The 57,671-nt window shown below is 54.0% G+C and carries 53 protein-coding genes and 7 tRNA genes (1 of these 60 running past the window's edge); 48 read left to right on the top strand and 12 right to left on the bottom strand.

Annotated features, from left to right (window positions below):
* Both glnS and nagE read right to left on the bottom strand, forming a co-directional pair.
* Positions 1–1,467: the 5' portion of a glutamine--tRNA ligase gene (gene glnS / locus HMPREF1144_RS01265; protein ID WP_004848839.1), read on the bottom strand. The gene continues 201 nt to the left of window position 1, outside the view; 1,467 of the gene's 1,668 nt are visible here — the first part of the coding sequence; the start codon lies at positions 1,465–1,467; the stop codon falls past the left edge of the window.
* Positions 1,468–1,645: 178 nt separating this feature from the next.
* Complete coding sequence (gene nagE / locus HMPREF1144_RS01260; protein ID WP_004848836.1) at positions 1,646–3,598, bottom strand: PTS N-acetyl glucosamine transporter subunit IIABC; 1,953 nt, start codon at positions 3,596–3,598, stop codon at positions 1,646–1,648.
* A 312-nt stretch (positions 3,599–3,910) separates the two neighbouring features.
* Here nagE and nagB point away from each other — a divergent pair, with 312 nt between their 5' ends.
* From nagB to HMPREF1144_RS01200, 12 genes are all read left to right on the top strand, one after another.
* The gene (nagB, locus tag HMPREF1144_RS01255) at positions 3,911–4,711 is read left to right on the top strand and encodes a glucosamine-6-phosphate deaminase (protein ID WP_004130458.1); all 801 of its coding nucleotides are present in this window, start codon (positions 3,911–3,913) and stop codon (positions 4,709–4,711) included.
* Between the two features lie 60 nt (positions 4,712–4,771).
* The gene (gene nagA / locus HMPREF1144_RS01250; protein ID WP_004848834.1) at positions 4,772–5,920 is read left to right on the top strand and encodes an N-acetylglucosamine-6-phosphate deacetylase; all 1,149 of its coding nucleotides are present in this window, start codon (positions 4,772–4,774) and stop codon (positions 5,918–5,920) included.
* Positions 5,921–5,928: 8 nt separating this feature from the next.
* Positions 5,929–7,149: a DNA-binding transcriptional regulator NagC gene (gene nagC, locus HMPREF1144_RS01245; RefSeq protein ID WP_009651672.1), complete on the top strand. Its 1,221-nt coding sequence runs from the start codon at positions 5,929–5,931 to the stop codon at positions 7,147–7,149.
* Positions 7,150–7,194: 45 nt separating this feature from the next.
* The gene (locus tag HMPREF1144_RS01240; RefSeq protein ID WP_004100215.1) at positions 7,195–7,947 is read left to right on the top strand and encodes an HAD-IIA family hydrolase; all 753 of its coding nucleotides are present in this window, start codon (positions 7,195–7,197) and stop codon (positions 7,945–7,947) included.
* Positions 7,948–8,225: 278 nt separating this feature from the next.
* A complete protein-coding gene (gene asnB / locus HMPREF1144_RS01235) occupies positions 8,226–9,887 on the top strand; it encodes an asparagine synthase B (protein WP_004130452.1) in 1,662 nt (553 codons plus the stop codon).
* 229 nt (positions 9,888–10,116) lie between these two features.
* A tRNA-Met gene (locus HMPREF1144_RS01230) sits at positions 10,117–10,193 on the top strand.
* An 8-nt stretch (positions 10,194–10,201) separates the two neighbouring features.
* Positions 10,202–10,286, top strand: a tRNA-Leu gene (locus tag HMPREF1144_RS01225).
* Between the two features lie 34 nt (positions 10,287–10,320).
* Positions 10,321–10,395: transfer RNA gene (locus HMPREF1144_RS01220), tRNA-Gln, on the top strand.
* 34 nt (positions 10,396–10,429) lie between these two features.
* Positions 10,430–10,504 (top strand) — tRNA-Gln (locus tag HMPREF1144_RS01215).
* A 21-nt stretch (positions 10,505–10,525) separates the two neighbouring features.
* A tRNA-Met gene (locus HMPREF1144_RS01210) sits at positions 10,526–10,602 on the top strand.
* Positions 10,603–10,647: 45 nt separating this feature from the next.
* Positions 10,648–10,722 (top strand) — tRNA-Gln (locus tag HMPREF1144_RS01205).
* 97 nt (positions 10,723–10,819) lie between these two features.
* Positions 10,820–10,894 (top strand) — tRNA-Gln (locus HMPREF1144_RS01200).
* 107 nt (positions 10,895–11,001) lie between these two features.
* On the opposite strand, the gene ubiF is transcribed toward HMPREF1144_RS01200, so the two are convergent.
* Complete coding sequence (gene ubiF / locus HMPREF1144_RS01195; protein ID WP_004848829.1) at positions 11,002–12,177, bottom strand: 3-demethoxyubiquinol 3-hydroxylase; 1,176 nt, start codon at positions 12,175–12,177, stop codon at positions 11,002–11,004.
* A 208-nt stretch (positions 12,178–12,385) separates the two neighbouring features.
* On the opposite strand from ubiF, the gene miaB reads away from it, so the two are divergent.
* From miaB to HMPREF1144_RS01140, 11 genes are all read left to right on the top strand, one after another.
* Positions 12,386–13,810, top strand: coding sequence for a tRNA (N6-isopentenyl adenosine(37)-C2)-methylthiotransferase MiaB (miaB, locus tag HMPREF1144_RS01190; protein ID WP_004848827.1), 1,425 nt, complete (start codon positions 12,386–12,388; stop codon positions 13,808–13,810).
* 144 nt (positions 13,811–13,954) lie between these two features.
* Complete coding sequence (locus tag HMPREF1144_RS01185; RefSeq protein WP_004134159.1) at positions 13,955–15,001, top strand: PhoH family protein; 1,047 nt, start codon at positions 13,955–13,957, stop codon at positions 14,999–15,001.
* Positions 14,998–15,465: an rRNA maturation RNase YbeY gene (gene ybeY, locus HMPREF1144_RS01180; protein WP_004848824.1), complete on the top strand. Its 468-nt coding sequence runs from the start codon at positions 14,998–15,000 to the stop codon at positions 15,463–15,465. The genes HMPREF1144_RS01185 and ybeY overlap by 4 nt, the downstream gene beginning before the upstream one ends.
* Positions 15,466–15,563: 98 nt before the next feature.
* On the top strand, positions 15,564–16,442 hold the full coding sequence (gene corC, locus HMPREF1144_RS01175) for a CNNM family magnesium/cobalt transport protein CorC (RefSeq protein ID WP_004130445.1): 879 nt from the start codon (positions 15,564–15,566) through the stop codon (positions 16,440–16,442).
* Positions 16,443–16,464: 22 nt separating this feature from the next.
* Positions 16,465–18,003 (top strand): apolipoprotein N-acyltransferase, encoded by a 1,539-nt coding sequence (gene lnt, locus HMPREF1144_RS01170; protein WP_004848822.1) that lies wholly within the window; start codon positions 16,465–16,467, stop codon positions 18,001–18,003.
* 357 nt (positions 18,004–18,360) lie between these two features.
* The gene (locus tag HMPREF1144_RS01165) at positions 18,361–19,272 is read left to right on the top strand and encodes an amino acid ABC transporter substrate-binding protein (protein WP_004848819.1); all 912 of its coding nucleotides are present in this window, start codon (positions 18,361–18,363) and stop codon (positions 19,270–19,272) included.
* A 163-nt stretch (positions 19,273–19,435) separates the two neighbouring features.
* Positions 19,436–20,176 (top strand): amino acid ABC transporter permease, encoded by a 741-nt coding sequence (locus HMPREF1144_RS01160; RefSeq protein ID WP_004848818.1) that lies wholly within the window; start codon positions 19,436–19,438, stop codon positions 20,174–20,176.
* On the top strand, positions 20,176–20,850 hold the full coding sequence (gltK, locus tag HMPREF1144_RS01155) for a glutamate/aspartate ABC transporter permease GltK (RefSeq protein WP_004848815.1): 675 nt from the start codon (positions 20,176–20,178) through the stop codon (positions 20,848–20,850). The genes HMPREF1144_RS01160 and gltK overlap by 1 nt, the downstream gene beginning before the upstream one ends.
* Positions 20,850–21,575, top strand: a complete 726-nt coding sequence (locus HMPREF1144_RS01150; protein ID WP_004848813.1) for an amino acid ABC transporter ATP-binding protein — start codon at positions 20,850–20,852, stop codon at positions 21,573–21,575. Before gltK ends, HMPREF1144_RS01150 begins: the two co-directional genes overlap by 1 nt.
* Before the next feature lie 372 nt (positions 21,576–21,947).
* Positions 21,948–23,615, top strand: coding sequence for a ShlB/FhaC/HecB family hemolysin secretion/activation protein (locus HMPREF1144_RS01145; RefSeq protein ID WP_009651676.1), 1,668 nt, complete (start codon positions 21,948–21,950; stop codon positions 23,613–23,615).
* 54 nt (positions 23,616–23,669) lie between these two features.
* A complete protein-coding gene (locus tag HMPREF1144_RS01140; RefSeq protein WP_004848808.1) occupies positions 23,670–25,457 on the top strand; it encodes a filamentous hemagglutinin N-terminal domain-containing protein in 1,788 nt (595 codons plus the stop codon).
* A 199-nt stretch (positions 25,458–25,656) separates the two neighbouring features.
* On the opposite strand, the gene HMPREF1144_RS01135 is transcribed toward HMPREF1144_RS01140, so the two are convergent.
* Positions 25,657–26,139: a zinc ribbon-containing protein gene (locus tag HMPREF1144_RS01135; RefSeq protein ID WP_004848806.1), complete on the bottom strand. Its 483-nt coding sequence runs from the start codon at positions 26,137–26,139 to the stop codon at positions 25,657–25,659.
* Between the two features lie 226 nt (positions 26,140–26,365).
* Between HMPREF1144_RS01135 and leuS the strand changes: the two genes are divergently transcribed.
* From leuS to lipA, 15 genes are all read left to right on the top strand, one after another.
* Positions 26,366–28,948 carry a leucine--tRNA ligase gene (gene leuS / locus HMPREF1144_RS01130; protein ID WP_004848803.1) on the top strand — a complete coding sequence of 861 codons (2,583 nt, stop codon included), beginning with the start codon at positions 26,366–26,368 and terminating at the stop codon, positions 28,946–28,948.
* Positions 28,949–28,962: 14 nt separating this feature from the next.
* Positions 28,963–29,553 (top strand): LPS assembly lipoprotein LptE, encoded by a 591-nt coding sequence (gene lptE / locus HMPREF1144_RS01125; protein ID WP_004130425.1) that lies wholly within the window; start codon positions 28,963–28,965, stop codon positions 29,551–29,553.
* Positions 29,553–30,584 (top strand): DNA polymerase III subunit delta, encoded by a 1,032-nt coding sequence (gene holA / locus HMPREF1144_RS01120; protein ID WP_042926764.1) that lies wholly within the window; start codon positions 29,553–29,555, stop codon positions 30,582–30,584. The genes lptE and holA overlap by 1 nt, the downstream gene beginning before the upstream one ends.
* Entirely contained in the window at positions 30,577–31,227 is a 651-nt protein-coding gene (gene nadD / locus HMPREF1144_RS01115; protein ID WP_004848799.1) for a nicotinate-nucleotide adenylyltransferase, read from the top strand. The genes holA and nadD overlap by 8 nt, the downstream gene beginning before the upstream one ends.
* 46 nt (positions 31,228–31,273) lie before the next feature.
* Entirely contained in the window at positions 31,274–31,903 is a 630-nt protein-coding gene (locus HMPREF1144_RS01110) for an adenosylcobalamin/alpha-ribazole phosphatase (RefSeq protein WP_009651657.1), read from the top strand.
* 221 nt (positions 31,904–32,124) lie between these two features.
* Positions 32,125–32,442: a ribosome silencing factor gene (rsfS, locus tag HMPREF1144_RS01105; RefSeq protein WP_004100162.1), complete on the top strand. Its 318-nt coding sequence runs from the start codon at positions 32,125–32,127 to the stop codon at positions 32,440–32,442.
* 3 nt (positions 32,443–32,445) lie between these two features.
* Positions 32,446–32,913, top strand: coding sequence for a 23S rRNA (pseudouridine(1915)-N(3))-methyltransferase RlmH (gene rlmH, locus HMPREF1144_RS01100; protein WP_004848795.1), 468 nt, complete (start codon positions 32,446–32,448; stop codon positions 32,911–32,913).
* 27 nt (positions 32,914–32,940) lie between these two features.
* Positions 32,941–34,842: a peptidoglycan DD-transpeptidase MrdA gene (gene mrdA / locus HMPREF1144_RS01095; protein ID WP_004848787.1), complete on the top strand. Its 1,902-nt coding sequence runs from the start codon at positions 32,941–32,943 to the stop codon at positions 34,840–34,842.
* Positions 34,842–35,954, top strand: coding sequence for a peptidoglycan glycosyltransferase MrdB (gene mrdB, locus HMPREF1144_RS01090; RefSeq protein ID WP_004100156.1), 1,113 nt, complete (start codon positions 34,842–34,844; stop codon positions 35,952–35,954). Before mrdA ends, mrdB begins: the two co-directional genes overlap by 1 nt.
* 10 nt (positions 35,955–35,964) lie before the next feature.
* Positions 35,965–37,065, top strand: coding sequence for an endolytic peptidoglycan transglycosylase RlpA (gene rlpA / locus HMPREF1144_RS01085; RefSeq protein ID WP_004848784.1), 1,101 nt, complete (start codon positions 35,965–35,967; stop codon positions 37,063–37,065).
* A 143-nt stretch (positions 37,066–37,208) separates the two neighbouring features.
* Positions 37,209–38,408, top strand: a complete 1,200-nt coding sequence (dacA, locus tag HMPREF1144_RS01080) for a D-alanyl-D-alanine carboxypeptidase DacA (RefSeq protein ID WP_004848782.1) — start codon at positions 37,209–37,211, stop codon at positions 38,406–38,408.
* A gap of 106 nt (positions 38,409–38,514) precedes the next feature.
* On the top strand, positions 38,515–38,778 hold the full coding sequence (gene ybeD, locus HMPREF1144_RS01075) for a DUF493 family protein YbeD (protein WP_004100153.1): 264 nt from the start codon (positions 38,515–38,517) through the stop codon (positions 38,776–38,778).
* Between the two features lie 100 nt (positions 38,779–38,878).
* A complete protein-coding gene (lipB, locus tag HMPREF1144_RS01070; RefSeq protein WP_004848780.1) occupies positions 38,879–39,523 on the top strand; it encodes a lipoyl(octanoyl) transferase LipB in 645 nt (214 codons plus the stop codon).
* 137 nt (positions 39,524–39,660) lie between these two features.
* The gene (locus HMPREF1144_RS01065; RefSeq protein WP_004848777.1) at positions 39,661–40,614 is read left to right on the top strand and encodes a YbeF family transcriptional regulator; all 954 of its coding nucleotides are present in this window, start codon (positions 39,661–39,663) and stop codon (positions 40,612–40,614) included.
* Positions 40,615–40,801: 187 nt separating this feature from the next.
* Positions 40,802–41,767, top strand: coding sequence for a lipoyl synthase (gene lipA / locus HMPREF1144_RS01060; RefSeq protein ID WP_004848774.1), 966 nt, complete (start codon positions 40,802–40,804; stop codon positions 41,765–41,767).
* A 226-nt stretch (positions 41,768–41,993) separates the two neighbouring features.
* Here the strand turns inward: lipA and tatE are convergent, their stop codons facing one another.
* Both tatE and HMPREF1144_RS01050 read right to left on the bottom strand, forming a co-directional pair.
* A complete protein-coding gene (gene tatE / locus HMPREF1144_RS01055) occupies positions 41,994–42,197 on the bottom strand; it encodes a twin-arginine translocase subunit TatE (protein ID WP_004130411.1) in 204 nt (67 codons plus the stop codon).
* Between the two features lie 127 nt (positions 42,198–42,324).
* A complete protein-coding gene (locus HMPREF1144_RS01050; protein ID WP_009651649.1) occupies positions 42,325–43,113 on the bottom strand; it encodes a deaminated glutathione amidase in 789 nt (262 codons plus the stop codon).
* Positions 43,114–43,204: 91 nt separating this feature from the next.
* Here HMPREF1144_RS01050 and crcB point away from each other — a divergent pair, with 91 nt between their 5' ends.
* Positions 43,205–43,588, top strand: coding sequence for a fluoride efflux transporter CrcB (gene crcB / locus HMPREF1144_RS01045; protein WP_004848768.1), 384 nt, complete (start codon positions 43,205–43,207; stop codon positions 43,586–43,588).
* 65 nt (positions 43,589–43,653) lie between these two features.
* Here crcB and cspE read toward each other — a convergent pair whose 3' ends face one another.
* Together cspE and pagP are read right to left on the bottom strand one after the other, a co-directional pair.
* The gene (gene cspE, locus HMPREF1144_RS01040) at positions 43,654–43,863 is read right to left on the bottom strand and encodes a transcription antiterminator/RNA stability regulator CspE (protein ID WP_004100146.1); all 210 of its coding nucleotides are present in this window, start codon (positions 43,861–43,863) and stop codon (positions 43,654–43,656) included.
* A 195-nt stretch (positions 43,864–44,058) separates the two neighbouring features.
* Positions 44,059–44,628, bottom strand: coding sequence for a lipid IV(A) palmitoyltransferase PagP (pagP, locus tag HMPREF1144_RS01035; protein ID WP_004848766.1), 570 nt, complete (start codon positions 44,626–44,628; stop codon positions 44,059–44,061).
* A 296-nt stretch (positions 44,629–44,924) separates the two neighbouring features.
* Here pagP and dcuC point away from each other — a divergent pair, with 296 nt between their 5' ends.
* From dcuC to uspG, 4 genes are all read left to right on the top strand, one after another.
* Positions 44,925–46,298 carry an anaerobic C4-dicarboxylate transporter DcuC gene (gene dcuC / locus HMPREF1144_RS01030; protein ID WP_004848762.1) on the top strand — a complete coding sequence of 458 codons (1,374 nt, stop codon included), beginning with the start codon at positions 44,925–44,927 and terminating at the stop codon, positions 46,296–46,298.
* Positions 46,299–46,390: 92 nt separating this feature from the next.
* Positions 46,391–47,185, top strand: a complete 795-nt coding sequence (gene rna, locus HMPREF1144_RS01025; RefSeq protein ID WP_004848761.1) for a ribonuclease I — start codon at positions 46,391–46,393, stop codon at positions 47,183–47,185.
* Positions 47,186–47,340: 155 nt separating this feature from the next.
* The gene (gene rnk, locus HMPREF1144_RS01020) at positions 47,341–47,751 is read left to right on the top strand and encodes a nucleoside diphosphate kinase regulator (protein ID WP_004848758.1); all 411 of its coding nucleotides are present in this window, start codon (positions 47,341–47,343) and stop codon (positions 47,749–47,751) included.
* Between the two features lie 200 nt (positions 47,752–47,951).
* The gene (uspG, locus tag HMPREF1144_RS01015) at positions 47,952–48,380 is read left to right on the top strand and encodes a universal stress protein UspG (RefSeq protein WP_004100140.1); all 429 of its coding nucleotides are present in this window, start codon (positions 47,952–47,954) and stop codon (positions 48,378–48,380) included.
* A gap of 74 nt (positions 48,381–48,454) precedes the next feature.
* On the opposite strand, the gene ahpF is transcribed toward uspG, so the two are convergent.
* Positions 48,455–50,020, bottom strand: a complete 1,566-nt coding sequence (gene ahpF, locus HMPREF1144_RS01010) for an alkyl hydroperoxide reductase subunit F (protein WP_004848755.1) — start codon at positions 50,018–50,020, stop codon at positions 48,455–48,457.
* Positions 50,021–50,261: 241 nt separating this feature from the next.
* Positions 50,262–50,825, bottom strand: a complete 564-nt coding sequence (ahpC, locus tag HMPREF1144_RS01005) for an alkyl hydroperoxide reductase subunit C (RefSeq protein ID WP_002894394.1) — start codon at positions 50,823–50,825, stop codon at positions 50,262–50,264.
* A gap of 867 nt (positions 50,826–51,692) precedes the next feature.
* Here ahpC and citR point away from each other — a divergent pair.
* The 3 genes from citR to HMPREF1144_RS00990 all read left to right on the top strand — a co-directional run bounded on the left by citR (position 51,693) and on the right by HMPREF1144_RS00990 (position 54,546).
* Positions 51,693–52,604 (top strand): DNA-binding transcriptional repressor CitR, encoded by a 912-nt coding sequence (gene citR / locus HMPREF1144_RS01000; protein WP_004848752.1) that lies wholly within the window; start codon positions 51,693–51,695, stop codon positions 52,602–52,604.
* Between the two features lie 104 nt (positions 52,605–52,708).
* Positions 52,709–53,932, top strand: coding sequence for a phosphoadenosine phosphosulfate reductase (locus HMPREF1144_RS00995; RefSeq protein ID WP_004848750.1), 1,224 nt, complete (start codon positions 52,709–52,711; stop codon positions 53,930–53,932).
* Positions 53,917–54,546 (top strand): IbrB-like domain-containing protein, encoded by a 630-nt coding sequence (locus HMPREF1144_RS00990; RefSeq protein WP_009651651.1) that lies wholly within the window; start codon positions 53,917–53,919, stop codon positions 54,544–54,546. Before HMPREF1144_RS00995 ends, HMPREF1144_RS00990 begins: the two co-directional genes overlap by 16 nt.
* Here HMPREF1144_RS00990 and HMPREF1144_RS00985 read toward each other — a convergent pair whose 3' ends face one another.
* The gene (locus HMPREF1144_RS00985; RefSeq protein WP_161506339.1) at positions 54,547–55,692 is read right to left on the bottom strand and encodes a pyridoxal phosphate-dependent aminotransferase; all 1,146 of its coding nucleotides are present in this window, start codon (positions 55,690–55,692) and stop codon (positions 54,547–54,549) included.
* A gap of 194 nt (positions 55,693–55,886) precedes the next feature.
* Here HMPREF1144_RS00985 and mtnC point away from each other — a divergent pair, with 194 nt between their 5' ends.
* Both mtnC and HMPREF1144_RS00975 read left to right on the top strand, forming a co-directional pair.
* On the top strand, positions 55,887–56,576 hold the full coding sequence (gene mtnC / locus HMPREF1144_RS00980; protein ID WP_004848743.1) for an acireductone synthase: 690 nt from the start codon (positions 55,887–55,889) through the stop codon (positions 56,574–56,576).
* Complete coding sequence (locus HMPREF1144_RS00975) at positions 56,573–57,115, top strand: 1,2-dihydroxy-3-keto-5-methylthiopentene dioxygenase (RefSeq protein WP_004848741.1); 543 nt, start codon at positions 56,573–56,575, stop codon at positions 57,113–57,115. The genes mtnC and HMPREF1144_RS00975 overlap by 4 nt, the downstream gene beginning before the upstream one ends.
* A gap of 143 nt (positions 57,116–57,258) precedes the next feature.
* Here HMPREF1144_RS00975 and HMPREF1144_RS00970 read toward each other — a convergent pair.
* On the bottom strand, positions 57,259–57,671 hold a 413-nt coding region (locus HMPREF1144_RS00970), incomplete at its 5' end, for a molybdopterin dinucleotide binding domain-containing protein (RefSeq protein WP_042926756.1).

The following is a 57,671-nucleotide window of genomic DNA, read 5'->3' as shown; positions in this document are numbered from 1 at the left end:
GAAGTCCTCCGCCGCGCCCGGGTTCGGTACGCTGAACAGGCGATCGTACAGGCGGATTTCCACCGGCAGCGCGTGCGCCGCGCTCACCCAGTGAATCACGCCCTTCACCTTGCGGCCGTCGGCCGGATCTTTGCTCAGGGTATCGGCATCGTAGGTGCAGAAGATAGTGGTGATGTTGCCTTCCGCATCTTTCTCCACGCGCTCCGCTTTGATCACGTAAGCGTTACGCAGGCGAACTTCTTTACCCAGCACCAGACGCTTGTACTGCTTGTTCGCTTCCTCGCGGAAGTCGGCGCGATCGATCCAGATTTCACCACTGAAAGGCACCTCGCGGCTGCCCATTTCCGGTTTATTCGGATGATTCGGCATGGTCACGATTTCGCTGCCGCCCTGCGGATAGTTTTCGATAACCAGCTTAACCGGGTCGATAACGGCCATCGCGCGCGGGGCGTTCTCGTTCAGATCTTCACGGATGCAGGATTCCAGCGAAGCGATTTCGATAGTGTTGTCCTGCTTGGTCACGCCGATGCGTTTGCAGAACTCGCGGATGGATTCGGCGGTATAGCCGCGACGGCGCAGACCGGAAATGGTCGGCATACGCGGGTCATCCCAGCCCTCAACGTGCTTCTCGGTCACCAGCTGATTCAGCTTACGCTTGGACATCACGGTGTATTCGAGGTTGAGGCGCGAGAATTCATACTGACGCGGATGCACGGGGATGCTGATGTTATCCAGCACCCAATCGTACAGGCGGCGGTTATCCTGGAACTCGAGAGTACACAACGAGTGGGTAATCCCTTCCAGCGCATCGCTGATGCAGTGGGTAAAGTCGTACATCGGGTAGATGCACCACTTGCTTCCGGTCTGGTGATGGTCGGCAAACTTAATGCGGTACAGCACCGGATCGCGCATCACGATAAACGGAGAGGCCATGTCGATTTTCGCGCGCAGGCAGGCTTTACCTTCGGCAAATCCACCGCTGCGCATTTTTTCAAACAGCGCCAGGTTCTCTTCCACGCTGCGATCGCGGTACGGGCTATTTTTACCCGGCTCTTTCAGCGTGCCGCGGTACTCGCGGATCTCTTCCGCTGACAGTTCGTCAACATAGGCCAGACCTTTATTGATCAGTTCAACCGCATACTGGTGCAGCTGATCGAAATAATCAGACGAGTAGCAAACATCCCCGGACCAGTGGAAACCTAACCACTGCACGTCGTTTTTAATCGACTCAACGTATTCGATATCTTCCTTCACCGGGTTGGTGTCATCGAAACGCAGGTTGCATTGGCCCTGGTAATCCTGAGCGATACCAAAGTTCAGGCAAATAGACTTTGCGTGGCCAATGTGCAGATAGCCGTTCGGTTCCGGTGGAAAACGGGTATGAACGGTGGTGTGCTTACCAGTAGCCAGATCTTCATCAATGATCTGACGAATAAAGTTAGTCGGGCGGGCTTCTGCCTCACTCATCGTGGGTTCCTCAAAGCGTAAACAACGTATAACGGCACATGATCTTACAAGCAGGGCGTAGAGACAACTATTAGTTACGCAAAATAGCGATCAGAAGGAGATTATGGGGGTGTTTGCGGTAAAAAAAAGCGGCGCAGGTTTCGCTGCGCCGCTGAGGCATAAACGCCACTCAGGAGTCTTATTTGCCTTTAATTTCGTACAGCGGCGTCTGGCCAGCAACCACTTTACCGGTTGCCTGAATAACCAGCGCGCTGTAGTCGTCGCTATTGCTGCATACGACCGGGCTAATCATCGAGCGCGCGTTAGCGTTCAGGAACTCAAGATCCAGCTCCAGAATCGGCTGACCCGCTTTCACTTCCGCGCCCTCTTCCACCAGACGTTTAAAGCCCTGGCCGTTAAGCGCGACGGTATCGATACCCATATGGACGACGATTTCCGCACCGTTTTCAGTTTCCAGACAGAAAGCATGGTTGGTGTTGAAAATCTTCACCACGGTGCCTGCCGCCGGCGCAACAACAATCTTATCGGTCGGTTTCACCGCCACGCCGTCGCCGACGGCTTTGCTGGCGAACGCTTCATCCGGTACCTGCTCCAGCGCTACAATGTCGCCGGTAATCGGCGAAACCAGCGCTTCGACGGTTTTCGCGTTAGCGACAGCCTGCGGTTTAGCAGCCTGAGCGGCTACGGGGGCGCTGTGAGACGCTGCAGCCGCCGCGGCAACCGGGCCACGGGCAACCACTTTCTTCATTTCATCGCCGACGGATTCGGCTTTCGCACCCACGATAACCTGGATGGTCTGCTTGTTCAGTTTAACCACACCGGAAGCACCGAGGCGCTTACAGGCCGCGTCGTTAACCAGCGCAGAGTCCGCCACGGTCAGACGCAGACGGGTAATACAGGCATCAATCGCTTTCAGGTTATCCGTACCGCCGACCGCCGCGATGTAGTTGGTCGCCAGCTGGGTTAAACCTTCTTCGGTATTGCTGTTGGCCTCTTCAGTGACCACGTCATCCACTTTATCTTCACGACCCGGCGTTTTCAGATTGAACATGCGGATTACCGCGCTGAACAACAGGAAGTAGATAACGAAGAACACAACGCCCATTACAATCAGCATCCAGACGTTTTTACTGGCTGCCGGCAGGCTGTACATCAGCACATAGTCGATGGCGCCTGCGGAGAAAGAGAAGCCCGCGTGGATACCCAGCGCCGTCGCAACGAACAGACTGATACCGGTCAGGATGGCGTGCAGGAGATACAGCAGCGGCGCCAGGAACATGAACAGGAATTCCAGCGGCTCAGTCACACCGGTCAGGAATGCGGTGATGGCAACCGACAGCAGCATACCGCCGACCATCGGACGACGCTCTTTCGGGGCCGCGAAATACATCGCCAGCGCCGCACCCGGCAGACCGAACATCATGATCGGGAAGAAGCCGGACATGAACATCCCCGCGGTGCCGTCACCCGCATAGAAGCGGTTGATATCACCGTGGAACACGGCGCCAGCAGCGTTGGTGAATTCACCAATCTGGAACCAGGCGATGGTGTTCAGTACCTGATGCAGACCCGTCGGGATCAGCAGACGGTTGATGAAACCGAAGATACCGGAGCCGAGCGCGCCCGCGCCCACAATCCATTCACCACCTGCATGGATGGCGTTCTGCACCGGCGGCCAGACGTAGCCGAAGATGGCTGCCAGCACCAGGCAGAAGAAGCCGGTTGCGATAGGTACAAAGCGTTTGCCGCCGAAGAAGCTCAGGAAGTCAGGCAGTTTGATACCCGACCAGCGGTTATACACGGCACCGCCAACCAGACCGGTAATGATACCCGCCAGGACACCCATATTGATGGCCGGGTTGATAGTGACCATCGCTTTGGTCAAAACGAAGTAACCTACCGCCCCCGCCAGCGCTGCGGCGCCGGCGCTGTCTTTCGACCAGCTGGATGCGACGCCGATAGCGAAAATCAGCGCCAGGTTGTCAAAAATTGCCCCGCCCGCCTGGGCGATAAACGAAATGTTAAGCAGATCCGGTTGACCGAATCGCAGCAGCAGCGCCGCGACCGGCAGCACTGCGATAGGGAGCTGTAACGCCCTACCGAGTCGCTGAAAAAAACCTAAAATATTCATCTTATTCCCCCTATGAGACCCCGATAAGGCTCATTAAAGCCACTTTATTATTGTGTAACCTGGTTAAATTTTTAACTTACCTGCAAAGTGTCTGAAAAATTAATTCGTCTCGCAAATTAAATGGGTATTTTTTGTGACAATAGTCACCAAATATCGTATTCACCTCCGCCTTTGACTGGCTAACAACGAAAACTTATTTTATCATTCAAAAAATCAACACGGATTGACCCCGCTCGGCGCAGTTGCTGCGATACTCTTAATAGTATGCTGGCGCCAATCCGCCAGGTTCTAATTTAACTATAGAGGTGAACAATGAGACTGATCCCCCTGGTAACAGCTGAACAAGTCGGTAAATGGGCTGCCCGGCATATCGTTAACCGCATCAATGCGTTCAAACCGACTGCGGACCGTCCGTTTGTCCTCGGTCTGCCTACCGGCGGTACGCCTCTGACCGCTTATAAAGCCCTGGTTGAGATGCACAAAGCAGGCCAGGTTAGCTTTAAGCATGTTGTCACCTTCAACATGGATGAGTACGTTGGCCTGCCGAAAGAGCATCCGGAAAGCTATCATAGCTTTATGCATCGCAACTTCTTTGATCACGTTGATATCCCGGCGGAAAACATTAACCTGCTGAATGGTAACGCACCGGATATTGATGCAGAATGCCGTCGCTATGAAGAAAAAATTCGTTCTTACGGTAAAATCCACCTGTTTATGGGCGGCGTGGGTAACGATGGCCACATCGCTTTTAACGAACCAGCCTCTTCTTTGGCTTCACGCACACGCATCAAAACCCTGACCCATGATACTCGCGTAGCGAATTCCCGTTTCTTCGACGGTGACGTTGACCAGGTGCCTAAATACGCGCTGACCGTTGGCGTGGGTACTCTGCTCGACGCGGAAGAAGTGATGATTCTGGTGCTGGGTCATCAGAAAGCGCTGGCGCTGCAGGCGGCGGTGGAAGGCAACGTAAACCATATGTGGACCATTACCTGTCTGCAGTTGCACCCGAAAGCGGTTGTCGTCTGCGATGAGCCGTCCACCATGGAACTGAAAGTTAAGACACTGAAATATTTCAACGAATTAGAAGCCGAAAATATCAAAGGTCTGTAATGTAGTCTCGTCCCGCGGCTGCCCCCGCGGGACAACCATTTTTGACAACCGGGGGTCGTAATGTATGCATTAACCCAAGGCCGGATTTATACCGGTCATGAAATTCTGGATGACCATGCGATTGTTATCGCCAATGGCCTTATCGAACGTATCTGTCTTCAGACTGAACTGCCCACCGGGATCGAACAGCGCTCGGTTGATGGCGCGATCCTTGCCCCCGGTTTTATCGACGTCCAGCTTAACGGCTGCGGCGGCGTGCAGTTCAACGACACGGCGGACGCGGTCACCGTTGAAACGCTGGAGATTATGCAGAAGGCCAATGAACGCTCCGGCTGCACCAGCTATCTGCCCACGCTGATCACCTCCAGCGACGACCTGATGAAACAGGGCGTACGCGTGATGCGCGAATACCTGCAAAAACATCCTAACCAGGCGCTGGGTCTGCATCTTGAAGGCCCGTGGCTGAATATTGTTAAAAAAGGCACCCACAACCCGGACTACGTACGCAAACCGGATGCCGCGCTGGTGGATTTCCTGTGCGAAAACGCGGACGTGATAACCAAAATCACGCTTGCGCCGGAACGGGTGGAACCGGAGGTTATCCGCAAACTGGTGGCCGCCGGCATCATTGTCTCCGCCGGTCACTCCAACGCGACGCTTAAAGAAGCGAAAATCGGTTTCCGCGCCGGGATTACCTTTGCTACCCATCTGTTTAACGCCATGCCGTATATTACCGGTCGTGAGCCGGGCCTGGCTGGCGCGATTTTCGACGAGCCGGATGTCTACTGCGGCATCATCGTCGATGGTATGCACGTCGATTTCGCTAACGTGCGCCTCGCTAAACGTTTGAAAGGCGACAAGCTGTGTCTTGTTACCGACGCGACGGCGCCGGCGGGTGCCAATATTGAGCAGTTCATTTTTGCCGGTAAAACAATATACTACCGGAACGGCCTGTGCGTAGATGAGAACGGTACCCTCAGCGGCTCTTCATTGACCATGATTGAAGGGGTGCGTAACCTCGTTGAGCACTGCGGCATCGCGCTGGATGAAGTGTTGCGTATGGCGACGCTCTACCCTTCCCGCGCCATTGGCGTAGACAAACAGTTAGGCAGCATTGCCCCGGGGATGGTCGCTAACCTGACCGCATTCACCCGTGATTATAAAATCACCAAGACCATCGTTAATGGTAACGAGGTCGTCACTGAGTAAGTAAAAGTATGACAGCAGGCGGACAGGCTCAAATTGGTAACGTCGATCTCGTAAAACAGCTGAACAGCGCGGCCGTCTATCGGCTCATCGATCAGCACGGCCCCATCTCGCGTATCCAGATTGCGGAACAAAGCCAGCTTGCCCCTGCCAGCGTAACCAAAATTACGCGTCAGCTTATTGAACGCGGACTGATCAAAGAAGTCGATCAGCAGGCCTCCACCGGGGGCCGCCGCGCCATCTCCATTGTTGCCGAAACCCGCGGCTTCCACGCCATCGGCGTACGCCTTGGCCGCTACGACGCCACCCTGACCCTCTATGATTTAAGCAGCAAGACTCTTGAAGAAGAGCACTACCCGCTGCCGGAAAGAACTCAGGAAACGCTGGAGCACGCCCTGCTTAACATCATTGCCGCCTTTATGGAGAGCTGTCAGCGTAAAATCCGCGAGCTGATCGCCATTTCAGTGATCCTGCCGGGGCTGGTCGATCCGGAAAGCGGCGTCATTCGCTATATGCCGCATATTCAGGTGGAAAACTGGGGGCTGGTTGAAGCGCTGGAAAAACGTTTTAAAGTTACCTGTTACGTCGGCCACGATATTCGTAGCCTCGCGCTGGCGGAGCACTACTTTGGTGCGAGCCACGACTGTGAAGACTCCATTCTGGTGCGCGTACACCGCGGGACCGGCGCAGGGATCATCTCCAACGGGCGGATTTTTATTGGCCGTAACGGTAACGTCGGGGAAATCGGCCATATCCAGGTCGACCCGTTAGGCGAGCGCTGCCACTGCGGTAACTTCGGCTGTCTGGAAACCATTGCCGCCAATGCCGCTATTGAACATCGCGTTCGTCATCTGCTGGAACAGGGGTATCAGAGCAAAATCTCCCTCGATGACTGTTCGATCAAAACGATCTGCAAAGCCGCGAATAAAGGCGATGCGCTGGCCTGCGAGGTAATCGAGCACGTTGGCCGCCATCTGGGTAAAACCATCGCTATCGCCATTAACCTGTTTAATCCGCAAAAAGTGGTGATTGCCGGAGAGATCGTGGAAGCGGAAAAAGTCCTTCTGCCGGCAATCGAAGGCTGTATTAATACCCAGGCGCTGAAGGCGTTTCGCAAAAACCTGCCGGTAGTGCGATCCACGCTCGATCATCGCTCTGCCATTGGCGCTTTTGCCCTGGTAAAGCGTGCGATGCTCAACGGGACTCTGCTCCAGCGTTTGCTGGAAAGCTAAAGCCGCTTTATAGTTTCGCCTTTCTCCAATGATGTCGGACAGTTCATGACCATTCAAAACGTAATTTGTGATATTGACGGCGTGCTGATGCACGACAATGTGGCCGTGCCGGGCGCCGCTGAATTCATCAAACGCATACTCGAGAAAGAGATGCCGCTGGTGATGCTGACTAACTACCCTTCTCAAACCGGGCAGGATCTGGCAAACCGCTTTGCGACGGCGGGAATCGATGTTCCTGATACCGCCTTTTATACCTCAGCAATGGCCACGGCGGATTTTCTGCGTCGCCAGGAAGGCAAAAAAGCCTATGTGGTCGGGGAAGGCGCGCTGATTCACGAACTGTACAAAGCAGGCTTTACCATCACCGACGTCAATCCTGATTTCGTTATCGTCGGTGAGACGCGCTCCTTTAACTGGGAGATGATGCATAAGGCCGCTTTTTTTGTCGCCAACGGCGCGCGCTTTATCGCCACTAACCCGGATACCCACGGTCGCGGCTACTACCCGGCCTGCGGGGCGCTGTGCGCCGGTATAGAAAAAATCTCAGGTCGTAAGCCGTTCTACGTGGGGAAACCGAGCCCGTGGATTATCCGCTCCGCGCTCAATAAAATGCAGGCGCATTCGGAACAGACGGTGATCGTCGGCGATAACCTGCGAACGGATATTCTGGCAGGCTTCCAGGCCGGTCTGGAAACCATTCTGGTGCTTTCCGGGGTTGCCACGCTCGATGATATCGACAGCATGCCGTTCCGCCCTTCCTGGATTTATCCCTCCGTTGCGGAAATCGATATCTTCTAAATAAAACCACGTCCTGCGACGTGGTTTCTTATTTCTAAGCCTCTCCTGAACGCTTTTATCTAAAAAAAAAGCGTCATCACTAAATATTCAGCAACAAAAGTGCTCAAAACGTACTCTTTTTTCACTATTCGACAATCACAATTGCATTATTTCCTTTTCCTGCCGTAAACCCCTTGCGCCCTCCGCGCCTTTGCGGCATTTTCTAAAGCATGCACTGAGGCTTCGCAATAAGACGAAGTCTGCACAACATCAAACAAGACAGGGTAACGGAGAAGGCTATGTGTTCGATTTTTGGCGTACTGGATATTAAAACTGACGCGGGTGAGCTGCGTAAAAAGGCACTGGAGCTTTCCCGACTGATGCGCCACCGTGGTCCGGACTGGTCCGGCGTCTATGCTTGTGATAAAGCCATCCTGGCGCATGAACGCCTGTCGATCGTCGACGTCAATGCCGGCGCGCAGCCGCTGTATAACGCCGCTAAAACTCACGCTCTCGCCGTCAACGGTGAAATCTACAACCACCAGGCGCTGCGCGCGGAATACGGCGACCGCTATGCGTTCCAGACCGGTTCCGACTGCGAAGTTATCCTCGCGCTGTATCAGGAAAAAGGCCCGGACTTCCTCGACGATTTGCAGGGGATGTTTGCTTTCGCTCTCTACGACAGCGAAAAAGACGCGTATCTGATTGGTCGCGACCACATCGGCATCATCCCGCTGTATATGGGTCACGACGAACATGGTAACTTCTACGTTGCCTCTGAAATGAAAGCGCTGGTTCCCGTTTGCCGCACGATTAAAGAGTTCCCGGCAGGCAGCTACCTGTGGAGCAAAGATGGCGAAATCCGCGAGTACTACCAGCGCGACTGGTTCGACTACGACGCGGTCAAAGACAATGTCACGGACAAAAACGAACTGCGTCAGGCGCTGGAAGAGTCGGTGAAAAGCCACCTGATGTCCGATGTTCCGTACGGCGTACTGCTCTCCGGCGGCCTGGATTCATCGGTGATTTCCGCCATCACCAAAAAATATGCCGCGCGCCGCGTCGAAGATCAGGAAAAATCAGAAGCCTGGTGGCCGCAGCTGCACTCCTTCGCCGTCGGCCTGGAGGGCGCCCCCGATCTGAAAGCCGCGCAGGAAGTGGCTAACCATCTGGGTACCGTGCACCACGAGATCCACTTTACGGTGCAGGAAGGCCTGGACGCGATTCGCGATGTTATCTATCACATTGAAACCTACGACGTGACGACGATTCGCGCGTCAACGCCAATGTATCTGATGTCGCGTAAAATCAAAGCCATGGGCATCAAAATGGTGCTGTCCGGCGAAGGTTCTGACGAAGTATTTGGCGGCTACCTCTATTTCCATAAAGCGCCCAACGCCAAAGAGCTGCACGAAGAGACCGTGCGCAAACTGCAGGCGCTGCATATGTTTGACTGCGCTCGCGCCAACAAAGCGATGTCCGCCTGGGGCGTTGAAGCGCGCGTCCCGTTCCTGGATAAAAAATTCCTCGACGTGGCAATGCGTATTAACCCGCAGGATAAAATGTGCGGCAACGGTAAAATGGAAAAACATGTCCTGCGTGAATGTTTTGAATCTTACCTGCCGGCGAGCGTCGCCTGGCGCCAGAAAGAACAGTTCTCTGACGGCGTTGGTTACAGCTGGATCGATACCTTAAAAGAAGTGGCCGCTGAACAGATTTCCGATCAGCAGTTGGAAACCGCCAGCTTCCGCTTCCCGTACAACACGCCTTCCTCGAAAGAAGCGTATCTGTACCGTGAGATTTTCGAAGAGCTGTTCCCGGTACCGAGCGCGGCCGAATGCGTTCCTGGCGGCCCTTCCGTCGCATGCTCTTCAGCAAAAGCGATTGAGTGGGACGAATCTTTCAAAAAAATGAACGATCCGTCGGGACGCGCGGTTGGCGTACACCAGTCGGCCTACTAACCGACGCTGTTTTCAAAACGGACTCTTCGGGGTCCGTTTTTGTTTTGTGCCTTATTTAAGCCGTTAAAAACGATAAATAACCAATAATTGCCGATTATTGCACCACGCTGTTCGCAACCTAACCAAACAGTTACGTTCAGTCCATTTTCGATGAAAAAGGGGTTGACGCTTCAAGGCTCAATACGCATAATGCGCCCCGCAACGCCGATAAGGTAACGCGCAAAAAGATGGCTACGTAGCTCAGCTGGTTAGAGCACATCACTCATAATGATGGGGTCACAGGTTCAAATCCCGTCGTAGCCACCATCTTTTTTGCGGGAGTGGCGAAATTGGTAGACGCACCAGATTTAGGTTCTGGCGCCGCAAGGTGTGCGAGTTCAAGTCTCGCCTCCCGCACCATTTACTCGTTCGCGTTGCGGTAAAAGATTTTTGTTGGGGTATCGCCAAGCGGTAAGGCACCGGTTTTTGATACCGGCATTCCCTGGTTCGAATCCAGGTACCCCAGCCATATTTTCGATGTTTGCGGTTCACCGCGACGGTATTGGGGTATCGCCAAGCGGTAAGGCACCGGTTTTTGATACCGGCATTCCCTGGTTCGAATCCAGGTACCCCAGCCATCGAAAATAGAGTAAGATTTTGGCTACGTAGCTCAGCTGGTTAGAGCACATCACTCATAATGATGGGGTCACAGGTTCGAATCCCGTCGTAGCCACCATACAAGGGAATTATTGATTCAGTTCGATAAATCCAAAAGAATTGTTGGGGTATCGCCAAGCGGTAAGGCTCTGGTTTCTGATACCAGCATTCCGAGGTTCGAATCCTCGTACCCCAGCCAATTTTAAAAGTCGCCCACGCTGTGCGCGCACCCGTTGGAGTATATCCAGGCGCTAAGCCACCGGTTTGACCCCGGTACGAAATGGTCAACGTAAAATTGGGGTATCGCCAAGCGGTAAGGCACCGGATTCTGATTCCGGCATTCCGAGGTTCGAATCCTCGTACCCCAGCCAACAAAAAGCAAAAAGCTCGCTTCGGCGGGCTTTTTGCTTTATGGATTTTAGCTACGCCTGTTAGCATACCTACCCGGCCGCGCCTTCGCCAGCCGGGTCGTCCAGCGTTACAATCCCAACGCGTATTTCAACGCCTGACGCTTCAGTCCGCCGGCGCGCTCGGCCGCCATCAGCCCAATGTTTCTCAGCATACGCACCGGGGGCAGATCGTTGCTAAACCCGGCATAAAACAGATCCATCCCAGACTGCATAATAAAGTTGTCCGCCTGACGTCGCGTCTGGTAGCGCTTAAGTACCGGCAGGCTGGCCCACTCTTCGCCGTGGGCTTTTGCTCTGCCAAGAATATCGAGCAGCGCATCGACATCGCGATAGCCGAGGTTAACCCCCTGCCCCGCCAGCGGATGAATGGTGTGCGCAGCATCGCCCACCAGCGCCAGCCCCGGCTTAACATACTGCAATGCGTGGCGGCGGGTGAGCGGGAAGGCGCCCGCGCTCAGCGGCGTAATCTCTCCCAGCCGCGACGGGAAGTGGCGAGTAATTTCCTGCTGTAGCTGAGCCATACTCATGCCCTGCAGCTGGCGGATCCGCGCTGGCGCGTCGTACCACACCAGCGAGGCCCAATGATCGAACAGCGGTAAAAACGCGCGCGGCCCCGCCGGAGTGAACTGCTGCCAGGTGCTGTCGCCGGGATCGTCCGCACACTGTACGCTGATCAACATACAGGATTGCTGATACTGCCACGCGTGGATGCCGATTCCGGCCAGCTGACGCACCTGCGAACTGGCGCCGTCCGCGCCCACCACCAGCCGCGCATCAAGCTGGCTGCCGTCGGTCAGCGTTAAGGTGGTGTACGTTTCTCCCCGCCGCATCTCCTGGAGCGATGTCCCCACCTGCAGCAATATGCGCTCATGGGCTTCCAGCGCCTGCCACAGGGCTCGCTGCAGGACGTTATTCTCCACCATATAGCCCAGTTCCGGCAGCTTCAGCTCCGCGGCGTTGAAGACAACATGAGCGCTTTCCCACTCCCAGGTTTCTAGCTGGCGGTAGGCATGGGCGCGCATGGACCGCACGCTGTCCCAGACGCCGAGGCCTCTCAGCAGCCCTACCGATGATGCGCTGATTGCCGAAATGCGCACGTCAGGCGGTGAAGACGCATCAAAAACCGGTGGCGCGTTTTTTTCAATGACCGTCACCGTAAAGCCCTGCTGCGCCAGGCCAAGCGCGAGGGCGCCGCCAACCATCCCGCCGCCGACGATAACGACATCTGTTGCATGAATTGTCATGGCTATTATCCTTAAACCCGAATCCCCTCAGTTTACCGGATTTTTATTCGGCTTGTGGTGATTACGGTCGTACTGGTCAGGGCGCGGTCAAAGCATTACAATACGCGCCCTGCAATCCTGGCTTTATATCCGTCACCCTTCACATTGCAGAGCAACATCCGGTGAAGACGCTGACTTTGGGTATACCTAATTAAGCATGAGCAAGTCGATGACAAAAAAACTCCATATTAAAACCTGGGGCTGTCAGATGAACGAATACGATTCATCAAAGATGGCCGATCTGCTGGATGCCACCCACGGGTATCAACTCACTGAAGTGGCGGAAGAAGCGGATGTGCTGCTGCTCAATACCTGCTCAATCCGTGAGAAGGCTCAGGAAAAAGTATTCCATCAGCTAGGACGCTGGAAGCTGCTGAAAGAGAAGAATCCCAACCTGATCATTGGCGTCGGGGGCTGCGTGGCCTCTCAGGAAGGCGACCATATTCGCCAGCGCGCCCACTACGTCGATATTATTTTTGGGCCGCAGACCCTGCACCGTCTGCCGGAAATGATCAACTCGGTACGAGGCAACCGCAGCCCGGTCGTCGATATCAGCTTCCCGGAAATCGAAAAATTCGACCGCCTGCCGGAACCGCGCGCCGAAGGTCCAAGCGCCTTTGTTTCCATCATGGAAGGCTGCAACAAGTATTGCACCTACTGCGTGGTGCCTTATACCCGCGGTGAGGAAGTGAGCCGTCCAAGCGACGATATCCTGTTTGAAATCGCCCAGCTTGCGGCTCAGGGCGTGCGTGAAGTCAACCTGCTCGGGCAGAACGTAAACGCCTGGCGCGGGGAAAACTATGACGGCACCACCGGTAGCTTTGCCGATCTCCTGCGTCTGGTTGCGGCGATCGACGGTATCGACCGGATCCGCTTTACCACTAGCCATCCCATCGAGTTCACCGACGATATCATCGAGGTTTACCGCGATACGCCTGAGCTGGTCAGCTTCCTGCACCTGCCGGTACAGAGCGGCTCCGACCGCGTGCTGAACCTGATGGGCCGAACCCACACGGCGCTGGAATATAAAGCGATTATCCGCAAACTGCGCGCGGCGCGTCCGGATATTCAGATCAGCTCCGACTTCATCGTCGGCTTCCCTGGCGAAACCACCCAGGATTTCGAGCAGACCATGAAGCTGATTGCCGATGTGAATTTCGATATGAGCTACAGCTTCATCTTCTCCGCGCGCCCGGGAACGCCGGCGGCCGATATGGTCGATGACGTACCGGAAGAGGACAAAAAGCAGCGTCTGTATATTCTCCAGGAGCGCATCAACCAGCAGGCGATGGCCTGGAGCCGCCGTATGCTCGGCACCGTGCAGCGCATTCTGGTGGAAGGCACCTCACGTAAGAGCATCATGGAGCTGTCTGGCCGCACCGAAAATAACCGCGTGGTGAACTTCGAAGGCTCGCCTGAGATGATCGGCAAGTTTGTTGATGTCGAGATCACCGATGTCTGGACAAACTCCCTGCGCGGTAAAGTGGTGCGCACCGAGGACGAAATGGGTCTGCGCATCGCGGAAACCCCGGAGTCGGTGATTGCCCGCACCCGTAAAGAAAACGATCTTGGCGTCGGTACCTACCAGCCATAATCCGTTCAGGCCTGCCGGCTCCGGCAGGCCTTGTATTTCCTCTCCTGAGCCCAATATCTATAGCGATGCTTGCGCCATATTCCGATGACGTGAATAATTTCCTGACCGGCTACCTTCCGGCTATCTATGTATAAGAGGAACAGTTTGAATACAGACACTCGCGAAATCACCCTTGAGCCCGCGGACAACGCCCGTCTGCTGAGCCTGTGCGGCCCGTTTGATGACAACATTAAACAGCTGGAACGCCGTCTCGGTATCGAGATTAACCGTCGTGACAACCACTTTAAACTGACCGGTCGGCCGATTTGCGTCACCGCTGCGGCGGATATCCTGCGCAGTCTGTACGTCGATACCGCGCCGATGCGCGGCGAAATCCAGGATATTGAACCGGAACAAATTCATCTGGCGATCAAAGAAGCCCGCGTGCTGGAGCAGAGCGCCGAAAGCGTGCCGGACTACGGTAAGGCCATCAATATCAAAACCAAGCGCGGCGTGATTAAGCCGCGTACGCCGAATCAGGCGCAGTACATCGCCAATATTCTCGACCACGACATTACCTTCGGCGTCGGACCTGCCGGGACCGGGAAAACCTACCTGGCGGTCGCCGCCGCGGTAGACGCGCTGGAGCGCCAGGAGATCCGCCGTATTCTTCTGACCCGTCCGGCGGTTGAGGCCGGCGAAAAACTGGGCTTCCTGCCCGGCGACTTGAGCCAGAAAGTCGATCCGTATCTGCGTCCCCTTTACGACGCGCTGTTCGAGATGCTCGGCTTCGAGAAAGTGGAAAAGTTGATTGAGCGCAACGTGATTGAAGTCGCGCCGCTGGCCTATATGCGCGGCCGTACGCTGAACGATGCGTTTATCATTCTCGACGAAAGCCAGAACACGACCATTGAACAGATGAAAATGTTCCTGACCCGTATCGGCTTCAACTCTAAGGCGGTCATTACCGGCGACGTCACGCAGATTGACCTGCCACGCAGCACCAAATCGGGCCTGCGCCACGCGATTGAAGTGCTGGCGGAAGTCGATGAGATCAGCTTCAACTTCTTCCATAGCGAAGACGTCGTGCGCCACCCGGTGGTGGCTCGCATCGTTAACGCCTATGAAGCCTGGGAAGAAGCAGACCAGAAACGTAAAGCAGAACTGGCCGCCGAGCGCAAACGCGAAGCCCAGGAACAGGAGCATAAATGAGTCAGGTCATTCTCGATTTACAGCTGGCTTGCGAAGATAACAGCGGAATGCCGGATGAAGCCCTGTTTCAGCGCTGGGTCGATAGCGTTATTCCGCCGTTTCAGGAAGAGTCGGAGCTGACGATCCGCCTGGTTGATGAAGCGGAAAGCCACGAGCTGAACCTGACCTATCGCGGGAAGGACAAACCGACTAACGTGCTCTCTTTCCCGTTCGAAGCCCCGCCGGGTATCGAAATGCCGCTGCTTGGCGACCTGGTCATCTGCCGTCAGGTGGTTGAACAGGAAGCGAAAGAGCAAGGTAAACCGCTGGAAGCGCACTGGGCGCATATGGTGGTCCACGGTAGCCTGCATCTTTTGGGCTATGACCACATCATTGATGAAGAAGCGGAAGAGATGGAATCCCTCGAAACAGAGATAATGCTTGCTCTGGGCTATGAGGATCCGTACATTGCCGAGAAGGAATAACCCGTTGCCGGCTTTGCCGGCGACTGGCCGCTATGCCGGGCGCTGAGTATACGCGTGACGAGCGACTATTTAACTAACATGAGAACCCATACGACGCCATGAGCGACGACAATTCACACAGTAGCGACACAGTAAACAGCAAAAAGGGATTCTTCTCCCTGTTACTCAGCCAGCTCTTTCACGGTGAACCCAAGAATCGTGACGAACTGCTGGCGCTGATCCGTGATTCCGGGCAAAACGACCTTATCGACGAAGATACGCGCGATATGCTCGAAGGGGTAATGGATATCGCCGACCAGCGCGTTCGCGACATCATGATCCCCCGCTCGCAGATGATTACCCTGAAACGCAACCAGACGCTGGACGAGTGCCTCGATGTGATCATCGAATCGGCCCACTCGCGTTTCCCGGTGATCAGCGAAGATAAAGATCACATCGAAGGGATTCTGATGGCCAAAGATTTGCTGCCGTTTATGCGCAGCGATGCCGAAGCCTTCAGCATGGAAAAAGTGTTGCGTCCGGCGGTTGTCGTGCCCGAGAGCAAGCGGGTTGATCGCATGCTGAAGGAGTTTCGCTCCCAACGTTATCATATGGCTATCGTTATCGATGAGTTTGGCGGCGTCTCAGGCCTGGTGACCATTGAAGACATCCTTGAGCTCATCGTCGGTGAAATAGAAGACGAATACGACGAAGAAGAAGATATCGATTTCCGTCAGCTGAGCCGCCACACGTGGACGGTGCGCGCGCTGGCCTCAATCGAAGATTTCAACGAAGCGTACGGCACCCACTTCAGCGATGAAGAGGTCGACACCATCGGCGGTCTGGTCATGCAGGCGTTTGGTCATCTGCCTGCCCGCGGCGAGTCTATCGACATTGATGGTTACCAATTCAAGGTCGCAATGGCTGACAGTCGACGTATTATTCAGGTACATGTAAAGCTTCCTGATGATGCCCCGCAGCCAAAGCTGGAAGACTAATCCAACGGGACGATTAACCTAAATGGTATTTGCCTCTCTTATTGAACGCCAGCGCGTACGTTTGCTGCTGGCGCTGTTATTCGGAGCCAGCGGAACGCTGGCTTTTTCACCTTATGACTTCTGGCCCGCAGCGATTATTTCGTTAATTGGCCTGCAAGGTTTAACCCTCAACCGACGTCCCCTGCAAAGCGCCGCGATTGGCTATTTCTGGGGATTAGGGCTATTCGGCTCCGGTATTAACTGGGTCTACGTGAGCATCGCGCAGTTCGGCGGTATGCCCGGTCCGGTCAACGTTTTCCTGGTGGTTCTGCTGGCGGCCTATCTGTCGCTCTATACCGGATTATTTGCCGGCATTCTTTCGCGCCTGTGGCCGAAAACCAGCTGGATACGCGTGGCTATCGCCGCGCCGGTGGTGTGGCAAATCAGCGAATTTCTGCGCGGCTGGGTGCTCACCGGCTTCCCGTGGCTACAGTTCGGCTACAGTCAGATTGACGGCCCGCTAAAAGGCCTGGCGCCCGTGATGGGCGTTGAGGCGATTAACTTCCTGCTGATGCTCGTTAGCGGCCTGCTGGTATTGGCTATCGCGCAGCGTAACTGGAAGCCGCTGATCGCCGCCTTCGTCCTGTTCGCCCTGCCCTTCCCGCTTCGCTACATTCAGTGGTATCAACCGCTGCCGGCGCGCGCGACCACGGTTTCGCTGGTACAGGGCAATATCCCCCAGGCGATGAAATGGGATCAGAATCAGCTACTCAACACCCTGAAAACCTATCTGGATCTCACCCAGCCGCATATGGGTAAATCGCAGCTGATCGTCTGGCCGGAGTCCGCGATTCCGGATCTGGAAATTAACCAGCAGCGCTTCCTCAGCATGATGGACGACCTGATGCGGTCGAAAAATAGCTCGCTGATCACCGGCATCGTCGATGCGCGTCTGAACGCGCGGAATCGCTACGATACGTACAACACCATTATTACGCTGGGCAAAGATAACCCGTACAGCTACGACTCAAAGAATCGCTACAACAAGAATCATCTGGTGCCGTTTGGTGAGTTTGTGCCGCTGGAATCGATTCTGCGTCCGCTGGCGCCGTTCTTCGACCTGCCAATGTCCTCTTTCAGCCGCGGGCCGTACGTGCAGCCGCAACTGGTGGCGCATAATATGCGTCTGACGGCGGCCATCTGCTACGAAATCATTCTTGGCGAGCAGGTTCGGGATAACTTCCGCCCGGATACGGATTTCCTGTTAACCATTTCGAATGACGCATGGTTCGGCAAATCTATCGGCCCGTGGCAGCACTTCCAGATGGCGCGAATGCGCGCGCTGGAGCTGGCCCGTCCGCTGCTGCGCAGCACCAATAACGGCATTACCGCGGTCATCGGCCCACGCGGTGAAATACAGGAGATGATCCCGCAGTTCACCCGCGCCGTATTAACCACCAAAGTGACCCCAACGGCAGGACTGACGCCGTACGCGCGTACGGGGAACTGGCCGCTGTGGGCGTTAACCGCCTTGTTTGGCTTTGCTGCGCTGCTGATGAGCCTGCGCCAGCGTCGTCAATAATTACTTCTCCCGCGGCGGCATTCGTCGCCGCGGTCATCTCCCCTTCTTATCCATTCTGGCACGACCATTGCTTAATAAATTCATGTCGCAACGCGATCCTCGGGGGTACAACCCGGTTGCACCACCATCGATCGTCAGGCGGCGCCATTTTGGTGCAATGGGGGATTTTTGCCTTTAAATGGTGCGGTGCGCTTCGCAAAAATCAACAATATAAGAGCAAAATCTTTACATTAAGCCAAACTAAATGCTAACAAACACATACAAATGCTGCGCGCAAAGACGGCAGCGATAAAAAAGCACATACATTCACAATGGGTATCAATAGCGTCTGACGGCGCTGAGGATAAGGAGTCGGATATGCAATTACGTAAACTGGCCGCAGCAATGCTGGTCATGGGCCTCACCGCTGGGGTGGCGCATGCAGAAGATGCGGCATCCACCGCAGGTCAGAGCACTCTGGATAAAATTGCCAAAAACGGCGTTATCGTCGTCGGTCACCGTGAATCATCCGTTCCGTTCTCTTACTATGACAACAAGCAGCAGGTCGTTGGCTACTCTCAGGACTATTCGAATGCGATCGTTGATGCCATCAAGAAGAAGCTGAACAAACCGGATCTGCAGGTCAAACTGATCCCGGTCACCTCACAAAACCGTATTCCGCTGCTGCAAAACGGCACGTATGATTTCGAATGCGGCTCCACCACCAACAACCTTGAACGCCAGAAACAGGCGGCCTTCTCCGATACAATCTTCGTCGTCGGTACTCGTCTGCTGGTGAAAAAAGGTGGCGCGATTAAAGATTTCCCGGATCTGAAGGATAAAGCCGTCGTCGTCACCTCCGGCACCACCTCCGAAATTCTGCTGCACAAGCTGAACGACGAGAAAAAAATGAATATGCGTATTATCAGCGCAAAAGATCACGGTGACTCTTTCCGTACTCTGGAGAGCGGTCGCGCGGTGGCCTTTATGATGGATGACGCGCTGCTGGCGGGCGAACGTGCGAAAGCGAAGAAACCGGATAACTGGGAGATTGTCGGTACCGCTCAGTCTCAGGAAGCCTACGGCTGCATGCTGCGCAAAGATGACCCGCAGTTCAAAACGCTGGTCGATGAGACGGTCGCCCAGGTTCAGACCTCCGGTGAAGCCGAAAAATGGTTCGATAAGTGGTTTAAAAATCCTATTCCGCCAAAGAACCTGAATATGAACTTTGAACTCTCTGACGAGATGAAAGCGCTGTTCAAATCACCTAACGACAAAGCTCTTAACTAATTAAAAAAACAAAGGGCGGGGAATCCTGCCCTCCCGATTGTTGCCACGGCGCGGACAGACTATACGGCGGCTGGTCGTTCCCCAGCGGCCGCGAATACCGAAACAGGCTGAGCAATAATCTTCGAGGGTAGCGCTGCTACCCTTTTTTTTCCAGGAGTCATTTATGTCAATAGACTGGAACTGGGGGATATTCCTGCAACAGGCCCCGTTCGGCAACACCACCTATTTAGGCTGGCTGTGGAGTGGTTTTCAGATAACCGTCACCCTGTCGGTAACGGCCTGGATTATCGCGTTCTTTGTGGGTTCGCTCTTCGGTATTCTCCGTACGGTCCCGAACCGTCTGCTGTCGACTATCGGCACCTGCTACGTTGAACTTTTTCGTAACGTTCCGCTTATCGTTCAGTTTTTCACCTGGTATCTGGTGGTGCCTGAACTGCTGCCGGAAAACCTCGGCATGTGGTTTAAGTCCGAGCTGGATCCGAATATTCAGTTTTTCGTTTCTTCGATGCTGTGTCTGGGATTGTTTACCGCCGCGCGCGTCTGCGAGCAGGTTCGTTCCGGTATTCAATCCCTGCCGCGCGGCCAGAAAAACGCCGGGCTGGCGATGGGGCTAACGCTCCCGCAAACCTACCGTTACGTTCTGCTGCCTAATGCCTATCGCGTTATCGTGCCGCCAATGACCTCTGAAATGATGAACCTGGTGAAAAACTCGGCCATCGCTTCCACCATTGGTCTTGCCGATATGGCCGCGCAGGCGGGCAAGCTGCTGGACTACTCGGCCCATGCCTGGGAGTCGTTTACCGCTATCACCCTCGCCTACGTGTTTATCAACGCCGTTATTATGCTGATCATGTACGTGGTCGAACGTAAAGTCCGCCTGCCGGGCAATATGGGGGGTAAATAATGTACGATTTTGACTGGAGCTCCATTATTCCTTCCATGCCGTACCTGCTGGCAGGGCTGGTGATTACCTTAAAAATTACCGTGACCGCGATTGTTGTCGGGATTGTCTGGGGGACGATTCTGGCCGTCATGCGCCTGTCGAGCTTCCTGCCGCTGGCGTGGTTTGCCAAAACCTACGTTAACGTCTTCCGCTCCATTCCGCTGGTGATGGTACTGCTGTGGTTTTATCTGATTGTTCCGGGGTTTCTGCAGAACGTGCTTGGCCTGTCGCCGAAAACCGATATCCGCCTGATTTCAGCGATGATCGCCTTCTCCATGTTTGAAGCGGCCTATTACTCGGAAATTATCCGTGCCGGCATTCAGAGTATCTCGCGCGGCCAGTCCAGCGCCGCGCTGGCGCTGGGCATGACCCACTGGCAATCCATGAAGCTGGTGATTCTGCCGCAGGCCTTCCGCGCCATGGTACCGCTGCTGCTCACGCAGGGCATCGTCCTGTTCCAGGATACCTCGCTGGTTTATGTTCTGAGCCTGGCCGACTTTTTCCGCACCGCCTCAACTATCGGCGAGCGTGATGGAACCCAGGTAGAAATGATCCTGTTCGCAGGCGCCGTATATTTTGTGTTTAGTCTCAGCGCATCGCTGTTGGTCAGCTGGTTGAAGAAAAGGACTGTGTAATGATTACCCTGAAAAATGTTTCAAAATGGTATGGTCACTTTCAGGTGCTGACCGATTGCTCCACGGAAGTGAAAAAAGGCGAAGTGGTGGTGGTCTGCGGGCCTTCGGGTTCGGGTAAATCAACGCTGATTAAAACCGTAAACGGCCTGGAGCCCATTCAGCAAGGTCAAATCATCGTCGACGGCACCACCGTCAACGATAAAAAGACCAACCTGGCCAAACTGCGTTCGCGCGTCGGGATGGTATTCCAGCACTTTGAGCTGTTCCCGCATTTATCGATTATCGAGAACCTCACCCTGGCGCAGGTCAAGGTGCTCAATCGCGACAAAGCCGCCTCCCGGGCGAAAGGGCTTAAGCTGCTGGAACGCGTGGGGCTTTCCGCTCATGCCGAAAAATTCCCCGCCCAGCTCTCGGGCGGCCAACAGCAGCGCGTGGCCATCGCCCGCGCGCTGTGTATGGATCCTATCGCCATGCTGTTTGATGAACCCACTTCCGCGCTGGATCCGGAGATGATTAACGAAGTGCTGGACGTTATGGTTGAACTGGCAAATGAAGGGATGACCATGATGGTGGTCACCCATGAAATGGGCTTTGCGCGTAAGGTAGCCAACCGGGTTATCTTTATGGATGAAGGAAAAATTGTCGAAGACGCCGATAAAGAAGCGTTTTTTGCTAACCCGCAATCTGAACGCGCCAAAGACTTCCTCGCCAAAATTCTGCACTAATCTTCCGGCGTGTACGGTACCGTACACGCCTTTTATCTCTTCCCGCTCCTGTCTCTCTCCATAGTTATGGCAATAGCTTTGCCGCTCTCAAATACGCGTCATAAATATATCCAGCCTCACGCCAAATAATTCACGACCTGAAACGCTCAATTCAACAAAAATTCACTCTTTACATCGTGGATTACATAATCTGTCATAGATAACATGGCGCGAATTTGACAACAACGCTGAGCGCCGGCAGCGGCTTTTTTTTGATTTTAGAAAATTAAGATTCTTAAGATTGAGAACCCGGCTTCGTTAACCCGACTCAGTTAACGCTAAACATTCTTGACAAGGCTATAACGGACGAGTGAAACAAATGGATATTGCTTCGTGAATAATAAAAGTCTCATAACCGCCCTTTATCTTTATATTCTGTTAACCGCATCGACATTGGCGAATGTATCGATTAGCAATACCCATCAGGTGGAACAGGATAAGGCGCGGCAAAGCGCATTGGCACCAGCACAGCAGGAATATTCGGCATCAGGTACAGGATCGCAAAAATATAAACTCGCCTTTCCACTTGAAGCAACCTGCCGATATATCAACCATGTTGAAATTATTTCTGCTGACCACAAGTTGACCCGCGGTCTGCTAGGTAATATCGCTCGCCAGGCAGAAAAAAAGTGCCTGGGTATTGAAGGCATACGTCTACTCACCACAACCTTGCAAAATGAACTCATTGCCCGGGGATATATCACTTCGCTTATTGATGTACCTTCACAATCCCTGAATGATGGCATTCTGAGCATCACGTTGAGCTATGGCTATATCGGTAATATCAGCTGGGCTTCGGGCAATAGCGCGACAACCAGCCTGTGGAATGCCATACCGGCTAAAACAGGGGATATTCTGAAGCTAACCGAACTGGAACAGGGGATGGCTAACTTGCAACGTCTACCCGGCTCATCGGCGCAGATGAAAATCATGCCGGGTAAGAACCATGCGGAAAGCGATATCCAAATCTCCCGGCATCTGGCACGAAACTGGCAAGTAGGCGCATGGCTGGATGATGCAGGAAGCCGTAGCAGCGGGCGTTACCAGGCCGGTGGCGCGCTTTATCTTTATGACCTGACGACGCTAAATGACATTTTCTATTTATCCATGGGGGGCGATGTCGAGTTTAATCAACATAACGATGGCAACCAGAATAAAAGCCTCTATTATTCTATTCCCTTTGGATTTTGGTCACTCAATCTTTACGGTTCACAAAGTGAATATCGTCAGCAGTTCAATGGTAGATACTCCACCATTGAATATAAAAGCAAAAATGATTATGCCAGCGCAACCTTAACGCGTCTAATTTCGCACACCCGCCAGCAAAAAACAACCATAGATGCGCGAATAGCAAAAAGTACCTCACATTATTATTTTGGTGGCAGCGAACTGAACGTTATGCGCAAACAGAATCCTGCCTGGGATATTACGGCACATCATCAGCGATATTTTGCCCATACAATCGTAGATGCCAGCCTGGGCGTACAGCGTAGCCTTCCCTGGCTCAGTTCAATGCCAACTCCGGAGGAAAAAGCCGGTCTGTACAGTAAGCTTTCGCGCATTATTCATGCCGACCTTCAAGCCTTAATGAAGTTTGAATCAACGGGGGATAAATTCAGCTATGCTCCGCATATTAATATACAAATTAGCCCCGATATCTTATCCGCAGATAATAAATTTAATATAGGCAATCGTTGGACGGTACGAGGTTTTGACGGTGAAAGAACCCTTTCAGGAAATCAAGGCTGGTACTGGCGCAATGATTTCATCTGGGATATGCCCGCCCCGGAACGACAGCTGTACTTAGGCATAGACGTTGGACGCATTACAGGAACCGAGCAGTACGGAAATGGCAAAGTCATCTCTGGCGCCACTGCCGGAGTGCGCGGAAGCATCATTGCCACTCAGTATGATTTATTCATAGGAACGCCGCTGGCAAAACCAAACGGTTTTCATACCGATCCTGTCAGCATGGGATTTTCTTTACAATGGAGGTATTAAAGTCATTTTTTCAAATAACCGGTTAATTTTTTTATTTTTAAAGGAATCAGTTAAATGTTTAAATTCAAATTATCCTATGTTGCACTAGCAGCAGCTTTAAGCTCAAGCTTTGTTTATGCCGACCCGAATAGTTATACCCATCTATCAGGCGCCAAGGTTATTGATATTGAAAAACCCAATGCCGCCGGTGTCTCACATAATATGTATCGTGAGTTTAATGTTAATAGTAATGGCGTCGTTCTTAACAATAGCGCCAGCGATCTCACCCACGCGACGTTGGGCAATATTGCGAAAAATAACAATCTTACTAACGGTAGCGCTTCTGTTATTCTTAATGAAGTCACCTCAAACCGTGCAAGCTCGCTGAACGGTTTTATTGAAGTGGCGGGTCAAAGAGCTGATGTTGTTATTGCTAACCCCAATGGTATTTCCTGCTCAGGTTGTAGCTTCATCAACACCAATAAGGCGGTTTTAACGACAGGGAAAGTGACACTTTCCGATACTGGCGCTATCGCCAGCTATAACGTTACCGGTGGTAAACTGTCCATCGAAAAAAACGGAATGAATGCCAGCAATAGCTACGCTGTTCTCCTCGCCGATGCAATAGCCATTAACGGTGCGGTTAATGCGAAGAACGCGATAGTAGGCGCTGGAAACTTTACCTTTGATAACGGCTCAGGTGCAATGACCCCGGCTGGTAAATCTGCGACGGCGCTGCAGACCTTATTCCCTGAATACAGTATCGACATTAGTAATCTGGGCGGCATCAAAGCCAATAGCATTACCATGGTTGGCAATAATTTAGGTTTTGGCGTACGAAATAAAGGCGCGATTGTTGCTAACTCTGGCCTCTCCTTGACTAGCTTAGGTTCACTCACCAACGAAGGCTCTATCGCCAGTAATGGTATGATGACTCAGGTATTCTCTGCAGGCAATTTTAAAAATACGGGAAATATATCCTCGAATAATATCGCCTTACTGAACAGCCTCAGTTCGATAAGCAATAGTGGAACCATTTCCAGCACAGGAAATTTATTAGTCAACGCATCCGGAAATATCGAAAACACGGGTAAATTCAAAGCGGCCTCCACATTGAGCGTAATGACTAACGGTAACCTGAAAACGACATATGGTTCCAATTTACTATCAGATAATCAGTTGACAGTCACTGCCGCCGGTAACATTGAAAACGGAGGCTCGACCAGAGGTAAAAACACAACGGTCACCTTCGGAGGAGACACGCTTAAAGTCACTGGCAATATTTTTGGCTACGATACTCTGCTGGTTCAGGCGAAAATAAATGACCAGATAACATCCGGGGAAATTACCAACGCGGGTACCACCTCCGGCGGCAACGTGACCGTAAAAACCAATGGTACTCTGGCGTTAACCAAAGGTAGCTTTATGGAAGCGACTGATACGCTGACGACAAAAAGCTACTGGCTTAAAAATGAAGGTTATATGGGGGCCGATACGATAGCTATTGATAACTATGTCACCCACAACTATGGGGCTATTGTTGGTAAGGATAATGTTGGCATTAAAACCTATCATGAGTTTTATAATGAAGGCGAAATTTTAAGCTCATCAAATATGACGCTGGATACACAAAATCACGGTAATATTACTAACCGTTCTCACATAGGAGCTGGCGGCACTTTAACCATGTCAGTTAATAAAGTGGTTAACGGAGGATACCGCTGCGGTTTCCTGGGGTGGGCAACCTGTGGCAAAGGCACGATTACCACGACCAATCTGGTTTTAAATTCCTCACATAAATACGCCAGTGAAATGGGCGGCACTCAGCAGTTTAAGAGCGCGACCATTAACACCATCAAATAACATGAAGTTATCATTGAAAATGCGCGTCTTTTTTTAAAAGAAAGTTAATGCTGGTGCTTCGGCACCAGCATTTTTACGCATACAGATGAAAGGGTTAGCCTGCCCTTTAAAAGGAAGGCCAATATATTAACGCGCTTTATATTGGCCCTCGGGCTGGCTTAACGCCAGTGTAAAGGCTCCGCAAATATCTCTCATGTATTTACGGCTCGAATGGCCGGCGCTGGAACTGATCGTGCCCGCATTTTGGACAACGCGGTAGCACATCCGGCGTATAAACCGGCAGATGGTAATGGCACTTCTCACACACCAGATTGCCGAGCCCCACGACTTCGCCGCTGTGATAGACGCCGTGGTGGCTGAGATCCTGGAACACCTCGCGCCACTCAAGCTGAGTTTTATCGGTAATATCCGCCAGCTCCTGCCACAGGCTCTCTTTGATCACCCGCATAAAGACGCTATCAGTCAGCTCATCCTGACTCTCTTCATAACTGAGCGCGAACTCTTCCAGATCGCGTCTGACAGCGCGGATCACATTCTCGATTTCGCTCTGCGTTAACTCGCCGGACTGGCTAATCCTGACCCTGGCCTGCTCCACCAGCGCATCAATATCGCGTTCTCCATTGCGTAACCGCTCGCTGAGCGTCGACACCAGCTCTCGGTAGAATTGAGCAACCTTGTTCATCTTTTCGCCTCCGGTGTGGTTAACTTCTTCTTATGGTAGACGTTATCTGCGGATTGCTCTGCCAGCCAACCCACAGAGTCGCGAAATATTCTCCACCGCTTTCATCTCTGTAAGTGTGTGAAAGGCTGTTTTGACGTTGGCGTTTGGGCTATGCTATGCCGATCTGAAATAACACATCCATTGGCTACATTTTGTAGCTGTATTGAAAACAGGACCACTGGCTGCCATGCAAGAGCAATACCGCCCGGAAGAGATAGAATCAAAAGTCCAGCAACACTGGGACGAGAAGCGTACCTTTGAAGTTACCGAAGACGAGAGCAAAGAGAAGTATTACTGCCTGTCGATGCTTCCCTATCCTTCTGGTCGACTACACATGGGCCACGTGCGCAACTACACCATCGGCGACGTGATTTCCCGTTACCAGCGTATGTTGGGCAAAAATGTCCTGCAGCCTATCGGCTGGGATGCGTTTGGTCTGCCTGCGGAAGGTGCCGCGGTGAAAAACAATACCGCGCCGGCCCCGTGGACCTACGACAATATCGCCTACATGAAAAACCAGCTGAAAAAGCTGGGTTTCGGCTATGACTGGAGCCGTGAAGTGGCAACCTGCACCCCGGAATACTACCGCTGGGAGCAGAAGTTCTTCACCGAGCTGTATAAAAAGGGGCTGGTCTATAAAAAAACCTCCGCGGTAAACTGGTGCCCGAACGATCAGACCGTTCTGGCGAATGAACAGGTTATCGACGGCTGCTGCTGGCGCTGCGACACGAAAGTTGAGCGTAAAGAGATCCCGCAGTGGTTTATCAAAATCACCGCCTACGCTGACGAGCTGCTGAACGATCTGGATAACCTGGATCACTGGCCTGATACCGTTAAAACCATGCAGCGCAACTGGATTGGCCGCTCCGAAGGCGTCGAAATCTCCTTCGACGTTAACGACTACGCCGACAAGCTGACCGTCTACACCACCCGCCCGGACACCTTTATGGGCTGTACCTACCTGGCCGTCGCTGCGGGTCACCCGCTGGCGCAGCAGGCAGCAGCCAATAACCCCGCGCTGGCGACGTTTATCGACGAATGCCGTAATACCAAAGTTGCCGAAGCCGAAATGGCAACCATGGAGAAAAAAGGCGTCGATACCGGCTACAAAGCGATTCACCCGCTGACCGGCGAAGCGATCCCGGTATGGGCGGCAAACTTTGTGCTGATGGAGTACGGCACCGGCGCGGTGATGGCCGTTCCGGGTCACGATCAGCGCGACTACGAGTTTGCCAGCAAGTACGGTCTCAACATCAAGCCGGTCATCCTGGCCGCTGATGGCTCCGAACCCGATCTCTCCGAACAGGCGCTGACCGAAAAAGGCGTGCTGTTCAACTCCGGCGAATTCGACGGTCTGGATCACGAAGCTGGCTTTAATGCCATCGCTGATAAGCTCGCGTCTCTTGGCGTCGGCGAACGTAAAGTGAACTACCGTCTGCGCGACTGGGGCGTTTCCCGTCAGCGCTACTGGGGTGCGCCGATCCCAATGGTGACCCTTGAAGACGGTACCGTGATGCCGACGCCGGAAGATCAGCTGCCGGTTATTCTGCCGGAAGACGTCGTGATGGACGGCATCACCAGCCCAATCAAAGCCGATCCTGAGTGGGCGAAAACCACCGTTAACGGCCAGCCGGCGCTGCGCGAAACCGATACGTTTGACACCTTTATGGAGTCTTCCTGGTACTACGCGCGCTACACCTGCCCGCAGTACGATCAGGGTATGCTCGACCCCGAAGCGGCCAACTACTGGCTGCCGGTCGATATCTATATCGGCGGTATCGAACACGCCATTATGCACCTGCTCTATTTCCGCTTCTTCCACAAGCTGATGCGCGACGCGGGCATGGTGAACTCTGACGAACCGGCTAAACAGCTGCTCTGCCAGGGCATGGTGCTGGCAGATGCCTTCTACTATGTTGGCGAAAACGGCGAGCGTAACTGGGTCTCTCCGAAAGAGGCGACCACCGAGCGCGACGAGAAAGGGCGTATCGTTAAAGCCTTCGATCCGCAGGGTCGCGAGCTGGTCTATACCGGCATGAGCAAGATGTCCAAGTCGAAAAACAACGGCATCGACCCGCAGGAGATGGTGGAACGCTACGGCGCGGACACCGTGCGCCTGTTTATGATGTTCGCTTCTCCGGCCGACATGACGCTGGAGTGGCAGGAATCCGGCGTGGAAGGTGCAAACCGCTTCCTGAAACGCGTCTGGAAACTGGTTTACGAACACACAACCCTGGGTGAAGCCCCTGCGCTGGACGTTACCAGCCTCAGCGAAGATCAAAAAGCGCTGCGTCGCGACGTGCACAAAACCATCGCGAAAGTGACCGATGATATCGGCCGTCGTCAGACCTTCAACACCGCGATTGCGGCGATTATGGAGCTGATGAACAAGCTGGCGAAAGCGCCGCAGGAAAACGATCAGGATCGCGCGCTGATGCGTGAGGCCCTGCTGGCCGTGGTTCGCATGCTCAACCCGTTCACCCCGCACGCCAGCTTTACCCTGTGGCAGGAGCTGGGCGGCGAAGGCGATATTGACAACACGCCGTGGCCGGTCGCTGATGAAAGCGCAATGGTTGAAGACACGACTCTGGTCGTGGTCCAGGTAAATGGTAAAGTTCGTGGTAAAATTACCGTTGCGGTGGATGCAACTGAAGAGCAGGTTCGTGAGCGCGCGGGTCAGGAGCATCTGGTCGCGAAATATCTCGACGGTGTGACCGTACGTAAAGTGATCTACGTTCCGGGTAAACTGCTCAATCTGGTCGTTGGCTAAGCGCAGGAGGAAGCGTGCGATATCTGGCAACATTGTTGTTATCTTTGGCGGTGTTAATCACCGCCGGTTGCGGCTGGCACCTGCGTAGCACTACGCAGGTTCCGACCGCAATGAAAACCATGATCTTCCAGTCGGGCGATCCCAATGGACCATTAAGTCGTGCTGTCCGTAATCAGCTGCGTCTGAACGGCGTTGAACTGGTCGATAGCAGTACCCTGCGCAAGGATATTCCTTCCCTGCGTCTGGAGACATCGTCCATTCAGAAAGATACAGCATCTATTTTCCAGGACGGCCGTACTGCGGAATATCAGATGGTGATGACGGTAAATGCCAGCGTCCTGATCCCAGGCCATGATATCTATCCCATCACGACCAAAGTCTACCGCTCGTTCTTCGATAACCCGCAGGCGGCGTTAGCGAAAGATGCCGAGCAGGACATGATCGTTCAGGAAATGTACGACAAAGCCGCGGAGCAGCTGATCCGTAAGCTGCCGAGCGTACACGTTGCGGATGTCGAAGCCACCAAAGAGGATGAGAAGCCGGTCACGACGACCCCAGCCGCTTCAACCTCCGGCAATCGCGTCTCCACCACGCTGGGTAACTGATGATTCGGTTGTACCCGGAACAGCTCCGCGCGCAGCTCACTGAAGGACTGCGCGCGGCCTATCTGCTGCTTGGCAACGATCCGCTGCTGTTGCAGGAAAGCCAGGACGCCATCCGCGAAGCCGCTGCCGCCCAGGGCTTTATCGAACATCACACCGCTACCATTGATGCCAGTACCGACTGGCCTGCCCTCTTCTCGTTAAGTCAGGCCATGAGCCTGTTTTCCAGCCGCCAGACGCTGCTGCTCATCCTGCCCGATAATGGCCCTAATGCGGCAATTAACGAACAGCTCGCGACGCTTGTCGGCATGCTGCATGACGATTTATTGCTCATCGTTCGCGGTAATAAGCTGACGAAAGCGCAGGAGAACGCCGCATGGATGACGGCGCTAACCAGCCGGGCGGTGCAGGTAAGCTGCCAGACGCCGGAATATGCCCAGCTGCCGCGCTGGCTCGCCGCGCGCGCAAAGCTGAATAATCTGCAGCTTGATGACGCGGCCAGTCAGCTGCTGTGCTACTGCTATGAAGGTAATCTGCTGGCGCTGGCGCAGGCTCTGGAGCGTCTGTCGCTGCTGTGGCCGGACGGTAAACTGACGCTGCCGCGGGTTGAGCAGGCGGTGAATGATGCCGCGCATTTCACCCCCTATCACTGGGTTGATGCGCTGCTGGCCGGAAAAAGTAAGCGCGTACTCCACGTTCTGCAACAGCTGCGTCTGGAAGGCAGCGAGCCCGCCATCCTGCTGCGCACCCTACAGCGCGAGCTGCTGCTGCTGGTCAACCTGAAGCGGCAGTCGGCCCATACGCCGCTGCGTTCGCTGTTTGACAAACATCGCGTGTGGCAGAACCGCCGCCAGCTGGTTAGCGATGCGCTGGCCCGCCTCAGCGCCGACCAGCTGCGCCAGGCCGTCACGTTGCTGACCCGTGCCGAACTCACCTTCAAGCAGGATTACGGGCACTCCGTATGGCCCGAGCTGGAAAGTCTCTCTTTATTGCTCTGCCATAAAGCGCTGGCAGACGTTTTTATTGATGGTTGATATGACTCAGTTACTGGCAATGTACGGCGGCACCTTCGATCCGGTGCATTATGGTCACCTTAAACCGGTGGAAATTCTGGCCAACCAGATTGGCCTTAATCAAGTCACCATTGTGCCCAACAACGTGCCGCCGCACCGCCCGCAGCCCGAAGCCACCAGCGACCAACGCAGGCATATGCTGGAGCTGGCCATCGCGGATAAGCCGCTGTTTATCCTCGACGATCGCGAACTCAAGCGCGACACACCGTCATACTCCGCGCAAACCCTGCGCGAGTGGCGCCAGGAGCAAGGGCCAAAACGGTCGCTGGCGTTTATTATTGGCCAGGATTCGCTGCTCACCTTTACCACCTGGCACGACTATGAAAGCATTCTTGATAACGTGCATCTGATCGTTTGCCGGCGCCCGGGCTATCCGCTGACCATGGCGTGCGAGCAGGATCAGCAGTGGCTGGACAAACATCTCACTCATGACGTCGAGCGGATGCATAGCAGCCCGGCGGGCGTTATCTACCTGGCCGAAACGCCGTGGTTTGATATCTCAGCCACCCTGATTCGCCAGCGTCTTGAATCCGGCGAATCCTGTGCGGACATGCTGCCGGAAACCGTACTCGACTATATCCATGAGCAGAAGCTCTACTGCTAGCCTTGCCACAAGGACAGTCTCATAGACTCCTTTCGAGAGGGTCATCATGAAGTTATGGTTAGTTCGTCATGGCGAAACCGAGGCCAACGTCGCGGGCCTCTATAGCGGGCACGCGCCCACTGCGTTAACCGAGCGCGGAACCAGACAAGCGCAAACGCTGGGAAAGCGGCTGCAGGCCGTCCCGTTTCAGCGCGCGTTTTGCAGTGAGCTTGAACGCACCCAGCGCACGGCCAGCCTCCTGCTGGGCGACCGTAACGTCCCCCTCCAGTCCTTCGCCGCGCTCAATGAAATGTTCTTCGGCGACTGGGAAATGCGCCACCACCGCGATTTACAGCAGGAAGATGCCGAAAACTACGCCGCATGGTGCGCAGACTGGCAGCACGCGGCGCCCACCAACGGGGAGAGCTTCCAGGCGTTTGCCGAACGCGTTCGCGGCTTTACCGTCACCCTCTCTCAGTTTCGGGAACTTGACCATCTGCTTATCGTCGGTCATCAGGGCGTGCTTAGCCTCTTAGTCGCGCAACTTCTGAATATGCCGGATTCGGCGATGTGGCACTTCCCCATCGAGCATGGCGCGTGGAGCCTTGTCGATCTCCAGCCTGATTTCACCACGCTGCGCGTACTAAATAGCCAGGCCGTTTGGCTGGCGGAAGAAGAATTGCGCGCAGACCATTGACAGTGCAAAGCAGGCTGTTATTCTCCGCAGCCAGGCTGCATCCGCCATTTGAACTTTGCAGAAATTGTTTTACAAAAATGGCGATGCAATCATCGGCGATGGATGGGATGATAGCCGCCTTCACCGCCCGTTTATCGACATTTATCCCGACTTTGCCAACAGTTCGGGTATACTGTCAGGCTGTTTATTGTTATCACTCTTCACACACCCAGGGGGAACTCTTGCAGGGTAAAGCACTCCAGGATTTTGTTATCGACAAAATTGATGACCTGAAAGGTCAGGACATCGTAGCCATTGACGTTCATGGCAAATCCAGCATTACAGATTGCATGGTTATCTGCACAGGCACTTCCACGCGCCATGTTATGTCCATTGCCGACCACGTTGTGCAGGAGTCTCGCGCCGCCGGGATGCTGCCGCTGGGCGTTGAAGGCGAAGCCGCCGCGGACTGGATCGTGGTCGATCTCGGCGACGTTATGGTTCACGTCATGCAGGAAGAGAGCCGTCGTCTGTACGAGCTGGAAAAACTCTGGAGTTAGCGCGTGAAGCTGTACCTGGTAGCCGTTGGCACCAAAATGCCGGACTGGGTTCAGACCGGCTTTAGCGAATATCTGCGCCGTTTTCCAAAGGATATGCCGTTCGAACTGGTGGAAATTCCCGCCGGTAAACGCGGCAAAAACGCCGACATCAAGCGCATTCTCGAAAAAGAAGGTGAAATGATGCTGGCGGCTGCAGGCAAAAACCGCATCGTCACCCTGGATATTCCGGGGAAACCGTGGGATACGCCGCAGCTGGCGCGCGAACTGGAACGCTGGAAACAGGATGGCCGCGACGTTAGCCTGCTTATCGGCGGCCCGGAAGGCCTTTCACCCGCCTGCAAAGCGGCGGCAGAACAAAGTTGGTCGCTCTCAACGCTCACCCTACCTCACCCGCTGGTTCGCGTACTGGTGGCCGAGAGTCTGTATCGGGCGTGGAGCATTACCACCAACCACCCTTACCACCGTGAGTAATGATGACCAGGGTAGACTAAGCAGCGAATGAAATTACAGAATTCTTTCCGCGACTATACGGCTGAAGCCTCGCTGTTCGTGCGCCGGGCGCTGGTCGCTTTTTTGGGGATTTTGCTGCTTACCGGCGTACTGATCGCCAACCTTTATAACGTGCAAATTGTTCGTTATACCGACTATCAAACGCGTTCAAACGAAAACCGCATCAAGCTGGTCCCGATTCCGCCGAGCCGCGGCATTATCTACGATCGCAACGGCACGCCGCTGGCGCTCAACCGTACGATTTACCAGCTGGAGATGATGCCGGAGAAGGTCGACAACGTTCAGCAAACGCTGGATGCGCTGCGCGATGTTATCGACCTCACCGATGACGATGTGGCGAACTTTAAAAAAGAGCGCGCCCGCTCGCACCGCTTTACCTCTATTCCAGTGAAAGTTAACCTCAGCGAAGTGCAGGTTGCCCGTTTCGCGGTAAACCAGTACCGTTTTCCCGGCGTGGAAGTCAAAGGCTATAAGCGCCGCTACTATCCCTATAACTCCGCCCTGACCCACGTTATCGGCTACGTCTCTAAAATTAACGATAAAGACGTCGATCGCCTGGATAAAGAGGGGAAGCTGGCTAACTACGCCTCCACGCACGATATCGGCAAGCTGGGCATCGAGCGCTATTACGAAGATGTCCTGCACGGGCAAACCGGCTATGAAGAGGTTGAAGTGAACAACCGCGGCCGCGTGATTCGCCAGCTGAAAGAGGTCCCGCCGCAGGCCGGGCGCGATATCTATTTAACGCTCGACCTGAAGCTACAGCAGTATATTGAAACGCTGCTGGCCGGCAGCCGCGCGGCGGTCGTGGTCACCGACCCGCGTACCGGCGCAATCCTCGCGCTGGTCTCGACGCCAAGCTACGATCCCAACCTGTTCGTTGACGGTATTTCCAGCAAAGACTACTCCGGACTCCTCAACGATCCCAATACGCCGCTGGTTAACCGCGCGACTCAGGGCGTTTACCCACCGGCGTCGACGGTTAAGCCATACGTGGCCGTCTCGGCGCTCAGCGCCGGGGTTATTACCCGCAACACCAGCCTGTTTGACCCCGGCTGGTGGCAGCTTCCCGGTTCGGATAAACGCTACCGCGACTGGAAAAAGTGGGGCCACGGCCATCTGAACGTCACCAAAGCGCTGGAGGAGTCGGCCGACACCTACTTCTACCAGGTCGCCTACGACATGGGCATCGATCGCCTGTCGGAGTGGATGGGCAAATTCGGCTATGGCCACTATACCGGCGTTGACCTGGCGGAAGAGCGCTCCGGCAATATGCCGACCCGCGAATGGAAGCTCAAGCGCTTCAAGAAACCATGGTACCAGGGCGATACTATCCCGGTCGGCATCGGACAGGGCTACTGGACGGCGACGCCTATCCAGATGAACAAGGCGCTGATGATCCTGATTAACGACGGCGTGGTTAAAGTACCGCACCTGCTGCAGAGCACGGTGGAGGACGGCAAACCGGTGCCGTGGGTTCAGCCGCATGAACCGCCGGTCGGCGATATTCACTCCGGTTTTTGGGAAATCGCCAAAGACGGGATGTTTGGCGTAGCCAACCGCGGCAACGGTACCGCGCATAAATACTTCGCCAGCGCGCCGTATAAAATTGCGGCCAAATCGGGTACCGCACAGGTCTTCGGCCTGAAAGCCAATGAAACCTATAACGCGCACAGAATCGCTGAACGCCTGCGTGACCATAAACTGATGACGGCGTTTGCCCCTTACAACAACCCCCAGGTTGCCGTGGCGATTATCCTTGAGAACGGCGGCGCAGGTCCGGCAGTCGGTACCATTATGCGTCAGATTCTCGATCATATAATGCTGGGTGATAACAACACCAATCTGCCGAGTGAAAACCCGGCGGTAACGGCTGGGGAGGATCAATAATGACTGATAATCCAAACAAAAAATCGCTATGGGATAAAATCCACCTCGACCCCACCATGCTGCTTATCCTGCTGGCGCTGCTGACCTACAGCGCGCTGGTGATCTGGAGCGCCAGCGGTCAGGACATGGGCATGATGGAGCGCAAAATCGGCCAGATTGCCATGGGGATTGTTATCATGATCGTTATGGCGCAAATCCCGCCGCGGGTCTATGAAGGCTGGGCGCCTTATCTCTATATCTTTTGTATTATCCTGCTGGTGGCGGTTGACGCCTTCGGCGCCATCTCCAAAGGGGCGCAGCGCTGGCTGGATCTCGGCATCGTCCGTTTCCAGCCGTCGGAAATCGCTAAAATAGCCGTACCGCTGATGGTGGCGCGCTTTATCAACCGCGATGTTTGCCCGCCATCGCTGAAAAATACCGCTATCGCGCTGGTGCTGATTTTCCTGCCTACGCTGCTGGTCGCCGCGCAGCCTGACCTCGGGACCTCGATTCTGGTCGCCCTGTCCGGTCTGTTTGTCCTCTTTCTGTCTGGCCTGAGCTGGCGTCTGATTGGTATTGCCGTGGTGCTGGTCGCCGCCTTTATTCCCATCCTCTGGTTCTTCCTGATGCATGATTATCAGCGCCAGCGCGTAATGATGCTGCTCGACCCGGAAACCGATCCGCTCGGCGCGGGTTACCACATTATTCAGTCAAAAATCGCCATCGGCTCCGGCGGACTGCGCGGGAAAGGCTGGCTGCACGGAACCCAGTCGCAGCTGGAGTTTCTGCCTGAGCGCCATACCGACTTTATCTTTGCCGTCCTGGCGGAAGAGCTGGGGCTGATCGGCGTGCTGATTCTGCTGGCGCTCTATATTCTGCTGATTATGCGCGGGTTGTGGATTGCCGCCCAGGCGCAAACCACCTTTGGCCGGGTGATGGCCGGTGGTTTAATGTTGATTTTATTCGTTTATGTCTTCGTAAATATTGGTATGGTAAGTGGTATTTTACCAGTGGTGGGGGTACCTTTGCCGCTGGTCAGCTACGGGGGCTCTGCCCTAATCGTATTGATGGCCGGGTTTGGTATCGTCATGTCGATCCATACTCACAGAAAAATGTTGTCGAAAAGCGTGTAAGGGGTTCGCGATGCGTAAGCAATGGCTGGGGATCTGCATAGCAGCAGGGCTGCTGGCGGCATGTTCGAGTGAAGACGTTCAACAGAAAACGGTCAGCACTCCACAGCCGGCCGTTTGCAATGGCCCAACGGTGGAGATTAGCGGCGCCGATCCGCAGTACGAAACGCCTAACGCCACGGCGAATCAGGATTATGAACGCGACGGCAAAAGCTACAAAATCGTCCAGGATCCGTCTAACTTCACCCAGGCAGGCTTCGCAGCCATCTATGACGCCGAGCCTAACAGCAATCTGACCGCATCGGGAGAAGCGTTCGATCCCACGCAGCTTACCGCGGCCCATCCTACGCTGCCGATCCCAAGCTACGCGCGGATCACCAACCTGGCGAACGGCCGCATGATCGTCGTGCGCATCAACGATCGCGGGCCTTACGGTAACGATCGCGTGATTTCACTGTCCCGCGCCTCAGCCGATCGTCTGAATACCTCGAACAATACCAAAGTGCGCATCGACCCAATCGTCGTCGCACCGGACGGCTCGCTTTCCGGTCCGGGTATGGCCTGTACCACCGTGGCCAAACAGACCTACGCGCTGCCCGCCCGCCCGAATCTTGACGGCGACAGCGGCGCGGCAATGAGTCAACCCGCGCAAACTGACGTGCACGCCATCAGTAATTCAACGCTGAAGCCGGAAGACACTACCGGCGCGCCGGTCAACAGCGGCGGTTTCCTCGGCGCGCCGACGCCGCTGAATAATGGCGTGCTGGAAGGCAGCGAGCCTGTCGTTCAAAGCGCGCCGGTTACCGCCCCGGGTTCAGTACAAGGCAGCGTTGCGCCCGCCGTAGCCGCCACCGCTGCCGCAGCGCCTGTCGCAGCGACCAGCGCCAGCGGCGATTTCGTCGTACAGGTCGGCGCCGTCAGCGACCAGGCCCGCGCGCAGCAGTACCAGCAGCGTCTGAGTCAGCAATTTTCCGTCCCGGGCCGCGTCACGCAAAACGGCGCGGTATGGCGTATTCAGCTCGGCCCATTCAGCAGCAAAGCGCAGGCCAGCACGATTCAACAGCGTCTGCAAAGCGAAGCTCAGCTGCAGTCATTTATTACTCGCGCCAACTAAAGGCATCGCACCCGCGTCCCCCGCTCGTTGCGCATGACAAAGTCATTAACAAAGTCGTGCGCAATGTCGGATGCTGGTTTGTAGTGCGTTTGTTATAGTAAGGCACTTTTTTTAACTCCATCACGGATGCCGTTGTTCAGACCATGAAGACCTCTTTTACCACTCGCTTACTCGTTACTGCGCTCTCCGTGGCAGCGCTGTCCTCCGCTGCCCGCGCCGATGACCTGAATATCAAAACGATGATCCCAGGCGCCCCGCAGATTGACGCCGAATCCTGGATTCTTATCGATTACAATTCAGGCAAAGTCCTGGCAGAAAACAACGCCGACTCCCGCCGCGACCCGGCGAGCCTGACCAAAATGATGACCAGCTATGTGATTGGCCAGGCCATGAAAGCGGGCAAGTTTAAAGAGTCCGATCTGGTCACCGTGGGTAACGACGCGTGGGCGACCGGCAACCCGGTCTTTAAAGGCTCCTCGCTGATGTTCCTTAAACCGGGTATGCAAGTGCCGGTTTCGCAGCTGATCCGCGGCATCAACCTGCAGTCCGGCAACGACGCCTGCGTGGCGATGGCCGACTACGTCGCCGGCAGCCAGGATGCCTTCGTCAGCCTGATGAACAACTACGTGAACGCCCTCGGCCTGAAAAACACCCACTTCCAGACCGTACACGGCCTGGATGCCGATGGTCAGTTTAGCTCCGCGCGCGACATGGCGCTTATCGGCCAGGCGCTGATCCGCGATGTCCCGAATGAATACACCATCTATAAAGAAAAAGAGTTTACCTTCAACGGTATTCGTCAGCTCAACCGCAACGGGCTGCTGTGGGATAACAGCCTGAACGTTGACGGGATTAAAACCGGCCACACTGACAAAGCGGGCTATAACCTCGTGGCGTCGGCAACCGAAGGCCAGATGCGCCTGATCTCCGCCGTGATGGGCGGCCGCACCTACAAAGGCCGCGAGTCTGAAAGCAAAAAGCTGCTGACCTGGGGCTTCCGCTTCTTTGAAACCGTTAATCCGATTAAAGCCGGTAAAGAGTTCGCTTCAGAACCTGCCTGGTTTGGCGATACCGATCGCGCCTCGCTCGGCGTGGATAAAGACGTTTATCTGACTATCCCGCGCGGTCGCATGAAAGATCTGAAAGCCAGCTACGTGCTGAATAACGCGGAGCTGCACGCGCCGCTGCAGAAAAATCAGGTGGTAGGCACCATTAACTTCCAGCTGGATGGCAAAACGATCGATCAGCGCCCGCTGGTCGTGCTGCAGGAAATCCCGGAAGGCAATTTCTTCGGTAAAATCATTGATTACATTAAATTAATGTTCCATCACTGGTTTGGTTAAAAATCGACCACTTGAAAGTGTGATTTAGATCCCCATATACTAGTTATCCTGATAACTCCCACACGTCGTGGGAGTTATTATTTTTTGTTGTAACACCGGAGCTGACATGAAAACCAAACTTAACGAACTGCTTGAATTCCCTACTCCATTTACTTACAAAGTAATGGGACAGGCGTTGCCGGAGCTGGTTGACCAGGTGGTTGAAGTGGTACAGCGCCATGCACCAGGTGATTACTCTCCCACGGTAAAACCCAGCAGCAAAGGCAACTACCACTCAGTCTCTATCACCATCAATGCAACCCACATTGAGCAGGTAGAAACCCTCTACGAAGAGCTGGGTAATATTGAAATCGTACGAATGGTGCTGTAAATCTCTTCCCCTGACCCGGCATCCACGCCGGGTCATTCTCGCTTTCTCGCTGTGATATACTTTCCCACTCAAATCATTCTCTCTCTGCGGAGACGTTGTTTTGCAGCACAATAAAATCCTCATCCGCCAGCTCGGCCTGCAACCTTACGAACCTGTCTCGCAGGCAATGCATGAATTTACCGACACCCGCAACGATGCCACCCTGGATGAAATCTGGCTGGTAGAGCATTACCCGGTGTTCACACAGGGTCAGGCAGGAAAGGCCGAACATGTCCTGGTTCCCGGCGAGATCCCGGTTATTCAGAGCGATCGCGGCGGACAGGTCACCTATCATGGTCCCGGACAGCAGGTGATGTACGTTCTGCTGAACCTGAAACGGCGCAAGCTGGGCGTACGTGAGCTGGTTACGCTGTTAGAGCAAACCGTTGTGAATACCCTCGCGGAGTACGGTATTGAATCGCACCCGCGAGCAGACGCTCCCGGCGTTTACGTGGGCGATCGAAAAATCTGCTCCCTGGGTTTGCGCATCCGCAAAGGTTGCTCATTCCACGGCCTGGCGCTGAATATCAACATGGATCTGTCACCGTTCCTCAGGATTAACCCCTGCGGTTATGCCGGAATGGAGATGACCCAGATGCACCAGTGGCTGCCCGATGCCCGTACGGAGACCGTGTCTCCACGCCTGGCCGCCAATCTGCTGGCGTTGCTCAACGATCCACCTGCGGAATATCTTCAAGGCCGCTAGCCATCACGTCCCGCTACCGCGGGACGTCACATTTATCCCTCAGGCGCGATTAAGCCTTTATTTTTGCAATCAATTATCACTAATAAAATAATTGTGACCGCTATAATGGTGCTAATCATCACTAGCGGAAATACAGAGTGGAAGAAAATAACGCTCAGAGCGTACCAACTGAACGAGTTGACGATCGCTACGATCGGCAGATGTTTCGCATTTTGCGCAACATAGACCTCAATTTACTCACTATTTTTGAAGCGGTTTACGTCCATAAAGGTATCGTTAACGCGGCAAAAATACTGAATATCACGCCGTCGGCGATTAGTCAGTCCCTGAACAAACTGCGTGCCCTCTTCCCTGACCCGCTCTTTATTCGCAAGGGCCAGGGCGTGACGCCAACGGCCTACGCCACGCATCTGCATAAACATATCAGTCAGGGGATGGAGGCGTTTCTCAACGCCCTGGATTTAACCGGCAATACGCAGCGGGAACGGGTGATAACCGTTGCCACCTCTCCGGCTATCGGCGCGCTGATCATGCCGGTTATCACCAAAAAGCTGCGGAGCGTCTTTCCCCAGATTTTGCTGCACAACGTCGCCATTACCGACGCGGCCAGCCAGTTAAACCAGCGTCAGGTTGACCTGCTGATCGACAGTTTCCCCCACAGCGGGCAGGCGATTGCGCACCATGTGCTATTTCAGGATAGCGTACATATCTTCTGCCGGGCAGGGCATCCGGCCCTCGCGCTCCCCGCAAACTCAGCAAACCTGAGCCAATATGAATTCGCTCTCCTGCAGCCCGAAGGGCAGCGCTATACGACAATTCTGCGTCACCTGGAGGAGCATCTCGGCGAACGCCGCTATGGTTTCAGTAGCTACAATCTGTTAACCCAGGCAGCCCTGGTCAACGACAGCGACATGCTGGGTCTAATTACTTCCGGGATGTTTTCCCTGGTCGAGAAGATTTGGCCCTTAAAAGTGCTCGATTTTCCGCCGCTGCGGGAAGAAAAAATTGATATTGCGCTCCACTATAACAAGCTCAGCGTGCAGGAGCCCTTACTGAAAGAGATCGTAGAGACGATTCGTCAGGCTTTTTAGCCGATAAGGCACGAGAGGGAAAAGCCTAAAACAACAACTATTTTACAATTTGCCCAGCCAGCAGGCTGCTTTATGCCCCGTATCAATGATATACTGCCTGCGTTTAATTCAAAAATAGTTGATAAATGCAACATTTACTTGAATTGATTCGCTTTCCTTCGTCACTCGCAACTGGAACACGCACGCTATGAGTAAACCCATTGTGATGGAACGCGGTGTAAAATACCGCGATGCCGATAAAATGGCCCTTATCCCGGTGAAAAACGTGGCAACTGAGCGTGAAGCTCTGCTCAGAAAACCGGAATGGATGAAAATCAAACTTCCGGCTGACTCGTCCCGTATCCAGGGGATCAAGGCAGCGATGCGTAAGAACGGCCTGCACTCCGTGTGCGAAGAAGCCTCTTGCCCTAACCTCGCGGAATGTTTTAACCACGGAACGGCAACCTTTATGATCCTGGGCGCCATCTGTACCCGTCGTTGCCCGTTCTGCGATGTTGCCCACGGTCGCCCGGTGACGCCGGACGCCAACGAACCGCAAAAGTTGGCGCAAACCATCGCGGATATGGCGCTGCGCTATGTGGTGGTGACTTCCGTGGATCGCGACGATCTGCGCGATGGCGGCGCTCAGCACTTTGCCGACTGCATCAGCGCGATTCGCGAAAAAAGCCCGACGATTAAAATTGAAACCCTGGTGCCGGACTTCCGCGGCCGTATGGATCGTGCGCTGGAAATCCTTCAGGCGACGCCGCCGGACGTGTTTAACCATAACCTGGAAAACGTGCCGCGCCTGTATCGCCAGGTCCGCCCGGGGGCCGATTACAACTGGTCCCTGAAGCTGCTGGAACGTTTTAAAGAAGCCCACCCGGAGATCCCGACGAAATCGGGCCTGATGGTGGGGTTAGGCGAAACCAATGCTGAAATCGTAGAAGTGATGCGCGATCTGCGCCGTCACGGCGTCACCATGCTGACGTTAGGCCAGTATTTACAGCCGAGCCGCCACCACCTGCCGGTACAGCGCTACGTCAGCCCGGATGAGTTCGAAGAGATGAAAGCCGAAGCGATGGCCATGGGCTTTACCCATGCTGCCTGCGGGCCGTTCGTTCGTTCCTCCTATCATGCCGATCTACAGGCCAAAGGCATGGAAGTGAAGTAATCTCTGCCTCGACCGCGGCGTTATATTTTTAGCGCAGCGGTCCGTTCTGCCGATGCGTTTCGTTACCCGCTAAAATTCCCCCCCGGTAACAGTTGGTTGCATCTTTTTCATCAAAACCCAGTGCCAATAACAAAAAGAGGCCGCAGCGCTATCGCTGCAGCCTCTTTGCCGACGCGGTTTATCCCCGTCGGTAGCGAGCCCCCTCGTTCAGGAAACTCGTCGCGAATTACTCTTTATGAGAGAGCTTCTGTGCCGGCGCTTCTTCAGCACTGGTCTTTTTCGCACTGTCATCGTCATCGTTCATGGCTTTTTTAAAGCCTTTGATAGCCGAGCCCAGGTCTCCACCCAGCGTGCGTAACTTTTTGGTACCAAACACCAGGATAATCAGCGCTGCGACTACCAGCAGTTTGGTAATACTAATCTCACCCATAGCTAACCTTCTTCTCTAATACAAGCTGCGAATACGCCATCATACACGCATACAATTAACGGCTATTTGACGCGCGGACACAATAGCAATCTGTAACAAGGTGAATCAAGCCTTGTTTAAAAAAACGTCATAATAATTGCGGTGGCGCAAAGCGGCGATTCTGCAACACCGGCAGACGCTCGCGTACCTGCTGAATATAATCAGCTGAAAGTTCGGCAAAAATCAACTGCGGCCGCTCTCCTGCCCCGGCAAGCGTGGTTCCTAAGGGATCGACAATACGACTCTGGCCGATATTACGCATCCCGCACTCCCCGGCGGCGACAATATAACAGGTAGTATCCAGGGCCCGCGCCGCCAATAGCGTCGCCCAGTGATGCTCCTTCAGCGGCCCTTTTACCCACGCGGCGGGCAACACGATGAGCTGCGCACTGCTGAGCGCTAACGACAGCGCCAGCTCAGGGAAACGTAAATCGTAGCAGGTCATCAGCCCGACGCGCATCCCATCGACCTCGATAAGCGGCGGAATCTGCCGCCCGGCATCGACCCGCCGGGATTCCTGAATATTGAAAGCATCATACAGATGCAGTTTCTGATATTGCGCAATAATCTTGCCCTGACGTAGCGCCACCAGCGTATTCGCTGCCCGTCCTTCGCCGGAAGGTATATGCAAGGTCAGCACCGTCGTCAACGCGCTGTTTTCGCTCTCTGCCAGCAAGAGCCGTAGAAAGCCGCCATCAAGGCGCTGGGCGGATTTAACCGATAAGTCCGCATCATTATCGTCTCGCGCCAGCAGCGCTTCCGGGAGAACCAGAAGCGCAGCCCCCCGCTCCGCGGCCTGACGCATCATGCTCACGCAGGTCTGCGCGTTTCTCGTCCAGTCCGGCGTTACGGCAAATTGTCCGGCAGCAACAAGCATCTTTTCTCTCCCGTCAGGTTAGTCATAGCCAGTGAGGCCTTTCGCGCGCTACACTCGAAGTTTAGTCTCGATCAATAAACAGGGAATGACCGTGTTGCAACTCCTTTTGGCTGTGTTTCTTGGCGGCGGCACCGGCAGCGTTTTGCGCTGGTGGCTGGGTATGAAGTTTAACCCCATGCATCATGCTATCCCCATTGGTACGCTCACCGCTAACCTGCTGGGCGCTTTTATTATCGGCGCCGGGCTGGCATGGTTTAACCGCCTGACGGATATCGATCCGATGTGGAAGCTGCTTATCACCACCGGCTTTTGCGGCGGGCTGACCACCTTCTCCACGTTTTCCGCCGAAGTGGTGTTTCTACTCCAGCAGGGGCGCTTTAGCTGGGCGTTACTCAACGTACTGGTCAACTTGTCAGGCTCATTTGCCATGACGGCCGCCGCGTTCTGGCTGTTTTCACATGCGGCCAGCCGCTAGCCCCTTGACCACAGGCAAAAAAAAACCCGCCATAAGCGGGTTTTTATATTCTACTGACGCGTTGCTTAGATAGGCATTACGTTTGCAGCAGAAGGGCCTTTGGCACCGTTAGTGATTTCGAACTCTACGCGCTGACCTTCAGCCAGAGTTTTGAAACCGTTGGACTGGATTGCAGAGAAATGTACGAATACATCTTTGCTGCCATCTTCCGGAGTAATGAAACCGAATCCTTTGGACTCATTAAACCACTTAACGTTACCTTTAATCTTAGACATCAAAATTACCTTTATATGAAAAAATCGACACTAATACTGTGTCGGGTATCAGTACACCAATTGTGGTACCTTTTGTCCAGCGCAACTTTGCTAAAAAGTGATAAAAGTCTCTATCTTTTTGCACCGGACTTACGTTAGTCATTGTTTTTCAACAAGACAGTCCGCTTATCTCATTTATTGCTATAAAAAATCGCCTCAAAACTGAATGCGCGCCCAGGCAAAGTAAACGTTTCCGTTGTTATAGGTGCCCGGGATATAGGTCATCTGGAACGTGGCCGGGCCGTAACCGATAGAAGCCAGAGGCAGCACGACCGGAATCGGGATGTAGTTCCAGTTATCGCGCGCCGTCACGCCAAGCGTATAACCTAAACCCAGATGGAAATTATCGTCTGCTAAGGGACGCCAGGTTTTCTCCCAGCCATAGCCGCCGATAGGCTCCCACTTATTATAAGAGTCTTTGAAGGCCATCAAATAGATGCCATGCCAGTTCCCTTTATCATCCCAGCGCGAGACGCCGAAGCCGGCGCCCCATGGACGTTCGTTGTAGCGGTCCGTTTTCTCTTTGTCGTAGGCGAAACGGGCGTGCCAGGTCACCGCTGGGATGTAAAGATCATAGTGCTCAGGCTCATTCCAGGTCTGCGCGACGTTATCGCTTAGCGTATTGTAGCCGTCGCGAAGCGTCGAACTAAACGATGCATTAGCGGAGGTGGATGATAGCAGCAGGCCCAGGCATCCCAGAAACAACCCTATAATTCGACGTCGCATTACACTTTTCTCTTACCAGTAACATTTTTAAAGCGGAGTAAGATAACAAAGATAATCTTAATACTACCTTAACGGTATTAGGCAAACTCTTGATTTATCCGGTACAAAAAATCTGAAAATCTCTGGCGTCCTGGCTTTGACCAGGCGGGCATGGCACCGTCTGACAGGGATTCTCATCGATTTATTGATTTGCGTCAGCGAGTTTTGCCCGTTTTTTAGGCACATTCCCTCACTAAATTTTTTCTTCGTTTCATTTATTAGTAGATTCTTTGGGTTAATGGTTTAGGGGTAAAAGAATGCTTACGCTAGTAGAAATCCTGATTGGGATTGTGGTCATTGTGGGCGTCGCCCGCTATATCATTAAAGGCTATTCCGCCACCGGCGTGCTGTTCGTCGGCGGCTTAGTATTACTCATCGCCAGCGCGCTGATGGGGCATAAGGTTTTACCAGGCGACGTAAAGAGCACCGGTTATTCTGCAACCGATATTGTTGAATATATTAAGATACTGCTCATGAGCCGCGGCGGCGACCTTGGCATGATGATCATGATGCTCTGCGGTTTCGCGACTTATATGACGCACATCGGCGCCAATGACATGGTGGTGAAGCTGGCGTCAAAACCGCTGCGCTTCATTAACTCCCCCTATCTACTGATGATCGCCGCTTATTTCGTTGCCTGCCTGATGTCGCTGGCCGTCTCCTCTGCAACCGGTCTGGGAGTACTGCTGATGGCGACGCTGTTCCCGGTGATGGTCAACGTTGGCATCAGCCGCGGCGCTGCCGCCGCTATCTGCGCTTCTCCGGCGGCGATTATTCTCTCCCCCACTTCCGGGGATGTCGTGCTGGCCGCAAAAGCCGCCGAAATGCCGCTGATTGACTTTGCTTTTAAAACTACGCTGCCCATTTCCATTGTGGCCATTATCAGCATGGCGATCGCTCACTTTTTCTGGCAGCGCTATCTGGATAAAAAAGAAAACGTCGCCCATGAAATGCTCGATGTAAACGAGATAACCACCACCGCGCCCGCTTTCTACGCCATTCTGCCGTTTACGCCGATAATCGGCGTACTGATTTTCGACGGCAAATGGGGCCCGGAGCTGCACATCATCACCATTCTTGTGCTCTGCATGCTGCTGGCGGCGGTTCTGGAATTCTGCCGCGGCTTTAACACCAAAAATGTGTTCAATGGCCTGGAAGCGGCGTATCGCGGCATGGCTGACGCGTTTGCCGGTGTGGTGATGCTGCTGGTGGCCGCCGGTGTCTTTGCTCAGGGGCTGAGTACCATTGGCTTTATTAACGGTCTGATCTCTATCGCCACGTCGTTCGGCTCCGCCAGTATTATTCTGATGCTGGTGCTGGTCATCCTGACCATGCTGGCGGCGATGACTACCGGTTCCGGTAATGCCCCCTTCTATGCTTTCGTTGAGATGATCCCGAAGCTGGCGCACTCTTCCGGCATCAATCCGGCTTATCTCTCGATCCCGATGCTGCAGGCATCTAACCTTGGCCGAACCATTTCTCCGGTATCCGGCGTCGTAGTCGCCGTCGCCGGGATGGCAAAAATTTCGCCGTTCGAAGTGGTGAAACGGACCTCTGTCCCGGTGCTGGTTGGTTTGTTAGTGGTGATTATCGCCACCGAAGTTCTGGTTCCCGGCAGCGCAATCCGCTAACGCTGAAACCGTGTGAAAAGGCGCCTGTTGGCGCCTTTTTTATGCTTTAATAACTCAATATTATCAATGACCATTTGTCATCAGGAATAAAAATGTTCAGGAAGGATTTCGTTGCCATTGCCCTTTTGCTCAGCGCCGCCCAGGTCAGCGCAGATCCGCTGCTCGCCACGCAATACGGTGATTTTGACCGCTACGTGCTGGCTCTCTCCTGGCAAACGGGGTTCTGCCAAAGTATGCAAGACCGAAATCGCAGCGAACCGGAAGAGTGCCGCCTGCAGCAGGAACTCAGCAATAAAGCCGATTTCCTCACCGTTCACGGCCTGTGGCCGAGCCTGCCAAAATCTATTGCCGCGCGCGGGGTGGACGAGCGCCGCTGGATGCGCTTTGGCTGTGCGACCCGCCCTGTTCCCAATATGCCGGAAGCAAAAGCCGGGCAAAAATGTCGGGCGGCTGAAACCGGGCTCTCGCTGGAAATGGCCAATAAGCTTAACGGCGTGATGCCGGGTTCGGGCGGTAACTCATGTCTCGAACGGTATGAATATGCCAAGCATGGCGTTTGCTTTGGTTTCGATCCTGACAACTATTTCGGCACCATGGTGCGCCTGAACGGCGAGATCAAACAGAGCCATCTGGGCGCTTTCCTGGCCAGGCACTATGGGCAAACCGTTAGCCGGGATGACTTCAACGCCGCGGTTGCTGAGGCCTATGGAAAACAGAACGTCAGGGCTTTCAAGTTAACCTGCAACGGCAACCCCGCCTATCTGACTGAGATGCAAATCTCCATCAAAGCCGCGGCTATTAATGCCCCTCTCTCCGCTGATTCATTCTTACCCCAGCCCCATCCGGGGAATTGCGGTAAGCAATTTCTGCTGGATAAAGCCGGCTAGATTTCATACACCTTCGCTATGGTTCGTTGATGAATGTGCGTTTAATCACTTCAAACCACCAGCAAGTCTCAGTATGATGAGAGGACATTAACCCTTGCCATTTTCGGTGAGGGTTTTCTTTTACGGACAGGTTCCTGGATAACATGGAGTATGAGATGACCAGACCCGCAATTATCATTAATGAACTGGATGCAGAACGCATCGACAGGCTGCTGGAACAACCGGCTTTCGCCAACTCACCGGTAGCGGACGCGCTGAATCACGAGCTTGACCGCGCGCAGATGCTGGCCCCGGAAGCCATGCCGCATGATGTTGTCAGCATGAATAGCCAGGTCAGATTTCGCGATTTAACCACTGGCGAAGAGCGCATCCGCACGCTGGTTTTCCCGGCGCAGGTCACGGATAGCGCCACCCAGCTATCGGTGATGGCGCCGGTTGGCGCAGCCCTACTGGGCCTCAAAGTCGGCAGCACCATTCACTGGGAATTACCAGGCGGCACCTCAACGCACCTTGAAGTGCTGGAATTGCTGTATCAGCCGGAGGCCGCTGGCGATTTCCACCGTTAATCTCCCCGCTGCCTGAAGCGTTTCGCGCTTTATCCAGAGGATGTTACTGCATCCTCTTTCTGCATCTTTTCGCTCTTCTCCTCTCTTTTGACAAACTTTTACGCCGCCCTCGTACCGTTCTGACAATTTTGCGACCTGAATGGCACAATACTTTCCTATAATGTGTTGATATAAAAGCAGACGAACAAGGAGGAATGCATATGTATAAAACCATCATTATGCCCGTTGATGTCTTTGAAATGGAGTTAAGCGATAAAGCCGTTCGCCATGCGGAGTTTTTAGCCCAGCAGGACGGGGTTATCCATCTTCTCCACGTACTGCCCGGTTCATCAAGCTTCACAATGAGTCGTTTTACCGCCGATCTGCGCCGCTTTGAAGAGCATTTACAGCATGAAGCAGAAACGCGCCTGAAAACGATGGCCGGCCATTTCAGCATTGACCCGTCGCGAATCAAAATGCACGTCCGCTTTGGCAACGTGCGCGATATGGTCAATGAACTGGCCAATGAAATTAAAGCCGATGTGGTGGTGATAGGCTCCCGTAACCCTTCGATCAGCACCCATCTGCTGGGTTCCAACGCCTCAAGCGTGATTCGCCATGCGCATATTCCGGTGATGGTGGTCAGGTAGCACGTAAGGTAAAAAAAGAGGCTACCCCAGGGTAGCCTCTTTGCTGTGCAGGTTTGGTCTTACTTTATTATGAATTATGCAGTCTTAGTGCGAATCAGGTAATCGAACGAGCTCAAAGACGCCTTCGCACCTTCGCCGGTGGCGATAATAATCTGTTTGTACGGAACGGTCGTGCAGTCGCCGGCAGCGAAAACGCCCTTCACGTTGGTTTCACATTTCGCATCAATGATGATTTCACCCATGCGATTGCGCTCAATCGCGCCTTCCAGCCAGTTGGTATTCGGCAGGAGACCGATCTGCACGAAGATCCCCGACAGCGCCACGTGATGCTCATCGCCGCTCACGCGGTCGCGGTACTGCAGGCCAGTGACTTTGCTACCGTCGCCCACCACTTCCGTGGTCTGCGCGTTGAGAATGATATCGACGTTTTTCAGGCTGCGGACTTTATCCTGCAGAACCTGGTCGGCCTTCATTTCCGGCGCGAACTCCAACAGAGTAACATGTTCAACAACGCCTGCCAGATCGATTGCCGCTTCCACGCCGGAGTTACCGCCGCCGATAACCGCCACGCGCTTGCCTTTAAACAGCGGGCCGTCACAGTGCGGGCAGTAGGTCACGCCCTTGGTACGATACTGATCCTCACCCGGCACGTTCATGTTACGCCATTTCGCGCCGGTGGCAATGATAACGCTACGCGCTTTCAGCACCGCGCCGGAGGCGGTCTCAACCTGATGCAGGCCGCCTTCAACCGTCGCCGGGATCAGTCTGGAGGCGCTCTGAGAATCGATCACATCAACATCGTATTCGCTGACGTGCGCTTTTAATGCGCCAGCCAGTTTCTGGCCTTCCGTTTTGGGTACTGAAATATAGTTTTCAATATCAACGGTATCCAGCACCTGGCCGCCAAAGCGTTCACCCATCAGGCCGGTACGAATGCCTTTACGCGCGGAGTAAACGGCTGCCGCTGCGCCGGACGGGCCGGAGCCGACGATTAAGACATCATAGGCTTCACGTTTATTCAGCTCTTCCGCCGCGCGTTTTTCCGCGCCGGTATCCACTTTGGCAACGATTTCCGTCAGCGTCATGCGACCCTGACCAAATTCCTTACCGTTCATAAATACCGCCGGTACGCCCATCACGTTGCGTTCGGTGATTTCATTCTGATACGTTCCGCCGTCAATCGCCGTGTGCTTGATGCGCGGGTTCAGTACTGCCATCAGGTTCAGCGCCTGAACCACATCCGGGCAGTTATGGCATGAAAGCGAATAGTAGGTTTCGAATTCAAAATCACCGTCGATATTGCGGATCTGCTCCAGCAAGGTCTGCGCTTCTTTTGAAGGATGACCGCCGGTCCACAGCAGAGCCAGAACTAAAGAGGTGAATTCATGTCCCAGCGGAGAGCCGGCAAAGCGCGGCCCCTGGCTGGAGCCGGGGTTGGTAATCAGGAATGACGGCTTACGCACCGCCAGGCCGTTATCTTCTTTGAAAGTGACTTTATCTGACAGTTCAGCAATTTCAGCCAGCAGTTCCCTGATTTCTGCCGATTTAGCGCCGTCATCCAGCGTGGCAATCAGCTCAACAGGTTTGGTCAGCTTCTCAAGATAAGCCTTGAGCTGGGTTTTCATGTTGGTGTCGAGCATTTTTATCTCCTGGGCTTAAAACATCATCATGCAAGCGGCCTCGTCCAGGCAGCCTGAATACGCTTGCATCATGGTGTTGGAATGAAATGGGCGCCGGTGCGCCCATGACTGAAATAATTCCCAAAGTATTTCGCGTCAGAGCAAGGCGACTAGCCTGAGAATCCCCGGGAGCTTACTGAAGTAAGCGACCGGGGTGAGCAGGCGACGCCAACGCAGCTATGGCGTGAAAGGCGAAGGAAATTTAGATTTTGCCGACCAGGTCCAGAGATGGAGCCAGAGTCGCTTCACCTTCTTTCCATTTAGCCGGGCAAACTTCGCCTGGGTGAGAAGCTACGTACTGAGCTGCTTTGATTTTACGCAGCAGGTCAGACGCATCGCGGCCGATACCTTCAGCGGTAACTTCGATAGCCTGGATGATACCCTGCGGGTCAACAACGAAGGTGGCACGATCTGCCAGGCCTTCATCTTCACGCATGTTGTCGAAGTTACGGGTCAGGGCGCCAGTCGGGTCGCCGATCATCGCGTATTTGATTTTCGCGATGGTTTCAGAGCTGCTGTGCCACGCTTTGTGGGTGAAGTGAGTGTCGGTAGAGACGGAGTAAACGTCTACGCCCAGCTTCTGCAATTCTTCGTAGTGGTCTGCCACATCGCCCAGTTCGGTAGGGCAAACGAAGGTGAAGTCAGCCGGGTAGAAGAAGAAGACGCTCCAGCGGCCTTCAGTATCTTTCTCGGTAACTTCGATGAATTCACCGTTTTTGAACGCCTGGTTTTTGAAAGGTTTGATTTTGGTATTAATTAAGGACATCTATACTTCCTCCGTGTTTTCGTTGAGGTCTAAGTTAACGAATTTTTCCTGGCTCGACCAATGCGTTTGCATTATCGAATCAATAAGCGTTATCTAACAACCAGAACAAGACAACTTTGTGAACCTGTCAACGCGATGACAATCTTCAACCGCGTTTCGCATTATATGCGCTGAAAAGTAAAAAGGCCGCCCTCGCAGGCGGCCCCGTTACCTGAAACACCCGCAGGTAGGTTCAGCGCCAGTAGCTGGCAATGTGTTGCGCTCTACACCTTAATGTAACAGCTAAAGGATTACATCACCCACTGAACGAAAGGGCAATCCACGCGGCGGCAGGTCTTACCTATGGCTGTAATAGGTTTTACCGCCCCCCATACCTGTTCCGGTGATTTCCCCGGGCATAGCTATGTTGAATTGCCCGTCCTTTCTGACATGTTTCTCGTGCTACCGCGATTCAGCCTGCCCCCACTTCCGCTCTTCCACTCGTCATACTTGCCCACAGGATCTCGAGAAAGCGGGAAGATAAAGATATTGAATTCCCCCCTCGGTTGATAAACGATCGCGGCACCAACAACGTATCAGTAAATGACAATATGAATAACAAAACAGGCTTCAATAAGCGTTCGGGCTTCCCGTTAAAGAAAAACCAGAGATGATAAGCGGGGCAAGGCAAGCATTTATAAATGACCTCCTCCCCTGACTTTAGCGGTACAAAAGGTTCTGGTAGAATGCGCAACGCTGGTATATATTTAGATAAACTTAATGACTACACCAGCATTAAATAATAAGAAACAAACATTCACGCAATGAATATAACACGGATATATAATCAGTTATTTCCCTTACCGCCAGCTTAACAGGACGTTGATAATGGCTAATCTTTACGATCTCAAGAAATTTGATCTGAACCTACTCGTTATTTTCGAATGCATTTACCAGCATTTAAGCATCAGTAAAGCGGCGGAAACGTTATTTATTACGCCCTCCGCCGTCAGTCAGTCGCTTCAGCGGTTACGCACCCAGCTGAATGATCCGCTATTCGTTCGTTCAGGTAAAGGAATTACACCTACCACCGTAGGTGTAAATCTCCACCATCATCTTGAACAAAATCTTAATCAATTAGAACAAACTATTTATCTCACCAATCGTTCTGAATTAAAGAAACGTCTGGTTGTCTATGCGCCGCAGCTTTTTATAAACCCTAAAACAACCAGCCTGATCCATATGTTATTAGATGATTCAAACCTTCACGTTGAACATCATGACCTGCTGGCGTCCGGAGAGTCGGTAGAAAGCCTGTTGGCCTACCGTAAAGCCGACCTGATATTCAGCACCACCCCCCTGTCATCGCGAGCCACGGTGTGTAAACGTATCCAGGATTTGGATATTTCTCTGGTCTGTAGTGAAAATCATCCTCGGCTGGCATCGCTAACAACGACAAAAGCCATACTGCAGGAGCGCTTTACTTATTATATTTGTAGCGATCAGGGAACAAAGTCTTTTCAAAGCCAGGCGGCCGGCATACTGTCTGACAGGAAAATTTCTTTCAGCAGCGATTCATACATAGCAATCCTTAATGTTATTCAGCAAACTGATATTATTGGGTTTGTACCCACCTGTATTTTAGAGCACATCAGCTTCCATAATAAATTCAAGATTATAGAGGCGCCGTTTAAGATCCCCTCCATCGCTATTTATATGATTTACAATCGGGTAAACCTTGACGATCCAAACTTTGCAAACTTTATCGACGAGTGCCAAAAAAATAAGATCATTGAATAGTTAAAGCTATTTTATTTAATTGATGAATGATAACTAATCTCTTGATTAAGAAATAAATATGATATAAGTACACAGTATCTCTTAGCTTTAAAGGAATAATGGCAGTGTCTTTTATTAAACTTCCATTACCCGAGTCCGTTCTGCAGGCCAGTCAGCAGCGAATAGAATGGGTAATGGAAAACTTCTCCCGTATTTGCGTCTCTTTTTCTGGCGGTAAAGATTCTACAACCATGCTGCATCTCACGGCGCAGCAGGCCCGCCGTACAGGCAAAAAGATTTGCGTTCTGTTTATTGACTGGGAAGCTCAGTTCTCCTGCACCATTGCGCATTGCGAAAAGATGCGCGCAGAGTATCGCGACGTTATTGAGCAATTTTTCTGGGTCGCTCTGCCTCTCACCACCCAGAACTCTCTGACTCAATATCATCCCGAATGGCAGTGCTGGGAACCCGGCGCGCGCTGGGTGCGTCAACCGCCGGAGGACGCGATTACCGACCCCGGCTATTTCCCCTTTTATCAAGCGGGTATGAGTTTTGAAAGGTTCGTTCGCGAATTTGCCGATTGGTTTTCGCAAAACCGTCCCGCGGCGGTGATGATCGGCATCCGCGCCGATGAATCGTTACATCGGTTTATCACCATCTCCTCGCAGCGCAAGCTTCGCTTCGCCGACGATAAACCCTGGACCACCTCCGCGCCGGGCGGACACGCGTGGTACATCTATCCTATCTACGACTGGAAAACCGCCGATATCTGGACCTGGTTCGGCAAAAGCGGCCTTTCCTATAACCCGCTCTATAACCTGATGTATCAGGCTGGCGTTCCGCTGCGCTATATGCGTATCTGCGAACCCTTTGGCCCGGAGCAGCGCCAGGGCCTGTGGCTCTACCATGTGCTGGAGCCTGAACGCTGGGCCGCCATGTGCCAGCGCGTCAGCGGCGTCCACTGCGGCGGGGTTTATGCCGGTCACGATAATCAGTTCTACGGCCATCGAAAGCTGGATAAACCCGCGCAGCATACCTGGAAAAGCTACGCCCTGTTTTTACTCGACAGCATGCCGGAGAAAACGGCGGAACATTACCGCAATAAAATCGCCGTCTATCTCCACTGGTACCAAAAAAAGGGAATGATGGATATTCCGGACACGCAACCGGCGGATATTGGCTCTAAAGACGTCCCGTCCTGGCGGCGCATCTGTAAAGTTCTGTTGAACAATGATTACTGGTGCCGCCAGCTCTCTTTCAGCCCGACCAAAGCGACACAATATAAACGCTATCGCGAACGGATGAATAAAAAGCGCCAGCAATGGGGAATACTATGCAACGACAATTAATCCAGGATCTCGAACGCTATCTGCAATCGCTGGAAGATGAAGAGGAAAAGATTACTGCGCTTAACGCCTTTCGCCAGATTCTGCATGAATATAGCCCATTCAAATCACAACCGGTTGATTGTGTATTGTGGGTAAAACAGGACGCCGTTTTGCCTAATGATTACAACCCAAATAACCTTGCGCCACCCGAAAAAAGACTGTTGTTCACCTCGCTGGAAACGGACGGCTTCACGCAGCCCATTGTGGTAGTGAAACAGGATCAGGAGCGCTATTCCATTATCGACGGTTTTCACCGTCATGAGCTGGCGAGCGGCAGAGCGGCGCTGAAGAAACGGCTGAAAGGCTACCTTCCCGTCACCTGCCTGGAAAAGAGCAGCCCCAGGCGTGATTCTCTGATGGCCGCCACCATCCGCCACAACCGGGCGCGCGGACGTCATCAGATTCATGCGATGTCGGAAATCGTCCAGGAGCTGGCGCATCTCGGCTGGTCTGACGAGAAAATCGGCAAAGAGTTAGGGATGGACTCAGACGAAGTATTGCGCCTGAAGCAAATCAACGGCCTGGTGGAAATGTTCGGCGACCGTCAATTTTCTCAGGCGTGGACCGTTAAATAACTACAGACGACACAGTCGTTCCGCCGCAGCCAGCAGCGTGGCTGGCTGTTTGGCGAAGCACAGGCGTATCAGCTTATGCGGGAACGGATCGGCGCAGAACACCGACAAAGGAATCGCCGCGACGCCGATTTCGGTGGTTAACCAGCGGCAGAAGCTGACATCATCCAGATCCGAGACCGCGCTGTAGTCCGCCAGCAGGAAGTAGGTCCCTTCGCAGGGCAAAATGTCCAGCCGACTGGCGCGCAGCGCATCAATAAACAGGTCCCGACGCTCGCGGTAAAACGCCGGCAGCTGGCGATAGTGCTCCGGCTCACTGCGCAGCATATCGGCAATCGCCAGCTGAGCGGGCGTATTGACGGCAAAAGTCAGATACTGATGCACTTTACGCAGCTCGGCGCTAATGGCGGCAGGCGCCACGCAGTAGCCCACCTTCCAGCCGGTCATATGGAAGGTCTTGCCAAACGAAGAGACCGCCACCGCCCGCTCGCGCAGCTGCGGATGCGCCAGCACGCTGGCATGCCCTTCGGCGGCAAAGCAGATATGTTCGTAAACCTCATCGCTCAGCACATAGATTTCACGATCGGCAATCGCCTGCCACAGCGCGGCAAAATCTTCCCGCTGCCACACCGTCGCTGACGGGTTGTGCGGCGTATTGAGGATAACCAGCCGGGTTTTGTCGCTGAGGCTCGCGGCGAACTGCTGCCAGTCAACGCGAAAATGCGGCGGCTGGAGAGCAATTCGCTTCAGCACGCCGCCCGACAGCTCAATCGCCGGGGCATAGCTATCGTAGCTTGGGTCAAAGCAGATAACCTCGTCGCCAGCGCGCACCAGCGCGGTAATCGCCGCATACAGCGCTTCCGTCGCGCCGGCGGTCACGGTCACGTCGCTGTTGGCATCGGGACGGTAGCCGTACAGCTCTTCCGTTTTATCGACGATGGCGTCGCGTAGCGCGGCCACGCCGGTCATCGGCGCGTACTGATTCGCCCCCTGCGCCACGTGATACGCCAGACGCTCCTGCAGATAGCGCGGACCATCGAAATCCGGGAACCCCTGCGACAGGTTAATCGCCTGATGCTGCTGGGCCAGAGCGCTCATTTGGGTAAAGATCGTGGTGCCCAGTGAAGGAAGTTTACTCTCAGGAATCAGTGGCTTATTGCTCATTCTTTTTGTACCGTCCGTCATGCTGTTGTTGAAGCCACTATAACACGATGTTAATATTTGGCAATCAAGACGCTTAGACGTCTAAATGATAATGTTATTTCGCTTATGCTTATGAGTGGAAAACAGCGAGCAGCACAACGCCACCGTCAGCACGACCTACCGCTCACTCTGGAGAACTCATGATCCGCGCTATCGTGACCGATATTGAAGGCACCACCAGCGACATTCGCTTCGTCCACAACGTCCTCTTCCCGTACGCTCGCGAACGCCTGGCCGGCTTCGTGACCGCCCAGCAGTTTGTCGATCCGGTAAAGACCATTCTCGATAACCTGCGCGAAGAGATCGCCCAACCGGCGGCCAGCGTCGAGCAGCTTATTGCTACCCTGTTCGCCTTTATGGATGAAGACCGCAAATCCACGCCCCTCAAGGCGCTCCAGGGAATTATCTGGCGCGAAGGCTACGTCAACGGCGACTTCACCGGCCACCTGTATCCTGACGTCCTGCCGGCACTGGAAAAATGGAAGTCACAGGGTATTGATTTATATGTATATTCCTCAGGCTCCGTCGCCGCGCAGAAATTGTTATTTGGCTACAGCGACGAAGGTGATATTACTCATCTGTTCAACGGCTATTTCGATACCCTGGTAGGCGCCAAGCGCGAAGCGCAGTCCTACCGCAATATTGCTGAGCAGCTGGGACAGCCTCCTGCCGCCATCCTGTTCCTGTCCGATATCCATCAGGAGCTGGATGCCGCCGAAGAGGCCGGCTTCCGCACCCTACAGCTGGTGCGCGGCGACCGTGACCCGGCCAGCCACCATCCGCAGGTTCAGCGTTTTGACGATATTCACCCGGAGCAGATCCCAGCATGAGCGCATTAACCATTTTTTCCGTGAAAGACCCGCAAAACTCTCTCTGGCACAGCACGAACGCCGAAGAGATTCAGCAGCAGCTCAACGCCAAAGGCGTCCGCTTCGAGCGCTGGCAGGCCGACCGCGATTTAGGCGCGGCGCCAGCCTCAGAAACGGTTATTGCCGCCTATCAGCATGCGATTGATAAGCTGGTGGCTGAGAAGGGTTACCAGAGCTGGGACGTGATCAGCCTGCGTGCGGATAATCCGCAGAAAGAGGCGCTGCGGGAAAAATTCCTCAACGAGCATACCCACGGGGAAGACGAAGTGCGCTTCTTCGTCGAGGGGGCCGGCCTGTTTTGCCTGCATATTGGCGACGAGGTATTCCAGGTGCTCTGTGAAAAGAACGACCTGATTTCCGTTCCGGCACACACGCCGCACTGGTTTGATATGGGCTCGGAGCCCAACTTCACCGCCATCCGCATCTTCGACAACCCGGAAGGCTGGATTGCCCAGTTTACCGGCGACGATATCGCCAGCGCCTACCCGCGGCTGGCGTAACGCCGCCGTTTAAGCGGTAGCAAGTCTGCCATCGGTCTGAAACCGCTTTGCGCGCGCTTTCCCGGAGGCGGCGCATAACGCGCCGTGTCCGGGCTATCCGCCCGCGGAGGGCTTTGATTCCGTAAGCCGAGAATACCGGGCGCCTAACCCTGAATAAACCTCGGCGGGTCGAAAGCGGTCACCGGCGGCAGCGCCTCGCGCCATAGCTCAATTTCCACCCAGCAACTCTGCGCGCTACAGCCCTGCCCCAGTCGCGAACTGCCGCGATCCTCGGTCAACACGTTGGGATTGCCGTGCTTATCCAGAGACCCCTTTTCAGCCGGATCCAGCGGATCGTACCAGGCGCCGGTCGACATCTGCACCACTCCTGGCAAAATCTGCTCGCTGAGGTGCACCCCGGCAAGAATGGCTCCCCGGGCGTTATAAACCTTGACCACGCTGCCTTCGCTGATATCCCGCGCCTGCGCATCCTGCGGATGCATCCACAGCGGCTCGCGGCCCTGGATTTTCGTCGCCCGGCTCACGCTGCCGTGATCGTACTGACTGTGCAGGCGGG

The organism is Klebsiella sp. OBRC7 (assembly GCF_000293135.1).
GTDB lineage: Bacteria > Pseudomonadota > Gammaproteobacteria > Enterobacterales > Enterobacteriaceae > Klebsiella > Klebsiella michiganensis.
Note: the sequence above shows the minus strand (reverse complement) of the source record. Positions and strands in the feature narration are given on the sequence as shown.

Excerpts from the sequence above, each read along its gene's own strand:
- nagE (WP_004848836.1), bottom strand. The coding sequence starts at position 3,598 with ATGAATATTTTAGGTTTTTTTCAGCGACTCGGTAGGGCGTTACAGCTC.
- nagB (WP_004130458.1), top strand. The coding sequence starts at position 3,911 with ATGAGACTGATCCCCCTGGTAACAGCTGAACAAGTCGGTAAATGGGCT.
- nagA (WP_004848834.1), top strand. The coding sequence starts at position 4,772 with ATGTATGCATTAACCCAAGGCCGGATTTATACCGGTCATGAAATTCTG.
- nagC (WP_009651672.1), top strand. The coding sequence starts at position 5,929 with ATGACAGCAGGCGGACAGGCTCAAATTGGTAACGTCGATCTCGTAAAA.
- HMPREF1144_RS01240 (WP_004100215.1), top strand. The coding sequence starts at position 7,195 with ATGACCATTCAAAACGTAATTTGTGATATTGACGGCGTGCTGATGCAC.
- asnB (WP_004130452.1), top strand. The coding sequence starts at position 8,226 with ATGTGTTCGATTTTTGGCGTACTGGATATTAAAACTGACGCGGGTGAG.
- ubiF (WP_004848829.1), bottom strand. The coding sequence starts at position 12,177 with ATGACAATTCATGCAACAGATGTCGTTATCGTCGGCGGCGGGATGGTT.
- miaB (WP_004848827.1), top strand. The coding sequence starts at position 12,386 with ATGACAAAAAAACTCCATATTAAAACCTGGGGCTGTCAGATGAACGAA.
- ybeY (WP_004848824.1), top strand. The coding sequence starts at position 14,998 with ATGAGTCAGGTCATTCTCGATTTACAGCTGGCTTGCGAAGATAACAGC.
- corC (WP_004130445.1), top strand. The coding sequence starts at position 15,564 with ATGAGCGACGACAATTCACACAGTAGCGACACAGTAAACAGCAAAAAG.
- lnt (WP_004848822.1), top strand. The coding sequence starts at position 16,465 with ATGGTATTTGCCTCTCTTATTGAACGCCAGCGCGTACGTTTGCTGCTG.
- HMPREF1144_RS01165 (WP_004848819.1), top strand. The coding sequence starts at position 18,361 with ATGCAATTACGTAAACTGGCCGCAGCAATGCTGGTCATGGGCCTCACC.
- HMPREF1144_RS01160 (WP_004848818.1), top strand. The coding sequence starts at position 19,436 with ATGTCAATAGACTGGAACTGGGGGATATTCCTGCAACAGGCCCCGTTC.
- gltK (WP_004848815.1), top strand. The coding sequence starts at position 20,176 with ATGTACGATTTTGACTGGAGCTCCATTATTCCTTCCATGCCGTACCTG.
- HMPREF1144_RS01150 (WP_004848813.1), top strand. The coding sequence starts at position 20,850 with ATGATTACCCTGAAAAATGTTTCAAAATGGTATGGTCACTTTCAGGTG.
- HMPREF1144_RS01140 (WP_004848808.1), top strand. The coding sequence starts at position 23,670 with ATGTTTAAATTCAAATTATCCTATGTTGCACTAGCAGCAGCTTTAAGC.
- HMPREF1144_RS01135 (WP_004848806.1), bottom strand. The coding sequence starts at position 26,139 with ATGAACAAGGTTGCTCAATTCTACCGAGAGCTGGTGTCGACGCTCAGC.
- leuS (WP_004848803.1), top strand. The coding sequence starts at position 26,366 with ATGCAAGAGCAATACCGCCCGGAAGAGATAGAATCAAAAGTCCAGCAA.
- holA (WP_042926764.1), top strand. The coding sequence starts at position 29,553 with ATGATTCGGTTGTACCCGGAACAGCTCCGCGCGCAGCTCACTGAAGGA.
- nadD (WP_004848799.1), top strand. The coding sequence starts at position 30,577 with ATGGTTGATATGACTCAGTTACTGGCAATGTACGGCGGCACCTTCGAT.
- HMPREF1144_RS01110 (WP_009651657.1), top strand. The coding sequence starts at position 31,274 with ATGAAGTTATGGTTAGTTCGTCATGGCGAAACCGAGGCCAACGTCGCG.
- mrdA (WP_004848787.1), top strand. The coding sequence starts at position 32,941 with ATGAAATTACAGAATTCTTTCCGCGACTATACGGCTGAAGCCTCGCTG.
- mrdB (WP_004100156.1), top strand. The coding sequence starts at position 34,842 with ATGACTGATAATCCAAACAAAAAATCGCTATGGGATAAAATCCACCTC.
- rlpA (WP_004848784.1), top strand. The coding sequence starts at position 35,965 with ATGCGTAAGCAATGGCTGGGGATCTGCATAGCAGCAGGGCTGCTGGCG.
- dacA (WP_004848782.1), top strand. The coding sequence starts at position 37,209 with ATGAAGACCTCTTTTACCACTCGCTTACTCGTTACTGCGCTCTCCGTG.
- ybeD (WP_004100153.1), top strand. The coding sequence starts at position 38,515 with ATGAAAACCAAACTTAACGAACTGCTTGAATTCCCTACTCCATTTACT.
- lipA (WP_004848774.1), top strand. The coding sequence starts at position 40,802 with ATGAGTAAACCCATTGTGATGGAACGCGGTGTAAAATACCGCGATGCC.
- tatE (WP_004130411.1), bottom strand. The coding sequence starts at position 42,197 with ATGGGTGAGATTAGTATTACCAAACTGCTGGTAGTCGCAGCGCTGATT.
- HMPREF1144_RS01050 (WP_009651649.1), bottom strand. The coding sequence starts at position 43,113 with ATGCTTGTTGCTGCCGGACAATTTGCCGTAACGCCGGACTGGACGAGA.
- cspE (WP_004100146.1), bottom strand. The coding sequence starts at position 43,863 with ATGTCTAAGATTAAAGGTAACGTTAAGTGGTTTAATGAGTCCAAAGGA.
- pagP (WP_004848766.1), bottom strand. The coding sequence starts at position 44,628 with ATGCGACGTCGAATTATAGGGTTGTTTCTGGGATGCCTGGGCCTGCTG.
- dcuC (WP_004848762.1), top strand. The coding sequence starts at position 44,925 with ATGCTTACGCTAGTAGAAATCCTGATTGGGATTGTGGTCATTGTGGGC.
- rna (WP_004848761.1), top strand. The coding sequence starts at position 46,391 with ATGTTCAGGAAGGATTTCGTTGCCATTGCCCTTTTGCTCAGCGCCGCC.
- rnk (WP_004848758.1), top strand. The coding sequence starts at position 47,341 with ATGACCAGACCCGCAATTATCATTAATGAACTGGATGCAGAACGCATC.
- uspG (WP_004100140.1), top strand. The coding sequence starts at position 47,952 with ATGTATAAAACCATCATTATGCCCGTTGATGTCTTTGAAATGGAGTTA.
- ahpF (WP_004848755.1), bottom strand. The coding sequence starts at position 50,020 with ATGCTCGACACCAACATGAAAACCCAGCTCAAGGCTTATCTTGAGAAG.
- ahpC (WP_002894394.1), bottom strand. The coding sequence starts at position 50,825 with ATGTCCTTAATTAATACCAAAATCAAACCTTTCAAAAACCAGGCGTTC.
- citR (WP_004848752.1), top strand. The coding sequence starts at position 51,693 with ATGGCTAATCTTTACGATCTCAAGAAATTTGATCTGAACCTACTCGTT.
- HMPREF1144_RS00990 (WP_009651651.1), top strand. The coding sequence starts at position 53,917 with ATGCAACGACAATTAATCCAGGATCTCGAACGCTATCTGCAATCGCTG.
- mtnC (WP_004848743.1), top strand. The coding sequence starts at position 55,887 with ATGATCCGCGCTATCGTGACCGATATTGAAGGCACCACCAGCGACATT.
- HMPREF1144_RS00975 (WP_004848741.1), top strand. The coding sequence starts at position 56,573 with ATGAGCGCATTAACCATTTTTTCCGTGAAAGACCCGCAAAACTCTCTC.